General features: G+C 69.1%; 54 protein-coding genes and 1 riboswitch (2 of these 55 only partly in view). Of the genes, 36 read left to right on the top strand and 18 right to left on the bottom strand.

The window, feature by feature from the left end; translation table 11 throughout:
- The 4 genes in view from qcrB to ctaE are tightly spaced (at most 38 nt apart) and all read right to left on the bottom strand, a layout consistent with a single transcriptional unit that may run on beyond the window.
- Window positions 1–1,267, bottom strand: partial view of a cytochrome bc1 complex cytochrome b subunit gene (gene qcrB, locus TPAU_RS13480; RefSeq protein ID WP_013127312.1) — the 5' portion only. It extends 359 nt beyond the left edge of the window; the window shows 1,267 of its 1,626 coding nt (coding positions 1–1,267); its start codon is at window positions 1,265–1,267; its stop codon lies off the left edge, out of view.
- Window positions 1,267–2,448, bottom strand: coding sequence for a cytochrome bc1 complex Rieske iron-sulfur subunit (qcrA, locus tag TPAU_RS13475; RefSeq protein ID WP_041945063.1), 1,182 nt, complete (start codon window positions 2,446–2,448; stop codon window positions 1,267–1,269). The genes qcrB and qcrA overlap by 1 nt, the downstream gene beginning before the upstream one ends.
- A complete protein-coding gene (qcrC, locus tag TPAU_RS13470; RefSeq protein WP_013127310.1) occupies window positions 2,445–3,365 on the bottom strand; it encodes a cytochrome bc1 complex diheme cytochrome c subunit in 921 nt (306 codons plus the stop codon). The genes qcrA and qcrC overlap by 4 nt, the downstream gene beginning before the upstream one ends.
- A gap of 38 nt (window positions 3,366–3,403) precedes the next feature.
- Window positions 3,404–4,018, bottom strand: coding sequence for an aa3-type cytochrome oxidase subunit III (ctaE, locus tag TPAU_RS13465; protein ID WP_041944432.1), 615 nt, complete (start codon window positions 4,016–4,018; stop codon window positions 3,404–3,406).
- Window positions 4,019–4,269: 251 nt separating this feature from the next.
- Here ctaE and TPAU_RS13460 point away from each other — a divergent pair, with 251 nt between their 5' ends.
- The 4 genes from TPAU_RS13460 (at window position 4,270) to TPAU_RS13445 (ending at window position 7,068) form a co-directional block, all read left to right on the top strand.
- Complete coding sequence (locus tag TPAU_RS13460) at window positions 4,270–4,605, top strand: hypothetical protein (protein WP_049825848.1); 336 nt, start codon at window positions 4,270–4,272, stop codon at window positions 4,603–4,605.
- Window positions 4,606–4,628: 23 nt separating this feature from the next.
- On the top strand, window positions 4,629–5,675 hold the full coding sequence (gene trpD / locus TPAU_RS13455; RefSeq protein WP_013127307.1) for an anthranilate phosphoribosyltransferase: 1,047 nt from the start codon (window positions 4,629–4,631) through the stop codon (window positions 5,673–5,675).
- Window positions 5,672–6,136 (top strand): aminoacyl-tRNA deacylase, encoded by a 465-nt coding sequence (locus TPAU_RS13450; protein WP_013127306.1) that lies wholly within the window; start codon window positions 5,672–5,674, stop codon window positions 6,134–6,136. Before trpD ends, TPAU_RS13450 begins: the two co-directional genes overlap by 4 nt.
- Window positions 6,137–6,216: 80 nt before the next feature.
- Window positions 6,217–7,068, top strand: a complete 852-nt coding sequence (locus tag TPAU_RS13445; RefSeq protein ID WP_013127305.1) for an HpcH/HpaI aldolase/citrate lyase family protein — start codon at window positions 6,217–6,219, stop codon at window positions 7,066–7,068.
- Window positions 7,069–7,071: 3 nt separating this feature from the next.
- Here the strand turns inward: TPAU_RS13445 and TPAU_RS13440 are convergent, their stop codons facing one another.
- Both TPAU_RS13440 and TPAU_RS13435 read right to left on the bottom strand, forming a co-directional pair.
- Window positions 7,072–7,347 carry an Lrp/AsnC family transcriptional regulator gene (locus TPAU_RS13440; protein WP_013127304.1) on the bottom strand — a complete coding sequence of 92 codons (276 nt, stop codon included), beginning with the start codon at window positions 7,345–7,347 and terminating at the stop codon, window positions 7,072–7,074.
- 25 nt (window positions 7,348–7,372) lie between these two features.
- Complete coding sequence (locus tag TPAU_RS13435) at window positions 7,373–9,205, bottom strand: DEDD exonuclease domain-containing protein (RefSeq protein ID WP_013127303.1); 1,833 nt, start codon at window positions 9,203–9,205, stop codon at window positions 7,373–7,375.
- Window positions 9,206–9,352: 147 nt separating this feature from the next.
- Between TPAU_RS13435 and TPAU_RS13430 the strand changes: the two genes are divergently transcribed.
- The 5 genes from TPAU_RS13430 to TPAU_RS13410 all read left to right on the top strand — a co-directional run bounded on the left by TPAU_RS13430 (window position 9,353) and on the right by TPAU_RS13410 (window position 14,659).
- On the top strand, window positions 9,353–9,589 hold the full coding sequence (locus TPAU_RS13430; protein ID WP_013127302.1) for a hypothetical protein: 237 nt from the start codon (window positions 9,353–9,355) through the stop codon (window positions 9,587–9,589).
- Between the two features lie 118 nt (window positions 9,590–9,707).
- Window positions 9,708–9,871: riboswitch (cyclic di-AMP (ydaO/yuaA leader) on the top strand.
- A gap of 15 nt (window positions 9,872–9,886) precedes the next feature.
- Window positions 9,887–10,585, top strand: coding sequence for a C40 family peptidase (locus TPAU_RS13425; RefSeq protein WP_013127301.1), 699 nt, complete (start codon window positions 9,887–9,889; stop codon window positions 10,583–10,585).
- Between the two features lie 75 nt (window positions 10,586–10,660).
- Complete coding sequence (locus tag TPAU_RS13420; protein ID WP_013127300.1) at window positions 10,661–11,707, top strand: NlpC/P60 family protein; 1,047 nt, start codon at window positions 10,661–10,663, stop codon at window positions 11,705–11,707.
- A 43-nt stretch (window positions 11,708–11,750) separates the two neighbouring features.
- Window positions 11,751–13,469, top strand: a complete 1,719-nt coding sequence (locus TPAU_RS13415) for an acyl-CoA dehydrogenase family protein (protein WP_013127299.1) — start codon at window positions 11,751–11,753, stop codon at window positions 13,467–13,469.
- A 59-nt stretch (window positions 13,470–13,528) separates the two neighbouring features.
- Complete coding sequence (locus tag TPAU_RS13410) at window positions 13,529–14,659, top strand: glycosyltransferase family 4 protein (protein ID WP_013127298.1); 1,131 nt, start codon at window positions 13,529–13,531, stop codon at window positions 14,657–14,659.
- A 56-nt stretch (window positions 14,660–14,715) separates the two neighbouring features.
- Here TPAU_RS13410 and TPAU_RS13405 read toward each other — a convergent pair whose 3' ends face one another.
- Window positions 14,716–16,521, bottom strand: a complete 1,806-nt coding sequence (locus tag TPAU_RS13405) for an AMP-dependent synthetase/ligase (RefSeq protein WP_013127297.1) — start codon at window positions 16,519–16,521, stop codon at window positions 14,716–14,718.
- Window positions 16,522–16,669: 148 nt separating this feature from the next.
- Between TPAU_RS13405 and TPAU_RS13400 the strand changes: the two genes are divergently transcribed.
- From TPAU_RS13400 to TPAU_RS13360, 9 genes are all read left to right on the top strand, one after another.
- Entirely contained in the window at window positions 16,670–17,080 is a 411-nt protein-coding gene (locus TPAU_RS13400; RefSeq protein WP_013127296.1) for a hypothetical protein, read from the top strand.
- Window positions 17,073–17,534 carry an SRPBCC family protein gene (locus TPAU_RS13395; protein WP_013127295.1) on the top strand — a complete coding sequence of 154 codons (462 nt, stop codon included), beginning with the start codon at window positions 17,073–17,075 and terminating at the stop codon, window positions 17,532–17,534. The genes TPAU_RS13400 and TPAU_RS13395 overlap by 8 nt, the downstream gene beginning before the upstream one ends.
- A complete protein-coding gene (locus TPAU_RS13390) occupies window positions 17,534–18,748 on the top strand; it encodes an ArsA family ATPase (RefSeq protein ID WP_013127294.1) in 1,215 nt (404 codons plus the stop codon). The genes TPAU_RS13395 and TPAU_RS13390 overlap by 1 nt, the downstream gene beginning before the upstream one ends.
- Entirely contained in the window at window positions 18,741–19,226 is a 486-nt protein-coding gene (locus TPAU_RS13385; RefSeq protein ID WP_013127293.1) for a hypothetical protein, read from the top strand. Before TPAU_RS13390 ends, TPAU_RS13385 begins: the two co-directional genes overlap by 8 nt.
- Window positions 19,223–20,167: an ROK family protein gene (locus TPAU_RS13380; RefSeq protein ID WP_013127292.1), complete on the top strand. Its 945-nt coding sequence runs from the start codon at window positions 19,223–19,225 to the stop codon at window positions 20,165–20,167. Before TPAU_RS13385 ends, TPAU_RS13380 begins: the two co-directional genes overlap by 4 nt.
- 123 nt (window positions 20,168–20,290) lie before the next feature.
- Window positions 20,291–21,001 (top strand): lysophospholipid acyltransferase family protein, encoded by a 711-nt coding sequence (locus TPAU_RS13375; RefSeq protein ID WP_013127291.1) that lies wholly within the window; start codon window positions 20,291–20,293, stop codon window positions 20,999–21,001.
- An 11-nt stretch (window positions 21,002–21,012) separates the two neighbouring features.
- A complete protein-coding gene (locus TPAU_RS13370; protein ID WP_013127290.1) occupies window positions 21,013–21,489 on the top strand; it encodes a polyadenylate-specific 3'-exoribonuclease AS in 477 nt (158 codons plus the stop codon).
- 51 nt (window positions 21,490–21,540) lie between these two features.
- Window positions 21,541–22,938 carry a class II 3-deoxy-7-phosphoheptulonate synthase gene (locus TPAU_RS13365; RefSeq protein ID WP_041945060.1) on the top strand — a complete coding sequence of 466 codons (1,398 nt, stop codon included), beginning with the start codon at window positions 21,541–21,543 and terminating at the stop codon, window positions 22,936–22,938.
- A gap of 38 nt (window positions 22,939–22,976) precedes the next feature.
- Entirely contained in the window at window positions 22,977–24,851 is a 1,875-nt protein-coding gene (locus TPAU_RS13360) for an acetate--CoA ligase (protein WP_013127288.1), read from the top strand.
- A 1-nt stretch (window position 24,852) separates the two neighbouring features.
- Here TPAU_RS13360 and TPAU_RS13355 read toward each other — a convergent pair whose 3' ends face one another.
- A complete protein-coding gene (locus TPAU_RS13355) occupies window positions 24,853–25,638 on the bottom strand; it encodes a GTP pyrophosphokinase (RefSeq protein ID WP_013127287.1) in 786 nt (261 codons plus the stop codon).
- A gap of 7 nt (window positions 25,639–25,645) precedes the next feature.
- Window positions 25,646–27,832: a Stk1 family PASTA domain-containing Ser/Thr kinase gene (pknB, locus tag TPAU_RS13350; RefSeq protein ID WP_013127286.1), complete on the bottom strand. Its 2,187-nt coding sequence runs from the start codon at window positions 27,830–27,832 to the stop codon at window positions 25,646–25,648.
- A gap of 119 nt (window positions 27,833–27,951) precedes the next feature.
- On the opposite strand from pknB, the gene TPAU_RS13345 reads away from it, so the two are divergent.
- Window positions 27,952–28,332, top strand: a complete 381-nt coding sequence (locus TPAU_RS13345) for an Rv2175c family DNA-binding protein (protein WP_013127285.1) — start codon at window positions 27,952–27,954, stop codon at window positions 28,330–28,332.
- A 9-nt stretch (window positions 28,333–28,341) separates the two neighbouring features.
- On the opposite strand, the gene TPAU_RS13340 is transcribed toward TPAU_RS13345, so the two are convergent.
- The 6 genes from TPAU_RS13340 to TPAU_RS13315 form a co-directional block, all read right to left on the bottom strand.
- Window positions 28,342–29,901 carry an alpha-(1->6)-mannopyranosyltransferase A gene (locus TPAU_RS13340; RefSeq protein WP_013127284.1) on the bottom strand — a complete coding sequence of 520 codons (1,560 nt, stop codon included), beginning with the start codon at window positions 29,899–29,901 and terminating at the stop codon, window positions 28,342–28,344.
- Between the two features lie 36 nt (window positions 29,902–29,937).
- Window positions 29,938–30,729: an iron ABC transporter ATP-binding protein gene (locus TPAU_RS13335; RefSeq protein ID WP_013127283.1), complete on the bottom strand. Its 792-nt coding sequence runs from the start codon at window positions 30,727–30,729 to the stop codon at window positions 29,938–29,940.
- Entirely contained in the window at window positions 30,726–31,760 is a 1,035-nt protein-coding gene (locus tag TPAU_RS13330; RefSeq protein ID WP_013127282.1) for an iron chelate uptake ABC transporter family permease subunit, read from the bottom strand. The genes TPAU_RS13335 and TPAU_RS13330 overlap by 4 nt, the downstream gene beginning before the upstream one ends.
- Window positions 31,747–32,715, bottom strand: coding sequence for an ABC transporter permease (locus tag TPAU_RS13325; RefSeq protein WP_013127281.1), 969 nt, complete (start codon window positions 32,713–32,715; stop codon window positions 31,747–31,749). Before TPAU_RS13325 ends, TPAU_RS13330 begins: the two co-directional genes overlap by 14 nt.
- Window positions 32,712–33,704 carry a siderophore ABC transporter substrate-binding protein gene (locus TPAU_RS13320; RefSeq protein WP_013127280.1) on the bottom strand — a complete coding sequence of 331 codons (993 nt, stop codon included), beginning with the start codon at window positions 33,702–33,704 and terminating at the stop codon, window positions 32,712–32,714. Before TPAU_RS13320 ends, TPAU_RS13325 begins: the two co-directional genes overlap by 4 nt.
- A gap of 117 nt (window positions 33,705–33,821) precedes the next feature.
- Complete coding sequence (locus TPAU_RS13315; RefSeq protein ID WP_013127279.1) at window positions 33,822–34,910, bottom strand: polyprenyl synthetase family protein; 1,089 nt, start codon at window positions 34,908–34,910, stop codon at window positions 33,822–33,824.
- Window positions 34,911–34,934: 24 nt separating this feature from the next.
- Between TPAU_RS13315 and metF the strand changes: the two genes are divergently transcribed.
- Window positions 34,935–35,876 carry a methylenetetrahydrofolate reductase [NAD(P)H] gene (gene metF, locus TPAU_RS13310; RefSeq protein WP_013127278.1) on the top strand — a complete coding sequence of 314 codons (942 nt, stop codon included), beginning with the start codon at window positions 34,935–34,937 and terminating at the stop codon, window positions 35,874–35,876.
- Here the strand turns inward: metF and TPAU_RS13305 are convergent.
- The 3 genes from TPAU_RS13305 to TPAU_RS23575 are packed head-to-tail and all read right to left on the bottom strand — an operon-like array spanning window position 35,866 to window position 38,800.
- Window positions 35,866–36,624: an LppM family (lipo)protein gene (locus TPAU_RS13305; protein ID WP_147291094.1), complete on the bottom strand. Its 759-nt coding sequence runs from the start codon at window positions 36,622–36,624 to the stop codon at window positions 35,866–35,868. The genes metF and TPAU_RS13305 overlap by 11 nt on opposite strands.
- Window positions 36,621–38,201: a phytoene desaturase family protein gene (locus tag TPAU_RS13300; protein WP_013127276.1), complete on the bottom strand. Its 1,581-nt coding sequence runs from the start codon at window positions 38,199–38,201 to the stop codon at window positions 36,621–36,623. Before TPAU_RS13300 ends, TPAU_RS13305 begins: the two co-directional genes overlap by 4 nt.
- On the bottom strand, window positions 38,198–38,800 hold the full coding sequence (locus tag TPAU_RS23575; RefSeq protein WP_013127275.1) for a GNAT family N-acetyltransferase: 603 nt from the start codon (window positions 38,798–38,800) through the stop codon (window positions 38,198–38,200). Before TPAU_RS23575 ends, TPAU_RS13300 begins: the two co-directional genes overlap by 4 nt.
- Before the next feature lie 254 nt (window positions 38,801–39,054).
- On the opposite strand from TPAU_RS23575, the gene TPAU_RS13290 reads away from it, so the two are divergent.
- The 16 genes from TPAU_RS13290 to pgeF form a co-directional block, all read left to right on the top strand.
- Window positions 39,055–39,468, top strand: coding sequence for an SAV_6107 family HEPN domain-containing protein (locus tag TPAU_RS13290; RefSeq protein ID WP_013127274.1), 414 nt, complete (start codon window positions 39,055–39,057; stop codon window positions 39,466–39,468).
- A 104-nt stretch (window positions 39,469–39,572) separates the two neighbouring features.
- A complete protein-coding gene (locus TPAU_RS13285; protein ID WP_013127273.1) occupies window positions 39,573–39,986 on the top strand; it encodes a DUF3040 domain-containing protein in 414 nt (137 codons plus the stop codon).
- 779 nt (window positions 39,987–40,765) lie between these two features.
- Complete coding sequence (gene mraZ / locus TPAU_RS13280; RefSeq protein WP_013127272.1) at window positions 40,766–41,197, top strand: division/cell wall cluster transcriptional repressor MraZ; 432 nt, start codon at window positions 40,766–40,768, stop codon at window positions 41,195–41,197.
- A 179-nt stretch (window positions 41,198–41,376) separates the two neighbouring features.
- Window positions 41,377–42,372 carry a 16S rRNA (cytosine(1402)-N(4))-methyltransferase RsmH gene (gene rsmH, locus TPAU_RS13275; RefSeq protein WP_013127271.1) on the top strand — a complete coding sequence of 332 codons (996 nt, stop codon included), beginning with the start codon at window positions 41,377–41,379 and terminating at the stop codon, window positions 42,370–42,372.
- On the top strand, window positions 42,369–43,253 hold the full coding sequence (ftsL, locus tag TPAU_RS21965) for a cell division protein FtsL (RefSeq protein ID WP_013127270.1): 885 nt from the start codon (window positions 42,369–42,371) through the stop codon (window positions 43,251–43,253). The genes rsmH and ftsL overlap by 4 nt, the downstream gene beginning before the upstream one ends.
- Window positions 43,250–45,214, top strand: coding sequence for a peptidoglycan D,D-transpeptidase FtsI family protein (locus TPAU_RS13265; RefSeq protein ID WP_013127269.1), 1,965 nt, complete (start codon window positions 43,250–43,252; stop codon window positions 45,212–45,214). Before ftsL ends, TPAU_RS13265 begins: the two co-directional genes overlap by 4 nt.
- A gap of 24 nt (window positions 45,215–45,238) precedes the next feature.
- Window positions 45,239–46,807 (top strand): UDP-N-acetylmuramoyl-L-alanyl-D-glutamate--2,6-diaminopimelate ligase, encoded by a 1,569-nt coding sequence (locus tag TPAU_RS13260; RefSeq protein WP_013127268.1) that lies wholly within the window; start codon window positions 45,239–45,241, stop codon window positions 46,805–46,807.
- Entirely contained in the window at window positions 46,804–48,336 is a 1,533-nt protein-coding gene (locus tag TPAU_RS13255) for a UDP-N-acetylmuramoyl-tripeptide--D-alanyl-D-alanine ligase (RefSeq protein ID WP_013127267.1), read from the top strand. Before TPAU_RS13260 ends, TPAU_RS13255 begins: the two co-directional genes overlap by 4 nt.
- Window positions 48,333–49,412, top strand: coding sequence for a phospho-N-acetylmuramoyl-pentapeptide-transferase (gene mraY / locus TPAU_RS13250; protein WP_013127266.1), 1,080 nt, complete (start codon window positions 48,333–48,335; stop codon window positions 49,410–49,412). The genes TPAU_RS13255 and mraY overlap by 4 nt, the downstream gene beginning before the upstream one ends.
- Window positions 49,413–50,873 (top strand): UDP-N-acetylmuramoyl-L-alanine--D-glutamate ligase, encoded by a 1,461-nt coding sequence (gene murD, locus TPAU_RS13245; protein ID WP_013127265.1) that lies wholly within the window; start codon window positions 49,413–49,415, stop codon window positions 50,871–50,873.
- Entirely contained in the window at window positions 50,870–52,489 is a 1,620-nt protein-coding gene (gene ftsW, locus TPAU_RS13240; RefSeq protein ID WP_013127264.1) for a putative lipid II flippase FtsW, read from the top strand. The genes murD and ftsW overlap by 4 nt, the downstream gene beginning before the upstream one ends.
- On the top strand, window positions 52,483–53,565 hold the full coding sequence (gene murG, locus TPAU_RS13235) for an undecaprenyldiphospho-muramoylpentapeptide beta-N-acetylglucosaminyltransferase (RefSeq protein ID WP_013127263.1): 1,083 nt from the start codon (window positions 52,483–52,485) through the stop codon (window positions 53,563–53,565). Before ftsW ends, murG begins: the two co-directional genes overlap by 7 nt.
- Window positions 53,562–55,049, top strand: a complete 1,488-nt coding sequence (murC, locus tag TPAU_RS13230) for a UDP-N-acetylmuramate--L-alanine ligase (protein ID WP_013127262.1) — start codon at window positions 53,562–53,564, stop codon at window positions 55,047–55,049. Before murG ends, murC begins: the two co-directional genes overlap by 4 nt.
- A complete protein-coding gene (locus TPAU_RS13225) occupies window positions 55,046–55,747 on the top strand; it encodes a cell division protein FtsQ/DivIB (RefSeq protein WP_013127261.1) in 702 nt (233 codons plus the stop codon). The genes murC and TPAU_RS13225 overlap by 4 nt, the downstream gene beginning before the upstream one ends.
- A 189-nt stretch (window positions 55,748–55,936) precedes the next feature.
- A complete protein-coding gene (ftsZ, locus tag TPAU_RS13220) occupies window positions 55,937–57,085 on the top strand; it encodes a cell division protein FtsZ (RefSeq protein WP_013127260.1) in 1,149 nt (382 codons plus the stop codon).
- 34 nt (window positions 57,086–57,119) lie between these two features.
- Window positions 57,120–57,671, top strand: the 5' portion of a protein-coding gene (gene pgeF, locus TPAU_RS13215) for a peptidoglycan editing factor PgeF (RefSeq protein WP_013127259.1). 210 nt of this gene lie beyond the right edge of the window; the window shows 552 of its 762 coding nt (coding positions 1–552); its start codon is at window positions 57,120–57,122; its stop codon lies off the right edge, out of view.

Raw genomic sequence — 57,671 nt, 5'->3', positions numbered from 1 at the left:
AGTAGGCGATCGGAGGCAGGATCACCAGGCCGATACGGCCGATCCAGGTCATCGCGTTCAGCGAGATGTGGAACTTCAGCGCGATGACGTCGTTCACACAGGACAGCGTGAGCACGATGTAGAAGGCGAGCGCCATGGCGCCGATCGCGGTCCGCACCGGAACGTCGCGGGGACGCTGCAGGATGTTGTGGTGCGCATCGTCGCCGGTGAGCTTCTTCTCGATCCACGGGTACGCGAACATCAGGCCGAAGATAATGCCCACGATGATCGCCACGAATGCGGCGCCCGGGACGGTGTGACCCCAGAAGTAGAGCTCCCAGGCGGGCCACAGACGGGCCAGGCCGTCCGTCCACATCAGATAGATATCGGGCTGCACACCCGCGGACACCTTGGCCGGATCGTACGGGCCGAGGTTCCACACCGGGTTGATCGTGAAAATGCCCGCCATCACGGCGATGATGCCGAAGGTAGCCGCGAAGTAGGCGCCGGTCTTCACCGCGAACACGGGGAGGATGCGCACACCCACCACGTTCTCCTCGGTGCGGCCGGGGCCCGCGAACTGCGTGTGCTTCTGGTACCAGACCAGCGCCAGGTGGCCGGCGATGAGCGCCAGGATGATGCCCGGGAAGAGCAGCACGTGCGCCACGTACAGGCGGCTGATGAAGATGTCGCCGGGGAAGTCACCGCCGAAGATCAACCAGTGCATCCAGGTACCGATGATCGGCAGTCCGATCACGATGCCCGACATGGCGGCACGAACGCCGGTGCCCGAGAGCAGGTCGTCCGGGATCGAGTAGCCGAAGAAGCCCTCGAACATCGCCAGCGCGAGCAGCGCGCAGCCGATCAGCCAGTTCGCCTCGCGCGGGCGGCGGAACGCGCCCGTGAAGAAGATGCGGGCCATGTGGATGATGATCGACGCCGCGAACATCAGGGCCGCCCAGTGGTGGACCTGGCGCACGAACAGACCGCCGCGGACCTCGAACGAGATGTCCAGAGTGGTGGCGAAGGCACGCGACATCGTGACGCCGTTGAGCGGCTCGTAGGCGCCGCTGTAATGGACCTCGGCCAGCGACGGGTCGAAGAACAGGGTGAGGTACACGCCCGACAGCAGCAGGATCACGAAGCTGTACAGCGCGATCTCACCCAGCATGAACGACCAGTGCGTGGGGAAGACCTTGTTGATCTGGCGGCGGATTCCGGCAGCCAGGTGGTATCGCGAGTCGACCTCTTCGGCCTGCTGCGCGACACGATCTCCGATCGTCGTCATCAGTGCGTCGCCTCCCAGAAGGCCGGTCCGACCTGCTCGATGAAGTCGCCGTTGGCGACCATGTAACCCTGCTCGTTGACCGAGATCGGCAGCTGTGCCAGCGCACGGGCGGCGGGGCCGAAGACCGGCTTGCCGTACTCGAGCGCGTTGAACTGCGACTGGTGGCACGGGCAGAGGATGCGGTTGGTCTGCTGCTCGTACAGCGAGGTGGGGCAACCGAAGTGGCTGCACACCTTGGTGTAGGCCCAGTAATCGCCGTAGTTGAAGCTCTCCTGGCCCTGCCGCTTGATCGCGCGCACGCCGTCGTCGGGGCGCAGGCGGATCAGCATGACGGGGTTACGGATGCCCTTGAGGCCGTGCAGCAGCTTCTTACGGGACTCCTCGGTCTCACCGAAACCGTCCGAGACGCGCCACGGGAAGACGGTCATCATGCCGCCCGCGTCCATGTCCTCGGGGCGGACCAGCTTCACCTTGTACGGGTCGCCCACATCGTTGCGCAGGAACACCGTCTCGGTGTTCAGCTCGTTGCTGAAGTCGTTCTTGTACGAGTCCCAGTACGGCGACCAGCCGGTGTGCCACAGCGGCGAGGCCTCGCGCTTGGCCCACGGGTTCTTGATCAGTCCACCGAGGAAGCCCGCGGCGGCGGCGAGACCCAGCACGCCCACGCCGAATCCGGCCGAGGCCAGGATCATCTTGCGGCGGGGGAGCGTGGAGGTATCCAGCGCGTCCTTGAACAGGGCGCCGGTGGTCAGCTTGTCGACCTTGGCCGAGCCGCCGGCGTCGTGCCGCTGCTGGACCGCGATCTCCTCGGGAATGAACTTCTTGGTGAACAGCACGGCGCCGATGAACACCGACAGCAGCGAGAGGCCCGCGGTCACACCGAGCGCCGGCGTGTACAGCGTGTACCACCAGTAGCCGTCGTCATCGACGCCCTTGTACTCCCAGGGCCAGAAGAGGAAGGTGCCCAGGAACGCGAGGGCGAACACTCCGGCGAGGAAGAACCACAGCGCGACGGTGCGCTCGGCGCGCTTCTCGGCGCGCGTGCCCGACTCGGGCCAGCGCGGCTCGCGGTAGACCAGCTCGACACCGTCGAGGTTGGTACCGAGTTTCACCAACTCGTCGTGCGAGAGGTTGTCCAGTTCGTCGTCCGACGGGACGTTGTTCAACGGCTTGGCGGTCAATTCCTGCTCCCAACCCACATCGCAGCGGCGACGACGGCGATCATCCCGGTGGCCCACATGACCATGCCCTCGGAAGCGGTACCGAAACCGCCGAGCCCGAAGCCGCCGGGGGACTGCGTCTCCTTGGCGTTCTTGATGAAGCCGATGATGTTCTTCTTCTCTTCCTGCGACAGCTGGCGATCCGAGAACTTCGGCATGTTCTGGGGGCCGGTCAGCATCGCGGCGTAGATCTCCTGCTCGTTCGCCGGGTCGAGGACCGGGGCGAACTTACCGCCGGACAGGGCGCCGCCCCGGCCGGTGAAGTTGTGGCAGGACGCGCAGTTCAGGCGGAACAGCTCGGCGCCGGCACCGAGGTTCGTGCCGCGCAGCGACTCCATCGCCATCACACGGTTGCCGTTCTCGTCACGCTTGATCGAGCCGTCCGCGTTGTACTCCCACACGATCGACGGGCCTCCGCCGATCGACTGGATGTAGGCGCCCATGGCGTCGATCTGCTTGGTGTCGAACTTGGCCGGCTTGCGCACGATCTGCGCCGAGTTGACCGTCGCGGGCATGCGGCCCGAGTGCACCTGGAAGTACACGGCCGAGTCACCCACACCCACGAGGGACGGACCGCGATCCTTGACGCCCTCGAGCGCGGCGCCGTGGCAGCTGATGCACGAGGTCTTGTAGAGCTCCTTGCCCGCTTCGATCTGGGCCGCGTCGCCGCCCTCGGCGACCGCGACCTGCGGGGTGGGAGTGGCGACGGTGGCGATACCGCCGGCGGCCAGGAGGCCTCCGATCAGCAGCGCGGCGCTGGCGAGCTTGCGGCGGAGCTTGCGCTGCTTGCGGGCCTTGCGCGCCTGCGCGACGGGGGCTGGCCCGGCACCGTCGGGCTCGCCTCCCTCGCGGGTTGGCTCAAAGTTGGCTGAACTCATCTGCTATCCCTCTGTGATGGCGACGTGAGAAGAAAGTCTTAGCGAATGATGTAGATGACGGCGAACAGGCCGATCCACACCACGTCGACGAAGTGCCAGTAGTAACTGACGACGATCGCCGAGGTCGCCTGGGCGGGCGTGAACTTGGAAGCGCGGCTGCGGGCAAGGATGAAGATGAACGCCACCAGGCCGCCCATCACGTGCAGGCCGTGGAAGCCCGTGGCCATGTAGAAGACCGAACCGTAGACCGAGGAGCTCAGGGTCAGGCCCTCGCTGATCAGCGTCTTGTACTCGTTCAGCTGGCCGAGGATGAACGCGAAGCCCATCAGGAACGAGACGAAGTACCAGATGCGGAACTTGAAGACGTCGCCCCGCTCGGCGGCGAACACACCCAGCTGGCAGGTGACCGACGACAGGATCAGCACGATGGTCGGCGGAAGGGCCGCCCACAGGCTGACGTTGGTATCGGCGGGCGGCCAGCCGTTCTCACCGGCGCCGGCTCGGGCCACGAAGTACATGGCGAAGAGCCCGGCGAAGAACATGAGCTCGCTCGACAGCCAGACGATGGTCCCGACGCTGACCATGTTGGGCCGGTTGAGTGAGTGCACGCGCTGGGTGATGGCTGTAGCTGAGGTGGGTGCGGCGCTAGTCACCTCGCAAGTATGACCGGTCGTAGTATCGAATGCCTACCCGGGTCGCAGATTGGGCGCGTCGAATATCGCGGGCAGGCGGACGGTGTTCCGTGCCCCACGACGAAGTGCCACGTCAGCGCTGTTGCCGCCGCCAGATGGAGGAGCCGATGCCGTACGACCTGAACGGCCGACCGGAGCAACAACCCCGTCTGCGGCGCCTTTTCCGGCGCCCCACTGAAGAGATAACGCCCCATACCCCCGGTTTGGTTCCCGTGGCCGGATCGGGGGATGACGCGGTGGCCTCGTCGGCCGTTCTGGACGCCGCGGAGGACTTCGATCCGCAGGCTCAGAGCGTGCTCCGGCACCTGCTGGAACTGCCCGCATCGCGGGTCGACGAAGTGTTGCAGATCGTCGCGCAGGACAATTACGTGCGGGTGCCCGATTCCGGGGTGTTCGGTCACGGTCCCGGGTGCGAGCTGGTGGCAGTGGCACGCGTACAGCGGGTGGACGCGCTGCACGTCTCGCAGGAGCGATCCCGGATGGCCGGACTCATGGCCCGGCACGGCGGGCACGCGCTGTCCTGGCAGGTGCTCCAGATAACCGGTTGAGCGAAGCCGATTACGCTGTGGCCATGGATTGGCCCACGGTTCTCACCGAGCTCACCTCTCACCGCGATCTCACCGCGGAGCAGGCGCGCTGGGCCATGTCCGAGATCATGAGCGACGGTGCCACGCCGTCGCAGATCTCCGCGTTCGGCGTCGCCATCAAGATGAAGGGCCCGTCGCCCGTCGAGGTGCGCGCCCTGGCCGACGTGATGCTCTCGCTGACCACCCCCGTGCCGTTCACCGACCGGGCGGTCGACGTGGTGGGCACGGGCGGCGACCGCAGTCACTCGGTGAACATCTCGACCATGACCTCGATCGTGGTGGCCGCGGCCGGGGTGCCCGTGCTCAAGCACGGCAACCGTGCGGCCTCGTCGAAATCGGGCGGAGCCGATTGCCTGGAGGCGCTCGGCGTGGCGATCGCGCTCGACGCCGACGGTGTGGCCCGCACCGTCACCGAACTCGGCATCGGCTTCTGCCTCGCCTCGGTGTTCCATTCGGGCCTGCGGTTCGCGGGCGCCACCCGCAAGGAGATCGGCATCCCCACGGTGTTCAACGTGCTGGGTCCGCTCACCAACCCGGGGCGGCCCTCCTCGGGCTTGATCGGCTGTGCCTTCGCGGACCTCGCTCCCGTGGTGGCGCAGGCCTTCGCCGACCGCGGCGGTAAGGACCATGTGATCGTGGTGCGTGGTGACGATGGCCTCGACGAGCTGACCACCACGTCCACCTCGACGGTGTGGCGGGTCCAGGAGAACGGCGTCGGCGTCGAATCGGTCGATCCCACCCGGCTGGGCCTGCCCAGGGTTTCGCTCGACGAACTGCGGGGCGGCGACGCTACCGTGAACGCTCAGATCGCACGTGACTTCCTCGGTGGCAAGGCCGGGCCGGTGCGCGACGCCGTGCTGCTCAACGCGGCCGGCGCAGTCGCCGCGTATGAAGGCCTGGTCGCGGGCGAGACGGTGGAGGACTCGATCGCGAGCCACCTGCCGCGCGTCGCCGACGCCGTCGACTCGGGTGCGGGAGCCGATCTGTTGGACCGGTGGATCGCGCTGTCCCAGGAGATCGCGACGGCATGAGCGCCGGACTGGAGCGGATGCGGGCGGACGCCGCCGCCCGGGGCCTGACGGTGACGGTGCGCGAGCGCCCGGCGGCCCGCAGCCTCGAGGAGGCCGCCGAGCTGATGGAGTTGCCGCCGTCCCGGCTGGTGAAATCGCTCGTGGTGCGCCGCGGCGAGGGCGACTACCTGTTCGCCCTGGTGCCGGGTGACCGGTCGATCGCATGGCCGAAGCTGCGCGCCGTGGTCGGGGTGAACCGGCTCGCGATGCCGCCCGCCGACGAGGCGCTCGCCGCCACCGGCTACGAGCGCGGAACCATCACCCCGGTGGGGGCGGGCGGCGATTGGCCGGTGTACGTCGACGAGCGGATCGCCGGGCCGGTCGTGGCGCTCGGCGCCGGAGCGCATGGCTACAGCGCCCTGCTCGATCCGGCGGAACTCGTCGCGGCGTACGGCGCGACGGTCGCCGACATCTCCGACTGATCGGGCGGGGCGGCGCTGAAACAATGAACAGAAGGCGCGATCGACCGTGAGCGGCGCGGAGCCTCCCTAGACTCCGCAGCGTGAGTGCCCGCAGAGTTTCGCCGCAGATCGCCCGCTCCTGGCTGCTCGTCCCGGCGTCGCATCCGGAGCTGTTCGCCATCGCCCAGGCCAGCGAGGCCGACGCCATCATCATCGATCTCGAGGATGCCGTCGCCGCCAACGATAAGAGGCAGGCGCGCAAGGACACGGTCGAATGGCTCAGCACCGGGCACCGCGCGTGGGTGCGGATCAACGACGCGTCCAGCGATTTCTGGAGCGAGGACTGTGCGGCGCTCAAGACCTGCGCGGGGTTGGAGGGGGTGATGTTGGCGAAGTCGGAGTCGGCGAGCCACCTGGACGACACCTCCGACCGGCTGCCCGACGACACCCGGATACTGGCGTTGGTCGAGACCGCGCGCGGGATGCAGAACGTGGCGCGGATCGCGTCCGCGCAGGCCACCTTCCGCATCGCCTTCGGCACCGGAGACTTCAAGCGCGACACCGCCGTCGGCGAGGACCCGATGGCGCTGGCCTACGCGCGGTCGCAGCTGGTGATCGCCTCCCGCGCGGCCCGGCTCCCGGCGCCGATCGACGGGCCCACGCTCAACATCGCGCACCTGCCCACCGGGACGGCACACGCCAAGGAGATGGGCATGTCGGGCAAGCTCTGCCTCACGCACGAGCACGCCGCGGTGATCAACGCCGGGCTCAGTCCGAGCCGCGACGACATCGCCTGGGCGCACGGGTTCATCGCCGCCTTCGAGGCGTCCGGCGGCACGATCACCGATGGATCGGATCTGCCGCGTCTCGCGCGAGCGCAGAAGATCGTTGCGCAGGCCGAGGACTTCGGCATCGACGTGCCCGCCGCCGACGTCAGTCACAGCGGGTACTAGCGGTCAGTTGCCGATATCGAAGCCCGCATCGACATCGGAGCTGGCGTACTCGCGGAAGGCGATGTGGGTGGAGGTGTTCGCCACGCCGTCGATCCGGTTGATCTTTTCGGTGACCACCTCGGCGATCTGATCATGTTCGCGCACACGCAGCTTCGCGATCAGGTCGATGTCGCCCGCGCAGGAGTACACCTCGGTCACGCCCTCGATGTTCGCCACCGCCTGCGCGGTCTCGGGGATGCGGTGCACATTCGCGTTGATGAGGACGATCGCGGTGATCACTGCGGCTGCCTTTCGTCGCCTGGGCTCACGCGGCGTGCGTGGTGCCCTCACTGTATTGCCTGCCGCTGCGCTGCGGCTGCGATGCCGCCGCGCGGGCATCGCGGCCGGCGGTGAGAGCACGCTCGGCCCACTCACGCCAGCGGCCCGCTCCGTGCAGCGGCTCACCCCAGGTGCCACGCACCTCGACGATGCGGGTGCCGGGTTGCAATGCCCAGCGCCGCAGCAATGCGGCCTCCTCCGGGCTGGCACCGTGCAGGACATCGGCGGGGAACAGCGCATCGGGCACGAACAGCGCGGGCTGATCCGCCGGCGCGTCCGCCTCGTACACCGTTTCCGCACCGGACCGCAGCCGGTCGAAGACGGGCATCGGCGGTACGCCGCGCGGCGCCACCCCGGCGGCGGCGAGCCGGCCGTGCCGCACGATCGACAGTTCCCATCCGCCGGCGCCGTCGGGATGGGCGATCGACAGTTCGGGTACCTCAGCGAACGCCGCCAGCGAGTGTGAGCGAAGCGTGATGTCGACCAACTGCGCGGTCCGGTCCCGCAGTCGCGCCGCCGATTCGAAGAATTCCCGTTCGACGAGCGAGTCGAGCCGCGCCTGCAGGGCGTCGAAGACGGCGCTGGAGCGGCCGGTGAGCATCGCCGCTGCCCGGTCGGCGCGCGGCCGGTAGAGCGAGGCCGGTTCGGGAGCGCTGACGGAACCGTGGCAGCCGCCGACGGGGCGCGTACCGTCGGGCCCGAGCGCGCAGGCATGCGCACCACCAGGCCGTAACCGGGTGGTGCACGTGCGCAGGCCGCAGGTTTCGGCGATGAGATCGGCGAGGTCGGCCGCCTCGGTGCGGGAGCGGATCGGGCCCAGGCACACGGACCCCGCCGGTGCGGATCGCTTCACCGCGAGCCGGGGAAACGGCTCCACGGTGAGACAGATCCACCAGCCGCGTTTCGGGTATTTCGAGCGCCGGTTGTACGGGGGCGTGTGGGCCGCGATCAGCCGTAATTCGCGGGCGGCGGCCTCGAGTGCGTGTGCGCATTCCACGTGGTCCACGCGCTCGGCGAGCCCGACCATCTCCTTGATCCGTCCGCGCGTCTCCCCGGAGGTGAAGTAGCTGCGCACCCGGCGGCGCAGGTTGCGGGAGGTGCCCACGTAGAGCACCTCGTCGCCCGGACCACGGAACAGGTACACCCCGGGGCGTTCCGGCAGCGGGTCGGCGAGGCCGCGTTTGGCACGCTGCTGCGGGGTGACGGAGGGGAGGTGACCGCGCAGCTCGGCGAAGGTGCGGATGCCGAGATTGCCCACCCGCCCGATGAGTCCGTGCAGCACATCCACGGTGGCACGGGCGTCGTCGAGCGCGCGGTGCGTGGGAGTGGTCTCCGCGCGGAACAGCCGCGCCATCTCGCTGAGCTTCACCGACGGTGCCTCGTCGCGGGTGAGCACCCGCCGCGCGAGCTGCACGGTGCACAGCGTCTGCGGTTTTGGCCACGGCGTACCCGTCGCGGCGGCGGCCGCTTTGAGGAAGCCGATGTCGAATCGCGCGTTGTGCGCGACGAGGACCGCTCCCTGTGCGAACTCGAGGAATGCGGGCAGCACCGACGCGATCGTGGGGGCACCCGTGACCATCGCCGTGGTGATGCCCGTGAGATGGGTGATGTGCGGAGCGATCCCGCGCTCCGGGTCGACCAGAGTGGCGAACTCGCCGAGTACCTCGCCGCCGCGTACCTTCACGGCGCCGATCTCGGTGATCGCATCGCCCCCCTTCGGGGAGCCTCCCGTGGTCTCCAGGTCGACCACGACGAAGGTCACCTCGCGCAGGTCGGGATCGGCGGCCGGCGAGTCGCAGTCGTCGAGCGTCAGCTGCATGACGTGACCGTAGGACGGACCTCCGACAGGTTTCGCGACCGTGTTCGACCCCGGAGGCGCCGGACGAAAACTTGTCGGTGGACCGTCCTACCTTCCGAACCGACCGGAGAACCCACCCGGCAGACCGACAACGGAGGGACCGCCGCCATGGCGCTGCACATCGATTGCTCCACCTGCCCCGCCAAACCCCGGGCGTGTGGGGACTGCTCGATCGGGTTCCTGCTCGGCCCCGTGGTCGCCGTCGCTCCGGGGCCGGATGTGCCGGCAGGTGAGGATGAGGCCGCGTCCGAGCCCGACCTGAATGTCGCGATCGCCCAGTTCGCCGGCGCAGGCATGCTTCCGCACCTCCGCGCCGTGCCTGAGCAGGGCAGACGCGCCGGGTGACCGCTGATGTCCGGCGTGTCGCCGGTCACATCGGCGCGTCCGGCTAGACAGGCGCGTTTCCGTTTCGTAATCTTTCCGAGACCTTATGGAGGACTCCGGGGCGATTCCGTCCCGTCTCCTGAGGTCACCGCCTAAGGGGCCGGCAGGCCCCGCCGGGGACCCACATGTAGTACTCGGGGTGAATCGCCGGAGTGCGGCGCCACAACGGCGACGCACACCGCGTAGGGCATCTTCCTCGCCCGAACCCGTCAGCTAACTCGGTCGGCGGTCGGGAAGAAACATAGGAGAGATCGCTTCGTGGCGAAACACCGTCTTCAGCCGCAGCCCAGCAAGGGTGCCACCGCCGCGCGCGGTGCCCTCGCCGCCGGTGCCGTGACCATCGGTACGCTCGCAGCCCCCGCGGCCACCGCCCTCGCGGCGCCCGCTCCCGCCGTGCCCGGTGCTCCGGCTCCCGCGCCGCTTGCCCCCGGCGCCCCGGCGCCCGCCGTCACAGCGAAGCCCGCCGTCAAGGCCAAGCCCGCCGCGAAACCGGCGCCCAAGGCTGTTCCCGGCGCCGCCACCCAGCACAACGTCGCCGCCCGCCCGGGCGTGGTGACCGGCGTGCAGATCGCACCGAAGCCGGGGACCACCACCGTCGCAGGCGTTCAGCCCGGTGGTGCTAAGGCCAAGGTCGTGCAGGCGGCGCTCTCGCGCACCGGACTGCCCTACTCCTACGGTTCGGCCGGCCCGAACTCGTTCGACTGCTCGGGCCTGGTCTACTGGTCCATGAAGCAGGCGGGCATGAATGTGCCGCGCGATAGCTACGGCCAGCTCGGTGGCGGTCGCCCCGTGCCGGTCTCCGATCTGCAGCCCGGCGATGTGGTGATCTACAACGGCGGCAGTCATGCAGCGCTCTACATCGGCAGTGGCAAGGTCGTGCACTCCGTGAACTACGGCACCCCGGTGAAGGTGAGCCCGCTCAACGAAATGTCGGTATACGCTGTTCGTCGCTACTGACGTACGCTGGGCGCTGTTGCTCATGCAACTGCTCGCCCTCTGACCTGCGGTATCCCTGGAAGGATCCTTTCGCTCGTGCCCTCGATTCCGCCCGTTCTCCGTGCGTCGTCCCAGCGTGGCTTCGCCGTCTCCGCGGCTCTGCTCGTGCTGGCGGGCGCCGCGGTCGGCGGTAGTGCCGGCGCCGATCCGAACGATGCGGACGCGGCTCTCAAGCAGTACGAGAAGCTCTCCGAGCAGGCTTCCGGAACGAACGAGGCGGCTAAGGGCGCGCAGGAGGATGTCGAGAAGGCGACCGCCGCCAAGCGCGCCGCCGATGCCACCGTCACCGCCGCGCAACGGGAAGTAGCCGCAGTCCAGGCCCGGCGCGACGCCCTGCAGCCTCAGGTCGATGCGATCGTCCGCGCCAATTACAAGGGTGCGCGCACCAATCGCACCTTCGCCCTCCTGGTCAGTGATTCACCGCAGAAGATGCTCGACCAGATGTCCACGCTCGACTTCCTCAACCGCGACGTGGTGAGCACGATCGACGGATTCAAGAAGGCCAAAGCCGCCGCCGTGTCGGCCGAGCAGCGTGCCACTGAGGCCGCGAAGAGCGCCGACACCGCGAAGACGGACGCGGAGCGTAAGCGCGACGACCTGAATAAGAAGAAGGCCCAGCTCGCAGCGGAGATCGCGCGGATCAAGGCCCTCTACGACCGGCTCACCGGGGCGCAGCGCGGTGCCCTCGTCGGACCGAACGTACCCGTGGACCCGACCAAGGTTCCCCCGGGCAGCTCCTCGGAGGCGGTCGCCGTCCGTGCCGCGCTCACCCGCGTGGGCATGCCCTACGCGTGGGGCGGTTCCGGCCCCGGCCAGTTCGACTGCTCCGGTCTCATGCTGTGGGCGTACAAGCAGGCGGGTAAGAGCCTGCCGCGCACCTCGCAGGCCCAGCTCTCCGGTGGCCAGCCGGTCTCGCGGTCGAACCTGCAGCCGGGCGACATCATCGTCTACTACCCCGGGGCGACCCACGTGGGCATGTACATCGGCGACGGCAAGGTGGTCCACGCGTCGACCTTCGGCGTGCCCGTCCAGGTGACGTCCATCGACGGTGCGGGCCCGTACAACTCCGCGGTGCGCTTCTGAGCGACCGCGGGGATTCGTGATCGCAATCGCGGTACCGTGAGGCATGTCCAGCCTCCTGATGAATCCTCGCACGACCGACTACGCCCATTTCGATCCCGAGACGCGGCGCTTGCTGCTGGCCACGGTCGAGTTCTTCGAGTCGTACGGCAAGGAGCGCCTGCTGCAGGCGGACCTCGAGGCCGAATGGGTCTCGGACTTCCTGGAGTTCGAAAAGCGCGAGCGGCTGTTCGCCACGTTCCTCACCCCGGCGGCGTACGCCGACGGCGATCCGAATCGCCGTTGGGACGGAGCCCGCAATGCCGCGCTGAGCGAGATCTTCGGGTTCTACGGCCTGTCCTACTGGTACGCCGAGCAGGTCACCATCCTCGGCCTCGGGCCGATCTGGATGAGCGATAACGAAGGGGCCAAACGCACGGCGGCACAGCAGCTCGCCGATGGTGGAGTGATGGCCTTCGGGCTCTCCGAGCGCTCCCACGGTGCCGATGTCTACAACACCGATATGGTGCTGACGCCCGGGGCAGACGGCGGATTCACCGCCTCGGGCACCAAGTACTACATCGGCAACGGCAATGTCGCCGGGATGGTCTCCGTCTTCGGCCGCCGCGCCGATATGGAGGGCCCGGAGGCGTACGTCTTCTTCACCGCCGATAGCCGGCATCCGAACTACCGGCTGATCGACAACGTGGTGCACGCCCAGATGTTCGTCTCGACCTTCGCGCTGGAGGAGTATCCGGTGGCGCCGGAAGACGTGCTGCACACCGGTCCGGAGGCTTTCGCTGCTGCCCTCAACACCGTCAACATCGGCAAGTTCAACCTCTGCCACGGCGCGATCGGCATCTGCGAGCACGCGTTCTACGAGTCGATCACGCACTCCAACAACAGGATCCTGTACGGCCACCCGGTTACCGACTTCAGTCATGTGCGGGGCAACTTCGTCGACGCCTACGCCCGGCTGGCGGCCATGAAGCTGTTCAGTGACCGCGCCGTCGACTACTTCCGCAGCGCCAGCCTGCAGGACCGCCGCTACCTGCTGTTCAATCCCGTCACCAAGTCCAAGGTCACGTCCGAGGGGGAGAAGGTGGTCACTCTCCTGCTCGATGTGATCGCCGCCAAGGGGTACGAGAAGAACACGTACTTCCACCAGGCGAACCGATTCATCGGCTGGATGCCACGGCTGGAGGGCACCGTCCACGTGAACGTGGCGCAGATCCTCAAGTTCATGCCGAACTACCTCCTCAACCCCGCCGAGTACCCCGCTATCGGCACGCGTCGGGACGCCGCCGACGATGCCTTCTTCTTCGCTCAGGGGCCGCTCGGCGGCGCGGGGAAGGTACGTTTTTCCGATTGGACTCAGCCCTACGAGGATCGCCTCGACATCCCGAACGTCGCGGTGTTCTACGAGCAGGCCCAGGCGCTGCGTACCCTGCTGCAGACCGCGGCTCCCGATGCCGAACAGAGCAAGGATCTCGACTTCGTGCTCGACATCGGGCACCTGTTCTCGCTCGTGGTCTACGGACAGCTGGTGCTGGAGCAGGCCGCCCTCACCGATCTTGATCGCGATGTGCTCAGCCGCATCTTCGACGTGCTGATCCGCGATTTCTCCGGCTACGCCGTAGGGTTGTACGGCAAGTCGTCGGCCACCGCAGCGCAGCAGGAGTGGGCACTGAGCGCGGTGCGCCGGCCGGTGGCCGATCAGGAGTCCTTCGATCGGGTGTGGCAACAGGTGGCCGCGTACGACGGTGCCTACGAGATGCGGCCCTGACGACGCGCGGACTCGGGGGCGTGCCCCGGCCCGGGGCACGCCGCCAGTACGGTTGAGCCATGCCGCGCACGCTGCTGGTCACCAATGACTTCCCGCCCCGCCCCGGCGGCATCCAGACGTACCTACAGGCCTTCGTCTCGCAGCTGCCGGCCGATGAGCTCGTCGTCTACGCCTCGCGCTGGAAGGGCAGCGAGGAGTACGACGCAGCGCAGCCCTACGAGGTAGTGCGGCATCCCACCTCGCTGCTCGTGCCGAGCCCCGATGCGCTCGGCCGCGCCCGGGATCTGGTGCGCAGCCATGACATCGAGACGGTGTGGTTCGGTGCCGCCGCTCCGCTCGCGCTCCTCGCCGCACCGTTGGAGGCGGCCGGTGCGCAGCACAGCGTGGCGTGCACCCACGGCCACGAGGTGGGCTGGTCGATGCTGCCGCCCTCGCGGGCATGTCTGCGCCGGATCGGCGACACCACCGACGTGATCACGTACGTCAGCAAGTACACGCGGGGCCGGTTCGCCGCCGCCTTCGGCGCGCAGGCCGCCTTGGAACACCTGCCGCCCGGCGTCGACACCGACGTCTTCAAGCCCGACGCAGCCGCCCGCTCGGAGCTGCGTGCCCGGTACGGCCTGGGCGACGACGAGCCCGTGGTGCTGTGTCTCTCGCGCCTGGTGCCGCGGAAGGGACAGGACATGTTGATCCGGGCGCTGCCGAAGATCCGGGCGCAGGTGCCCGGCGCGAAACTGGTGATCGTCGGTGGCGGTCCCTACTCCCAGACTCTGCACAAGCTGGTTCGCAGCACCGATGTCGAGGAGGCCGTGATCTTTACCGGCGGCGTCTCCGCCGGTGAGCTGGCGGCGCACCACAATCTCGGGGACGTCTTCGCCATGCCCTGCCGTACCCGCGGTGCCGGGCTCGACGTCGAGGGTCTCGGCATCGTCTTCCTGGAGGCCTCCGCAACCGGAAAGCCGGTCGTGGCGGGCGATTCCGGCGGCGCGCCGGAGACAGTGTGGGAGGGCGAGTCGGGTCACGTCGTGCCAGGACGTGATGTCGACGCGATCGCAGATGCGGTCGCGGGCCTGCTCGCCGATCCTGATCGCGCAGCCGCCTTCGGCGCCCGCGGCCGGGAATTGGTGGGGGAGCACTACAACTGGCGCCGCCTCGGCCACCGCCTGCAGACCCTGCTGAGCCCGTACTAGCCGGAGAAGCGTCTGCGCCCCACCGGAAAACCGATGGGGCGCAGATGATCGTGTGACTACTTCGCGTAGATCTCGGCGATATCGTCGGCGTACTTCTGCGTCACGACGTTGCGCTTGACTTTCATGGTCGGCGTCATCTCGCCGGTCTCCTCGCTGAAGTCCTCGGGCAAGATGCGTACCTTCTTGATCGCCTCGGCCTTGGAGACGGTGTCGTTGGCGACGGCCACGGCGCGGTCGATCTCGGCCTTGAGATCGGGATCTTCGCGCAGATCGGCCACGCTGGCAGACGCAGGCTTGCCGTTCGCGGACTTCCACTGCGGGAAGGCTTCCGGGTCGATCGTGATCAGCGCTGCGATGAACGGTTGCGCGTCGCCGATCACCATCGCCTGCGAGATCAGCGGGTTGCCACGCAGCGCGTCCTCGAGTCCGGCCGGCGAGACGTTCTTACCGCCCGCGGTCACGATCAGTTCCTTCTTCCGACCGGTGATGGACAGGAAACCGTCCTCGTCGATCGAACCCAGGTCGCCCGTGTGGAACCAGCCGTCCTCGAGCGCGGCTTTGGTGGCCTCCTCATTGCGCCAGTAGCCGCGGAACACCACGGAGCCCTGCAGCAAGATCTCGCCGTCCTCGGCGATCTTCGCGCCCTGCCCGGCGAGCGGCCGGCCGACCGTGCCGATCTTCTGTGCGCCTTCGACGTTCACTGTGATCGCCGCGGTCGACTCGGTGAGGCCGTAGCCCTCCATGACGGTCACGCCCACGCCCCGGAAGAAGTGGCCCAGGCGCGCGCCGAGCGGCGCGCCGCCCGAAATCGCGACCTTGCAGTTCCCGCCCAGGGCGGCCTTGAGTTTGCCGTAGACCAGTTTGTCGAAGACCGCATGCTTGACCTTGAGCACCAGGCCGGGGCCGCCCTTGTCAAGCGATTCGCTGTACTCGATCGCGGTCTGCGCGGCGGCGTCGAAGATCTTGCCCTTGCCGCCGTCCACGGCGCTCTGCTGGGCCGAGGCGTAGACCTTTTCGAAGACGCGCGGCACCGAAAGGATCAGCGTCGGCTTGAAGATGGCGAACTGCGGCACCAGGTTCTTGGTGTCGTTGAAGTGCCCCACCACGGCTCCGCCTTTGAAGCACGCGATGTTCACGGCACGCGCGAGCACGTGCGCCAGCGGCAGGAACATCACGTTCGAGCCACCCCGGATCGCCTCACCGAAGGGAGAGGCGAGGATCGCCTCGGCCTCGCTCATGAGGTTGGAGTGCATCAGCTCGCAGCCCTTGGGCCGGCCCGTGGTGCCCGAGGTGTAGATCAGGGTGGCCAGATCGGCGGCCTTCACGCCGGCGCGGCCCGCGTGCACCTGCTCCTCGGTGACCCCGGCGCCCTCGGCGGTGAGCGCGGCCACGGCGCCCTGCTCACCCTCGGCGGCGTCGATCTGGAGAACGCGCTTGACGTTGTGCAGCTTGCCGTTGAGCTCGGCCACCTCGGCGGCCTGCTTCGGTCCCTCGATGATGAGCAGCACGGCGTCCGAATCCTGCAGGATCCAATCGATCTGGCCCGAGCTGCTGGTCTCGTACACGGGCACCGTCACCGCGCCGACGGCCCAGATGGCGAAGTCGATCACGGGCCACTCGTACCGGGTCGAGGAGACCAGTGCGACGCGGTCTCCCGGCTGCACACCTTGGGCGATGAGCCCCTTCGCGACGCCGAGGATCTCATCGGCGTATTGCTTCGTGGTGACGGGCTTCCAGTCCTGCCCCACCAACCGCTTGACGCGCACGCTCTGCGGATCGGTGCGGGCCGCATCGAAGACGACGTCCACCGTGGACGCATCCGGGTCGATGGTGAAATTGGCGGGGACAGATATCTCGCGCACGAATCCTCCGGGTCGCATTCGGTGGGTATGTGGTGAACCTTACACCGGCCGTGAACGGCGACGGACGGCCCTGGCATCGCCCCGACCGACCGCCAAGATCGGCCTTCGCACGATTAAGCAGACCCGGCACCGTCCGCCCGGACGCCGGATGTGTGAAGCTTGTGTGGTGAGCACCATCCAAGTGGCCGACGTCGCGTTCGTCGCCGCCCACCCGAGTGCCGTGGCCGCCGCGATGGCGGGCGCGCAGCGGTGGCGCGGCTGGTTTCCGGATCTGCGCCTGACCGTCACCGAGGACCGGGGCGAGCTGGGGCTGCGCTGGAAGGTCGACGGCCCCGTGGTGGGCACCTCCGAATTCTGGATCGAACCGCACCTCGACGGTTGCCTGCTGCACTACTTCCTGCACGCCGAGCCCGCCGGCCCGATGACGCCGGAGCGGATCGTCGCCGAGGTCGCCGCGCGGCGCGTGCGCGGGCACGACGTGATGTTCGACGTGAAGTTCGGCGCCGAGGACGGACGCGTCCTGGGCGGTCCCGCGGTCGGGGAGGTCAGCGGTGTCTGACGCCGAGCGCACTCGCGAGTCCATCGTCATCGACTCTCCACCGGAGCCGATCATGGAGGCGATCTCCGCGTTCGACCGATACCCCGAATGGGTTTCCGCCGCACGGGAGGTCACCGTCCTCGACACCACCGACGACGGTAGGCCCAAGCGGGTGCGCTTCGTGCTGGAAGAGGGCTTCCTCCGGGACACCTACGAACTCGACTACACGTGGGCGCCGGGCGGTCGCTCGGTGGAGTGGGACCTCGCGGCGAGCACATTGCAGCGCACTCAGCACGGCCGCTACGACCTGACTCCCACCGCGGAGGGCGGCACCACCGTCACCTACACACTCGAGGTCACCCTGCAGATCCCGATGCTCGGGATGCTGCGCCGCAAGGCGGAGAAGGCGATCACCGATACCGCGCTCAAGGAACTCAAGCGTCACGTCGAGGGCGACCGGGCGGCCGGTTCCTGATGCCGGAGGACGCCGCGACCCGCGTACTGCTGGTGGCCGGCGCCGGGGGAGCTGGAAGAACGGCGCTGGCGACGGCGTTCGCGGCGCGTTCCGCCGGGGACGGCCGGACGCTGCTGGTGACCATCGGTCGGGTGATCGACCCGCTCGTGGCAGACGGTGCCGGCGAGGCCGATCACGTGCATCTCAATCCCGTCGAACTGCTGGCGCAGTGGTGGGAGACGCTGTCGGCGGGCGTCCGCGCCGGGCGGGGCGGCACCGATGCCGGCGAGACCGCGGTGGGCTTCGACCCGTTCGTACTGGAGGCGCCGGAACTCACCGGTCTCGCCGATGCCGAACACCTGCTGACGTTGCGGGCGATTCGCGGGCACGCGCAGTCCGGGCAGTACCGCACCGTGGTGGTCGACGCTCCGGCCTTCGACTCGATGCTCGCGCTGCTCTCCGCACCGTCGTCCATGGCCGCCTACCTGGAGCGGGTGTGGCCGCGCCATGTACGGCTCTCGGGCCCCGCTACGGGACGACCGACCGGTTCGCTGGCCGGGCTGCTCCTGGTGGAGCCGCTCGCCGGTCTCGCCGAACAGCTCGCCGCATTCGTGGCCGACCGGTCGCGCCTCGAACTCGTCTACGTCCTCACCGGCGACGGTGGCCGGCCCGTCCGCGCTCGCGAAGAACTCGCCGCGCTCGAAGTTCTCGGTCTCCGGCCATCGACGCTGGTGCTCAATCGGCTCCTGCAGGTGGACGATCGATTCGCGTTCGACCTCCCGCATCCGGCGGTGCGCCTCGTCGCCGCCGCCGTCGCGGCGCAGGACGACGCCCGGGAAGCCGTCGCGGAACTCGGGTGCGATCTCGACCGGCCTGTCGTCGAGGTCGCTGAGGCGGAGCGTCCCCTGCGCACCGCCGCCGATGCCGCCGCGCTGGGCGGGCTTCCGCAGGCCATCCCGGCCGGTTCCGCGCCGCCCGTGCCCACCGTGCATCGCACCGGCGGTGAGGGGCTCGACGCCCGGTACGAGTGGGCGATCGCGATGCCGCTGGTGGACCCGACCACGATCGGCCTGGGACGTGTTGAAGAGGATCTCCTCATCGATGCGCAGGGTGTGCGGCGGCGAATGCGGCTACCGTCGGTACTGCGCCGCTGCGTGGTTGCAGGAGCCGCCTACACGGAAGGGGAGTTGCGCGTGAGTTTCGTCCCCGACCCGGAGGTGTGGCCCCGTGTCTGACGCGTCGTCGGGCGCCGGCCCGGACTTCTCCTCGTTCTCGTCCGAGGAGTTCGTGGATGCGGCCACTCGCCTCTACGAGACCGCGCGCCCCTGGCTCGCGGCGGCCCTCGCCGACCATGCTGCGCACCCCGAGGGCGCGCCCGGCGGATGCAGGCTCTGTGCGCTGGGCGGCGCCGTGGTGCGCAACCTCGAACCCTTCGCCGATGAGGCCTCCCGTTCGCTCGGCCGGTTCGCCGACGAGGTGCTCGCCGACCTGATGAAGCTGGCCGAAGAGCTGCTGGGCACGGCCCGCACGGCGGCCGCAGCCGTCGCCGCCGACTACCTGTCGACGGTGCGCGGCCAGGCTCCGGCCGCGGCGCCCGACGGTCCCGTGCCAGCGGCCGCCCCGTCGTCCCAGACGCCGGGCTACGAACGGATCGATGTGCAGTTGCTCGGTGATGCCACCGCGCCCGTATCCGACAACGGTGAGGACGAATGACCCAGACCATCGGCATCGACATCGGAGGGACGTCGGTGCGGGCCGGCGTGGTGACCGACGACGGCACCGTCGTCGACACCGCCCGGGCGCAGACCCCGCGCAGTGCCCGTGCGCTCGAGGAATGCCTCGACCGCCTGGTCCAGGAGCTGTGCGCCGACCACGACGTCTCCGCGGTGGGCTTGGCGGTGGCGGGCTTTCTCGACCCGGCTCGGCAGAAGGTCTCTTTCGCTCCGCATCTGCCCTGGCGCAATGCCGCCGTTCCCGCCGAGATGAGTGAGCGCATCGGCATGCCCGTGGTGATGGAGCACGACGCCAACTCGGCGGCCTGGGCCGAGTACGTCTTCGGTCCCGCCCGCCGCAGCACGGTGACCTGCGTGGTGGCCCTCGGCACCGGCATCGGCTGCGGCCTCTTGATCGACGGGCAGCTCTACCGCGGCGCCTTCGGCGTGGCTCCCGAACTCGGGCACCTGCAAGTGGTTCCCGACGGAAGGCCTTGTGACTGTGGGAAATCCGGATGCTGGGAACGGTATTGCAGCGGCACTGCGCTGGTGGAGACCGCGATCGATCTGATGGGACCGCAGGGCTCGGCCAGCGTGCTCATGGCGCGTGAGCTCGCAGACGACCCGGGTTCGCTCACCGGGCGCAAGGTGGCCGCGGCCGCAGAAGCCGGCGATCCCGTCGCCCAGGAGGCCGTCGCCGATCTTGCACGCTGGCTCGGCGTGGGCCTGGCCATGGTCAGTGATGTCTTCGATCCCGATCTGATCATCGTGTCCGGTGGCGTGGGAGCATCGTCGCGGCTGTTCCTCGACGATGCGCGGGATCGGTACGCCTCCCTGCTCACCGGGGCCAAGTATCGGCGCAAGGCCCGGATCCGGGCCACCGAACTGGGGGAGCGAGCCGGAATGCTCGGCGCCGCGGCGCTCGCCCGCGATCTCGGATAGTGGATCGGCACTGGTGGAGCGCCGCTTCGCGTTTCTGCAAAACGGTCGTTCCCCGGGTTGGTCTGCCCGTCCGCCGGTAGAGTGGGCGGGGACACGTTCGACGCGAACTGGGAGCTGCGCGACATGTGGTGGATGGTCTTCAAATGGGTCCTCATCGGACCGGTGTTGCGCCTGTTCGGCCGGCCCCGCGTCGTGGGACTGGAGAACCTGCCGAAGGACGGCGCGGCGATCCTCGCCAGCAACCACCTCGCGGTGATGGATTCCTTCTTCCTCCCGCTCATGGTGCCGCGCAAGATCAAGTTCCTGGCCAAGAACGAGTACTTCACGGGCAAGGGTCTCAAGGGCGCGTTCAAGAAGTGGTTCTTCTCCTCCGTCGGCTGTATCCCGATCGTTCGTGGCAGCGCCGGTGCCGCGCAAGATGCGCTCAACGCGGGCGTCGGCGCACTGGAGCAGGGGCAGCTGCTGGGTCTGTACCCCGAGGGCACCCGCAGCCCCGATGGCCGGCTGTACAAGGGCAAGACCGGGATGGCGCGGATGGCGCTGGAGACCGGCGTGCCGATCATTCCCGTCGCGATGGTCGACACCGAGAAGTTCAACCCGCCCGGAACCACGCTGCCGCATCCCACCCGGGTGCAGGTCCGCATCGGCAAACCGCTCGACTTCTCGCGGTTCGAGGGCATGGCGGGTAATCGCTTCATCGAACGTGCCGTGACCGATGAAGTGATGTACGAGTTGATGAAGCTCTCCGGCCAGTCATATGTGGACGTGTACGCACAGGACGTCAAGGACGGCGTCGTCGTGCCGGGCGAGGAGCGCGTGGCCGGCGCCGCGTAGCGTCCACCCTCATGCGTTACTTCTACGATTTGGAATTCATCGAGGATGGAAAGACCATCGAGGTCATCTCGATCGGCATCGTCGGTGAGGACGGTCGCGAGTTCTACGCCTGCTCCACCGAGTTCGATCCCGAGGCCGCGGGGCCCTGGGTACGTGCGAACGTGCTGCCGAAGTTGCCCCCGCCCGCGAGCAAGTCGTGGGGTTCGCGCGCCGCGATCCGCGACGGGGTCTACGACTTCCTGACCGCCGCTCCCGGCGACATCGAGCTGTGGGCGTGGGTGGCCGCCTACGATCACGTCGCGCTCTGCCAACTGTGGGGTCCGATGACGGCCCTCCCGCGATCGATGCCTCGGTTCACCCGCGAACTCAAGCAGCTGTGGGACGAGCGCGGCCGGCCCCACCTGCCGCCCGCCCCGGCGGATGCGCACGACGCGCTGGCCGACGCCCGGCACAACCTGGCCAAGTACCGGGCGATCATGGCTGCTTAGCGCCCTCCTGATACCGCCGGGCGGGGCCCGCGTAATCTTTGTCACGTGGCAGTGAACTGGACCGTCGACGTCCCCATCGATACTCTCCCCAAGCTTCCGGATCTTCCGGGGGATCTGCGCCAGCGCCTCGATGACGCCCTCGCCAAGCCCGCGCTGCAGCAGCCGTCCTGGCCGCGGGAGCAGGCCGATGCGATGCGCACCGTCCTCGAATCGGTGCCGCCGATCTGCGTGCCACCGGAGATCCAGTCGCTGCAGGACCAATTGGCCGAGGTGGCGCTCGGCCGAGCGTTCCTCCTGCAGGGCGGTGACTGCGCCGAGACCTTCGTCGACAACACCGAGCCGCACATCACCGCGAACATCCGCACGCTGCTGCAGATGGCCGTGGCCCTCACCTACGGCGCTTCTATGCCCGTGGTGAAGGTGGCCCGCATCGCGGGCCAGTACGCCAAGCCGCGATCCTCGGACACCGATTCCCTCGGGCTCACCAGCTACCGCGGCGATATGGTCAACGGCTTCCCGCCGGAGGAGGCGGTGCGACGCCACGACCCGTCGCGCCTGATCCGCGCGTACGCCAATGCGAGCGCGGCGATGAACCTGGTGCGCGCCGTCACCGGCTCCGGTATGGCCGATCTGCACAAGGTGCACGAGTGGAACCGCGAGTTCGTCACCAGTTCACCCGCCGGAGCTCGCTACGAGGCCCTCGCCGCCGAGATCGACGGCGGCCTACGGTTCATGGCGGCCTGTGGCGTCGAGGACCGGAACCTCAAGGCCGCCACCATCTTCAGTAGCCACGAGGCTCTCGTTCTCGATTACGAGCGGGGCTTGCTGCGGCTCGCCGACAACCCCGACGACCCCGAGGCCCAGCAGGTGCTCTACGACCTGTCGGCGCACTTCCTTTGGATCGGTGAGCGCACCCGCCAGCTCGACGGCGCGCACATCGCCTTCATGGAGCTGATCAACAACCCGATCGGCATCAAGATCGGCCCCACCACCACGCCGGAGCAGGCCGTGGAGTACGTCGAGCGGCTCGATCCGCGCAACAAGCCGGGCCGTCTCACGCTCGTCTCGCGGATGGGTAACGGGAACGTGCGCACTGCGCTCCCGCCGATCGTCGAGGCCGTCGAGGCCACGGGGCACAAGGTGATCTGGCAGTGCGATCCGATGCACGGCAACACCCACGAATCCTCGACCGGTTACAAGACCCGCCATTTCGATCGCATCGTCGACGAGGTGCAGGGCTTCTTCGAGGTACACCGCGCCATCGGATCGCACCCGGGCGGCGTGCACGTGGAGCTCACCGGCGAGAACGTCACCGAGTGCCTCGGTGGTGCGCAGGATATCTCCGACGCCGATCTCGCCGGTCGCTACGAGACCGCGTGCGACCCTCGCTTGAACACCCAGCAGAGCCTCGAGCTGGCCTTCCTGGTCGCGGAGATGCTGCGCGGATAAAGCCCCGCGCCCGGAGGTTCGGGTAATAGGGTCGCGGTATGGGTACCTACGCCGACGAGTACCACCGCAGCATGAGCGATCCAGAAGGGTTCTGGGCACAACAGGCCCGAGCGATCGACTGGGTCACGCCGCCGTCGGTCGTTCTCGACGAGACGAATGCGCCGCTCTATCGGTGGTTCCCGGGCGCCGAACTCAATACGTGTGTGAACGCGGTCGACCGGCACGTGGCAGCCGGACGTGGCGATCAGCCGGCGGTGATCCACGATTCGGCGATCACCGGTGAGGTGCAGTCCCTGACGTATGCGCAGCTGTTGGAACGGGTCTCGAAGTTCGCCGGCGTGCTCACCGGACTCGGCGTGGGCAAGGGCGACCGGGTGGTGATCTACCTGCCGATGATTACCGAGGCCGTAGTCGCGATGCTCGCGTGCGCGCGGATCGGGGCGGTGCACTCGGTGGTGTTCGGCGGCTTCGCTGCGCCGGAGCTGGCCGCCCGCCTCGATGATGCGCAGCCTACGGTGATCGTCACCGCGTCCTGCGGCCTGGAGGGCAAGAAGGTGCTGCCCTACTTGCCCATCGTGCACGCCGCGATCGACGCCGCCACCGCGAAACCCGCCGCGGTGGTCGTACTCCAGCGGCCACAGCTCACCGCCGAACTCGGCCCGCTGGACCACGACTGGGCGGAGGCCGAGGCCGCGGCCCGGCCGGCGGCACCGGTCGCCGTCGCGGCGACGGATCCGCTGTACGTGCTCTACACCTCCGGTACCACGGGCAAACCGAAGGGTGTGGTCCGGGACAACGGCGGACACGCTGTAGCGCTGGCCTATTCGATGGGGGCGATCTACGACGCCCATCCGGGTGAGGTGTGGTGGACGGCGTCCGATGTGGGCTGGGTGGTCGGCCACAGCTACATCGTGTACGCGCCGCTGCTGATCGGCGCCACCACCGTGGTCTACGAGGGCAAACCCGTCGGCACCCCCGATGCCGGAGCATTCTGGCGGGTGATCGACCGCCACGGAGTGACCAACCTGTTCACCGCCCCGACCGCGCTGCGGGCGATCCGCAAGGAGGACCCGGACGCCGCTTTCGTCGCCGCCTCCGACATCTCCACGCTCCGCACCCTGTTCATGGCGGGGGAGCGGCTCGACCCCGACACCTACGCATGGGCCTCGGCGAAACTCGGTGTGCCGGTGATCGACCACTGGTGGCAGACCGAGACCGGCTGGCCCATCGCCGCGAATCTCCGCGGCGTGGAACCGATGCCCGTCAAACCCGGGAGCGCCACCGTGCCCGTGCCGGGCTATGGGGTGCGGATCGTCGACGACGCCGGGCGTGACGTGCCAGCGGGAACCGAGGGGGCCGTGGTGATCTCGCTCCCGCTGCCGCCCGGCACGCTGCCCACGCTGTGGGGCGCCGACGATCGCTACGTCGCGTCGTACCTGTCCGCGTTCCCCGGCAACTACCTCACCGGCGACGGCGGCTATCTTGACGACGACGGCTACCTGTTCGTGATGGGCCGCACCGACGACGTGATCAACGTGGCCGGGCACCGCCTCTCGACCGGTGCACTGGAGGCGGCGATCGCCGGGCACCCCGCGGTCGCGGAGTGCGCCGTGATCGGCGTCGCGGATCACCTCAAGGGGCAGCTGCCGCGGGCCCTGGTCGCGCTCAAGTCCGGCGGCGACTGGGATCACGACACGGTGCGCGCCGAGATCGTGCAGCAGGTCCGCGAGACGATCGGTGCCGTCGCCGCGCTCAAGGAGGTCGCGATCGTCACCGCGCTACCCAAGACGCGGTCGGGAAAGATCCTGCGGCGCAGCTTGCGTGCCATCGCCGAGGGCCGAGACGAGGCCGTCCCGTCCACCATCGAGAACCCCGATGTGCTCGACGACCTGCGCGGGGTGCTGCGCGGCTGACTCAGTCGGCCTGCGGGCGGGTGAGCATGAGCAGACGGCGCAGCAGTTCGTTGCCCGCCAGCTCGGTCTCCGCGGCCTCCCGCGCATCGTCGCGGGTCTCGTCGTGGGCGGCGCCGTGCACCTGCGTGTGCAACTGCTCCATCCGCTTGTCCAGCTGCTCGGCCACGGCGGCCGCCGCGGACAGCTCCTCCACCAGCCGGGCCGGCACCGCGCGGTCGTACTTGTAGTAGATCTTGTGCTCCAGGCTGGCCCAGAAGTCCATCGCGATGGTCCGGATCTGCAGTTCCACCGGCACGTGCACGGGACCGGTGGAGAGGAACACCGGGATCTCGATGATCGCGTGAAGACTCTTGTACCCGTTCGGCTTCGGGCTCTCGATGTAGTCCTTGACCACGATCAGCCGCACATCGTCCTGCGAGGTGATGGTCTCCAGGATGCGGTAGGTGTCGGCGATGAAGCTGCACGTGATCCGGATTCCGGCGATATCGGTGATCGCCTCACGGATCACCGACAGATCGGGATCGATACCGCGGCGGGCGACCTTCTTCGCGATGCTCTCCGGCTTCTTGATCCGCGAAGTGACGTGCTCGATCGGGTTGTACCGGTGCAGCTGCACGAACTCCTCGCGCAGGATCGACACCTTGGTCAGCACCTCGTCGACGGCGAACTGGTACTCCATGAGGAACCGGGTCAGCTCGTCGCGCATGCGGCGGGCGGTGGCCAGCATCTGCGCGTCGGGGACGAAGCCGAGGCCGAACGGGTCGGACGGTGCGGGATCGGAACTCATCGCGCGCCTACGGGATCGCCGTGACGGTGACCGTGGACCCCGCCTTGACCCGGGTACCGCCGCCCGGGTCCTGCCAGATCACCTGCGAACCGTCGGAGGCGAAGATGCCGTTCACCTTCACCTGCAGTCCCGCATCCTGGAGCACCGACCGCGCCTCGCCCACCTTCATCCCGGTCACCGAGGGCACCACCACGCGGGATGCGAGGGTCACCGTGACCCGGTTGTTCGCCGGATCCACCCGGGCACCGGCCGCGGGGCTCACGGCCGTCACAACGGCGGCGGCGCCGCTCTCGCCCGTGAGCTCGCCCACCAGGCCCGCGCGCTGCAGCATGCTCTGCGCCTCGGACGCCGACTTGCCGGTCACATCGGGGACGGTGAGCGCATTGGACACCAGCAGCGTCACACTGCCCCCCCTGTTCACCTGGCCCGACGGATCGGTGGCGAAAACCCTGCCCAGCTCGGTCGACGCATCGAACTGCTGCTTGGTTTCCTTCACCGTCAGTCCGGCCGAACGCAGGATCGATGTGGCCTCGTCGGCCGTCTTGCCCCGCACATCGGGAATGTTCACCGGCTGATTGCCGGCGGACGCCACCACGGTCACCGTCGAACCCACGCCGACGCGGGTACCCGGAGTGGGACTCAAACCGATCACGCCGCCCTGTGGCACATCCCGGCTGAACTGCGACGGGCCGCGCCGAGCGATGAGACCGACCTCGCGGAGCTGCTGCTCCACCGATTCGATGCTGGCGCCGGAAGTGAACTGCGGCACCGTCGGCCGCCCTCGCGAATATTCGACGGTGACGCTGCCGAACCGGCTCACCCGGCTACCGGACGGCGGTGTGAGTGCGGTCACCGTGTCCTCGGTGATGTCGTTGCTGTATTTGCCGTCCAGATCCACGTCGAGCCCGGCGTCCTTGATCGCCCGCTCGGCCGCCGGACGGTCGAGTCCGGCTACGTTCGGCACCGTCGTGTATTGGCCGGATGCGAACCACCAGCCGCCGAATGCGAGCAGGATCGCGACCGCCGCGATGACCGCCACGATCACCCACGACCGTGCGCGGCTCGTGGCGGGCGGCTGTCCGGCCCACTGCGGCCGTGCCGGCGGTACCTCCGCCGGCAGCGATTCGTGCATCGTCTCGGCGCGCGTGTACTGCACCGGTGTGCCGGCCGGTGGGGCCGGGGTCGCCGCGGCCGCGAGGGTCGGCGGTGGGACCGGTGCGCCCGCGGGCAACGCCGAGGTGGGATCAGCGGCCGCCGGGATCAGCGGCTGGTTGCGCTGGGCGTCGTACATCGCGGCGGCGGCGCGCTGTTCGGCGCTCGACTGCGGCGCGGGCACGGTGAACGGCGGCAGGTCGAGCGAATCGGCGATCGCCGACAGCGCCTCGGCCATGGCGAAACCATCGGTGTAGCGGCGTGCGGGATCGCGGTCGGTGGCTCGCGCGACGAACTCGTCGAACTCGGGCGGCACGCCCGCGATGGCGGCGCTCGGTGCGGGCACGTCATTGTGCAGCCGCTGATACGCGAGCGAGATCGCGGTGTCACCGGTGAACGGGACCGCGCCGGTGAGCAGCTCGTAGGCGAGCACACCGCTGGAATACACGTCGGAGCGGGCGTCGGCGTTGCCGGACTCGACCTGCTCGGGGGAGAGATAGGCGGCGGTGCCGAGAATGACGGACGAGCTGGTGACCGAGGCCGCTGCGATCGCCCGCACCAGGCCGAAGTCGGCGACCTTGACCTCGCCGCCGTCGGAGATCAGCACGTTCTCGGGTTTGACATCGCGATGCACCAGACCGGCGCGGTGCGCGGTTCCGAGCGCGGTGAGCACGGGCTCCATCACAGCGGCCACCGCGTGCGGCGGCATCGGGCCGCGCTCGTTGAGCAACTCCCGCAGGGTGCCGCCGGTCACCAGCTCCATCACCAGGAAGGCCAGGTCACCGTCGACGCCCTGGTCGTACACGGCCACCAGACCGGGATCCTTGAGCTTGGCCACGGCGCGGGCCTCGAACTCGAAGCGGGAGACGAACTGTGCGTCCTCGGCGTACTTCGGGTCCATCACCTTGATCGCAATCGGACGGTCGAGCCGCAGGTCGAGCCCCATGTAGACGGTGGACATACCGCCGCGCGCGATCACCGCATCGATGCGGTAGCGGCCCTCGATGCGGGCACCGAGCAGCCGGTCGCGGGGAGTGTTCACCTTCTTCGATCCTCTCGTAGTCACTCGACGGACGCGCCTGCCGCGGCAGGTGTCGACAGTTCAGCCTAGCGACCTCGGGGTGGGAGGGGGTGGACCTGCGGCCTCGGTACAGTGTGACGGTGAGCTCGATCCCTTACGTCAGTGATGCCCTGCTGCCTGATGGCACCGCCACCTTCTCCGTCGCCTCCGTGGCGCAGGGACTCGGCGTGTCGGCGTCCAAGGTGCTGCAGCTGGTGCGCGATCATCAGCTGCTCGCGGTGCGTCGCGGCGGCGACATCCACATCCCGCAGTTGTTCTTCGGCGAGATCGACGGCCGGTTCTCCATCGCCAAGCACTTCACGGGGCTGATCCAGGTGCTCCGCGACGGTGGCTTCGAGGACGACGAGATCATGCGCTGGCTGTTCGCGCCCTTCGACGATCTCGACGGTGCGCCGGCCGAACTCTTGCATACCGACTCCGCGCGCGAAGTGATCCGCCGCGCGCAGTCGATGGCCTTCTGACCCCCGGGGTCAGGCAGGGACCGGTTCCAGGCCCAGCTTCGGCCGCACCCGCAGCGGGTCCGGATGGAGCAGTGAGTAGCCGGCGAGCGCACCCAATGCGATCGCGAGCAGCACGTTCCACCACGAGTACAAGCCGATGGAGCCGGTGGGCATGAACACCGCCATCAGCCACACCGAGAGCCCGACGATGATCGCAAGGGTCCGGCGCGACCAGGTGAACGCACCGGCCACCGCGAGCGGCCAGGTGTAGTACCAGGGCAGCGAGGCGGGAGACAGCACGCAGACCGCGAGCAGCCCCAGCAGGATTCCCATCACATTGCGCCGCTCGTTCTGCCGGTACCGCCACCACAGCACCACCAGGGTGATCGCGAGCGCGACGATGCCCAGCGCGCGGGTGACCACCAGGATCGGTGCCAGGTGCAACCCGGTGAACGGGGACGCCAGCAGCGCGGTGAGCTGGGCGAGGGCGGTCGGCAGCGTGATGTAGTTGATGATCTTGATCGACCCGGCGAGCGCGGTGACCCAGCCCAGGCCGACGCCCGCGATCAGTGTGAACGCAGCGAACAGAGCCGCGAAGATCGCGACCGATGAGGCACCCACGATGAGGAATGCGCGCGGCGACGATTCCGACGGATCCGCCTCGCGACGGTGGTGGTACCAGATCCACACCACGAAGGGCAGGGCGATCGCGGCAGTGCCCTTGACCGCCACCGCGGCCACGATCACGGCCACACCGAACCAGTGCTTGCGGCGCAGCACCAGCACCAGGCCGGCGACCATGAGCCCCACCATCAGTGCCTCGTTGTGCACGCCGCCCACGAGGTGCACCACCACGAGCGGGTTGAGCACGGCGAACCAGAGGGAGACGGCCGGCCGCGCGCGGAAGTGCTGCGCCAATCGCGCGACGCCCCACACCGACAGCGCGATGCCCGGAAGCATCACCAGCCGCAGGGCGATCGTTCCGGTGAGCGCGTTGTCGCCGCAGATCACCGTGACCCACTTGGCGATCAGGATGAACAGCGGACCGTACGGCGCCGTGGTGGTGGTCCAGATACCGCTCACATCGTCGAGGAGTCCGTTCGGGTTGACGACGGGGCCCACCTCGTACGGGTCGTAGCCGTCGCGCAGCAGTGCGCCCTGCGCGAGATAGCTGTACGCGTCGCGGGAGTACAGCGGCACCGCCACGATCAGCGGTGCCACCCACAGTGCGACCGTGCCCGCCACCTGTCTCGCGGTGACCTCGTCCCGGAGAGCACTGCGCCCCAGGCGGACCCACGCGAGCATCAGCAGGGCGATACCGGTCCAGAACAGCACGGAACTCAGCACCAGGCCGTGGCCGTACCGCAGCCACGACAGGTGCGCGGACTCGAGTGTCACATCGTGCACGCGGATAGCGCCGGCACCGAAACTGCCGAGTGTGGTCAGGGCCGCCCCGAGCAGGCCCAGCAGGGCCGGGCGGCCGGTACTGGACCGCACGAAAGCGGCGTAGCCGCGCAGCGCATCACCGGCGGCCGCGCGGGCGGCCCCGGCATCGCGCTCGGCGCGGACGGGATTCAGTGAACCGGACATCCCCGCCAGTCTAGGCGCAGCCGCGAGCGCGGCGGCTCACCGTCGATCCATCCCCGCGTACACCGCGACCCGGAGCCCGTTCACGGAGTGCACCGCGACGGGGGTCTGAAAGATCCCGGTGAGGAGTTCGGAGTCCATGATCTCGGCGGGTGTGCCCGAGGCCGCGATGCTGCCGTGCTTGAGTGCGACGATCCGGTCCGCGTACGCCGCGGCGAAATTCAGGTCGTGCACCACCAGGATGATCGTCTTACCGAGCTCGTCGGCGGCCCGCCGCAGCTGGCCCATCATGCCCACCTGGTGCCGCATGTCGAGATTGTTGAGCGGCTCGTCGAGCAGGATCACCTCGGTGTCCTGCGCCAGCGTCATCGCCACATACGCGCGCTGGCGCTGGCCGCCCGACAGTTCGTCGAGGAACCGGTCGGACAGCTCGGTGAGACCGAGGAAGCCGAGCGCATCATCGATGTGCCGCACATCGTCGGTGGTGAGCCGGCCGCGGCTGTGCGGGAAGCGGCCGAATGCCACCAGATCGCGCACCGTGAGCCGGGCGTTGACGCCGTTCTCCTGGCGCAGGATCGCCAGAGTGCGGGCGATCTCGGTGGGCTTCATCGATGCCACCGCCCGGCCGTTGAGCAGCGCGGTGCCCGAGTCCGGCGTCAGCAGGCGTCCCAGGATGGTGAGCAGTGTGGATTTACCGGCACCGTTCGGGCCGACCAGCGCGGTGATCCCGCCCCGGTCGAAGGCACCGGAGACGGGGCCCAGGACCACGGTCTGCGCGTACGACTTGGTGAGATCTGCGAATTCGATGGCGGGTGTCGCAGTGGTGTTCACATGGTCCCCCTTCGGCGGAACAGGATGGCGAGGAACAGGATTCCGCCGCAGAACTCGATGATCACGGTGAGCATGCCGGCGGCGTAGAAGAGGTTCTGCAGAATGTACTGGCCTGCCGCCAAGGTGATCACGCCCAGCAGGAAGGCCATCGGTAGGGTCGCGCGATGGCGCCAGTCGCCGGCCGCCTCATAGGCGAGCGTCGCGATGATGAAGCCGAAGAACACCATCGGCCCCACCAGTGCCGTGCTGATCGAGATCAGCAACGCGATGAGCATCAGCGCCCTGGTCAACTCGGCCCGATGATCCACGCCGAGTGCGATCGCCGGATCACGGCCCAGCAGCAGCACGTCGTAGACGGTGCGGCGGCGCCACACGTACACCGCGACCAGCAGGCATGCGATCGCGGTGATCGGCAGTAGATCGGCGTTCACCGATCCGAGCCGGCCGAACAGCTTGATCGACAAGGCGTCGAACTCGGTGGGCGAGAGCAGCCGCTGGAGGAATTCTGCGACGGCGCGGAACGCCAGTCCCAGCACCACGCCCGCGAGCAGGAGAAGGAACAGGCTCGCGAACCGGCCGGAGAACAACCAGCGGTACAGGATCGACGCGAACAGCACCATCGCGCCGGTCTGCGCGAGGAACTGCGGCACGCTGTCGGAGTTCTCCACGAAGCTACCTCCGACCAGGAACACGCCCACCGTCTGGATCAGCACGTAGAGACTGTCCAGCCCGATGATCGACGGCGTCAGGATGCGGTTGTGCGTGACCGTGTGGAAGAGCACCGTCGCGATGCCCTGACAGAACGCGGCGATCACCATGGCGCACACCGTGCGCAGTCGGCGCTCGAAGGACAGGCCGAACGTGAAGTCCCAGCGCAGCACGTCGTCGGCGCCGGTACGCATGAGCAGGAACAGCACCACGGCGAGCGTGGCGACCGCGGCGGCGATGCCGAGGCGGGCGCGCCAGCCCACTCGGCCGGCCGCAGAGCCGACCAGTGACGGTGCGCCCGTGGCGGAATCAGAGGGCGACACGATTACTCCTGGTGAGGACGAGCGCGAGGAAGGTGGCGGCGCCGATCACGCCCATGATCACCGCGACCGGAATCTCCATGGGGCGCACGATGATCCGTCCGATCAGGTCGCAGCCGGTGATCAGGGCGATGGACAGCGCCGCCACCCAGGGCAGGCCCGAGCGCACATCGTCGCCGCGGATCGCGCTGATGATGTTCGGCACCACCAGGCCCAGGAACGGGAGGAATCCGACGACGACGCTGGTGACGCCGGTCGCGAGTGCCACCATCGTGACGCCCAGGCCCACGGTGAGCCCGTAGCGCAGGCCGAGCGAGGTGGCCACATCGCGGCCCAGGCCGGCGATGGTGAAGTAGTTGGCCAGCGCGAAGGTCGCGACGGCGATGATCGCCACCGCCCACAGTGGCTCGTAGAAGCCGCGGACGATGTGTGCGAAACCCCCTGAACGCCAGGCGACCGCGGATTGCAGCAGGTTCGTCTCGACCGCGAGGTACGTGGAGATCGCGCTGACCACGGCGCCCATCATGAGCCCGACGAGGGGGACGATCGGCGACCGCCGAGCCCGGATGCGGGACAGGAAGCCCAGGAACAACGCGGTGCCCACGAAGGCGGTCGACGTGGCGTAGAGCATGCGCACCAGGGGCGGCGCCCCCGGGGCGAAGATCAGGCACAGCAGTACACCGAGGCCCGCCCACTCGGCGGTGCCGGCGGTGGTGGGTTCGACGAACCGGTTCTGGGTGAGCCGCTGCATGATCACGCCGGAGAAGCTCATGGCGAGCGCGGCGAAGACCAGCGCCAGCGTGCGTGGTACTCGGGAGATGAAGAACATCCGCCACATGTCACCGTCGCCGGATAGCAGTCCGGCGACGGTGATGTGGTACTCGCCCGTCATCAGGGACAGCACCACCAGCACCACGCACGCCGCCGCGATCAGCGGCAACGCGGCGCGGCGGGTCACTTCGTGGCGGCGAGCGCCTCCGCGAGGCGCTGGTAGTTCTCGCCGTAGTCCTGGATGCCCTCGCGGAGGTAGAAGGAGCTGTCCAGGTAGAAGATCCGGCCCTGCTCGAAGAAGGCCTTGCCCTTGAAGGCCTCCTGGGCCGCGAACACCGAAGCGGCGGGCTGCGGGGTGGTGCCGGGCTTCGGAGTGACAGCGGCGTCGCGGTCCATCACGATGACCCACTGCGGATCCGCCTGGGCGATGGCCTCGGGGGTCAGGCCCGAATCCTGGTGGATGTTGCCGCCCTGGCCGCCGAAGACGTCCTTGAGGTTGAGCTGCTCGATGAACGGCTTCATCCGCGACGCGCCGTTGTCGATCTTGCCGCCGTTGACGTTCGCGAGGAACACGCTCTGGCCGGTCGCCTGCGCCTTCGCCGCGTCGAGGCGCTTGTCGAAGTCGGCGACGATCTGCTTGGCCTGATCCTGCTTGCCGAAGACCTCACCGAGGGTGATGGTCTGGGTGCGCATGGTCTCGACGCGGCTCTGCGGCGCATCGTCCTCGGCGGCGATGTCGATGAACGCGGCCCCGGTCTGCTCGGCGATCTTCTGCAGATCACCCTGCTTCTTCTGGAAGCGGTAGCCGCCGATGATCAGGTCGGGTGTGACGTCCTCGATCACATCGAGTTTGGGCTCGGCATGGGTGCCCACGTCCTTGATCTCGGGGTTGTCGATCCACTCGCCCAGCACGTTCTTCGCGAACAGCGGCTTCGGGATGGCGACCGGGGTCACGCCGAAGGCCTTGAGGGTCTCCGCGCTGGTGTTGTCCAGGGCGACCACGCGCTTCGGGTTCTTCGGCACCTGGACCTCGCCCTTGTTGGTGCTGATGGTGATCTTCTCGCCGGCGGCGGGCCTCTCGTCCGCGGAGCTCGTGGTCGAGCATCCGGCGAAGACGAGGCTCGCGGCCACCAGCGCGGCGGCCACGGGGGCGCCCTTGCGGAAGCGGGTGAACATGCGGACTCCTCCTGAGCAATAGTGACGCGATTCCGAGTAAGGCCTTGGTAAAGGCCTTAGGCAAGGGGAACCATACCCAGTAGTGCCAAGGATTACCTAACTCATCATGAAGGTGGGTTACGCGGCGCGGTCCACCAGGACCGCCGCGAGTCCGGCGAGCACCGGGCGGGCCTGGTCGTCGATCGGAGCATCGTCGATCGCCGTGGTCGCGCGAGAGGTGAGCTCCTCGACCCGGGACTGCATGGCCGACGGTGCCCCCGTGGCCCGCAGTGCCGCCCGGGCGCGCTCGACACCGTCGTCATCGAGATCGGTTCCGACCAGTGCGCGCAGCTCCTCGGCGGCGTCACCGCCCGTCGCGAGGGCGTGCGCCAACATCGGTGTGTGCTTGCCGGAGCGCAGATCGTCGCCCGACGGTTTGCCGGTGACCGCGGGGTCGCCGAACGCACCGAGGAGATCGTCGCGCAGTTGGAAGGCCACGCCCAGGTCGACGCCGATCGCCCGGAGGGCCGTGATGGCCTGATCGGACGCCCCGGCCAGCGCCGCGCCCACGTGCAGCGGTCGCTCCACCGTGTATCCCGCGGTCTTGAACCGCACCACCCGCTCGGCCGCCGCCTGCGACTCGTCGCGGGAGGCCTCGCTGACGATGTCGAGCAACTGGCCGCCCAACACCTCGGTCCGCATGGCCGCCCAGGCGCGGGCGGCGCGCAGATAGCGTTCGGGGGAGAGACCGGCGCCGAGGAACATGTCGTCGGCCCAGGCGAGCGCCAGGTCGCCCAGGAGGATCGCGGTGGCCTCCCCGAATTTCTCCGACGACCCCGACCAGCCCCGCTGCGCGTGCAGCTCGGCGAATTCGCGGTGTGTGGTGGGGTAGCCGCGGCGGGTCTGCGAGGCATCGATGATGTCGTCATGGATCAGTGCGCACGCCTGCACGAACTCCAGCGCGGAACAGGCGCGCAAGGCGGCGCGCGCCACGTCCCCGTCGGTCGCGCCGCCGCCGGCCAGCCACCCGGTCCAGGCGAACGCCGGCCGGATTCGCTTACCGCCGCGCAAAACGAAGCGCTCCAGCCCCGCGGTGGTCTCGGCGAACACCGGACCGACGGGTTCGACCAGGTCACGACGCTCATCGAGGAAGTCTTCCAACTGCGGCTGCACCGCCGCCGCGATGTCGGCCAGGGTGGTCTCGGGCGGGGCGACCGGCAGCGTCATACCTAGAAACCTATTCTGAAGGGCGTGACTGACGAAAGCCGGACCGTACTCGACCGACTCGACGCCGTGCGCGCGAGCGGCCGCATGCCGTTCTCGGTGGAATTCATGCCCCCGCGCGACGAGGCGGGCGAGGCCCGGCTGTGGCGCGCGGTGCGCACCTTCGAGCGCATGGATCCGGCCTTCGTCTCGATGACCTACGGCGCCGGAGGGTCCACTCGCGACCGCACGGTCCGGGTGACCGGCGAGATCGCCGAGACAACGACGCTGCTCCCGGTGGCGCACCTGACCGCGGTGAATCACAGCATCGATGAGCTTCGGGCGCTGATGGGGTCGTACGCCGACCGGGACGTGCGCAACGTGCTGGTGCTGCGGGGCGATCCGCCCGGCGACCCGATGGGCAAGTGGGTCCGGCATCCCAAGGGGCTCAAGTACGCCAGTGAGGTGGTCGAGCTGGTGCGCGAGCTGGGTGACTTCCACGTGGGCGTGGCCGCGTTCCCGGAGGGGCACCACCGCTCGCCCGACCTGGACACCGATGTGCGGTACTTCGCGAACAAGCTGCGGGCCGGCGCGGATTACTCGATCACCCAGATGTTCTTCGACGTCGACGATTACCTGCGGCTGCGCGATGCCGTGGTGGCCGCCGATCCCGAGCAGGGCGCGAAGCCGCTGATCCCGGGGATCATGCCGATCACTTCGCTGAAGTCGGTCTCGCGTATGGCCGAGCTGTCGAACGCGAAGATCCCCGATGCGATGCGCGCCGAGCTGGCTGCTGCGGCCGGTGACGGCCCGGAGGAGAATCGCGCTGCGGTGCGCGCCGTCGGGATCGACATCGCCACCCGGATGGGGGAGAGGCTCATCGCCGAAGGCGTCCCGGCGCTGCACTTCTGCACGCTGAACTTCGCGAAGGCCACCAGTGAGGTGCTGGAGAACCTGCGGATGCTCCCGGTTTCGGTGCCTACTTCTTGAGCTTCTCCCGCAGCCACTGCGGCAGCTCGACCAGCGACTCGGTCTCGCCGGAGTCCTGGCCCACCTTCGCGCTCCGGTCTCGATTGACGTAGGCGACGGCGGCGACCAGGGCCGCAGCGAGGAAGGAGACGATCGCCGTGATCCACGTCCACAGCGTGAACGAAGCGATCGACGGATCGGCGTAGTCGGCCTCCGCGGTGAGCGCGGCGGAGGTTCCTGCGTTCAGTGTCCAGGTGACCAGGTCGTTGCTCTCCTGTTGGCCGTTGGTCGCCGTCACCGGGCCAGGGAACTGCACCGACACCACGATCACCGCCGAGTTCGGCGCGAGCGAGGCCATATCGGCGGTCCCCGAGAGGATCACGGTGTTGCCGTTGCGCTGCACCCGCATCTTCATCGAGGTCGCGGAGGTTTCGAAGGCTTGCGAGACCACCTCGCCGAGCTGGTTGAACTGGCCGAAGGTGATGGTCTCGAAGAGCATCTGGGTGCCGATCCGGCCGTTCGAGTCGTAGGCCTGCACCTGGGCCTGACCGGTGAGTTCGCCCGGCACCGCGAGCTGCGGCCCCTTGGGGTCGGCCGCCGGCGTCTGTGCGGCGATGATCTTCCCGGACATGCGGTCACCGGGACCGGGGTTGGCGCACGCCGTGGGCACGGCCGCCAGGAACAACAGCATCACCGCGGCCAGCAGCCGGGCCGGGCGGAACCGGGACCGCGGCCGGGTCCGGTCGTCTTGGCTGGATCGGGTGGTCACGACCGCCATCGTGCCAGGCCCCTGAGGTCGCGGGCGAGTAGCCGCGCCGCGATCCGTCCACTGGAGCCGTTCACGCCCCCGCCGGGATGCATCGATGCGCCCGCCAGTGCCAGTCCCGGCGCGCCGGGAACGCGCCCACCGGCCAGTTCGGGGAGCGGCCGGAACAGCAGCATGTTGTGCAGGGCCATCTCGACGTGCATCACATTGCCGCCGATCAGGCCGAGCTCGGATTCCAGGTTCGCCGGGGTCTGCACGTACCGGTGTTCGATCGTGTCGGCGAAGCCCGGTGCCCAGCGCTGCGTCTCGGCGACGATCCGGTCCGCCTCCGCCTCGGCGATCGCCGGCCAGTCGTCGCGCGTGAGTGTGTACGGATACCACTGCGCCCACAGGGTGGTGTTGTGCCGGCCGGCGGGTGCGATCGACGGGTCGAGCCCGGAGAAGGTCATCGCCAGCACCGCGGGCCGGCGCGGCGGATCGGCCGCCAACATGTCGCCGCGGGCCCGCGCGAGGTGACCGCGGTCCGCGGTGAGCAGGCCCAGACCTGACTGGTCTGCCAGCGTGAGTCCATCGAACTCCGGTGGAGCGGTGGTGCCGAGCCGGACCACCATGCCCACACCGGGGCCGACCTGGATCCGCCTGCGCCATCGGTCGATCCGCTCGCCGGGGTAGCCGCCGCGGCCCAGGAGGTCGAGAGTGGTGAGCACGTGGCAGCCGGCGAGGACGGTGCGGGCGGAGACGGTGCGCGTACCGTCGGGCCCGGTGACGGTGACCCGCCAGCCCCGTCCGGCTCGGCGCAGTGCGGTGACCGGAGTGCCGAGTTCCACGGTGCCACCGCCGGATTCGATCCGGCTGATCAGCGCGGAGGTCAGGGCGCCGCTACCGCCGACGGCACGGCCGGGCGGCACGGTGTGCATGAGAGCGGCGAACCCCACCATCGGCGCGGTGCCCGGTTCGCTCATCGCTGGACCCGACTGCGCACCGAACCACGCCAGGGCGGCCTTGAGTCGCTCGTCGTCGAAATACTCGTCGAGCAGCGCATCGCCCGACGCCAGATAGCTGCGCGATAGACCGGCCACCGAATCGCTTCCCTTGGTCGGCCAGAAGGCTCGCCCCAGGCGGGCCGCCGTCGGCCCGGCACCGAAGGCGGTCATGGTGGCCCGGGCGCGGGGCGCCCAGTCTGCGACGAAGCGACGGTACGCGGCCGCCTCGCGCGCACCGCACGCGGCGGCGATCGACTCCGCGGTCGCATCGAGATCGACGCGGAACACGATGGGTGGCAGCGAGGTTCCCGGTGGGGTGGGAACGAAGGCCCAGGGATCGCAGTCGAGGTAGCGCAGGCCGTGGTCGGCGAGAGCGAGTTCTTCGGCGATACCGGTGTGCCGGAACATCAGGTGCGCCGATGAGCCCCGGTCGACGCGGTAGCCGGGAAAGCGTTCGACGGTGCTCACCGCTCCGCCGGGCACGGTATCGGCCTCGAACACCGAGATCCGGCGACCGCGGGCGGCGAGGTAGGCGGCCCCGATCAACGCGTTGTGGCCCGACCCCACGACCGCGACGTCGAGCTCGGGCGTGCTCACCGGAACGGGAGATCGCGGCCGAGTACGGCGAAGGGACGCGGGTCGCCCGCGAACCGGAAATCGCGGAGGACGTCGATGAATCCGGTGCGGCGGTACAACCGCCAGGCGCGGTTGGCCTCGGCGGCCACCTCGGGCGTGGACAGCAGGACACGGGGTTCCGGGCGGTCCGCCAGTAGCGCCGCGAGCAAGCCGGTGCCGACGCCGTGCCCCTGCGCGGTGGGATGCACGTGCAGCTCCGTGAGCTCGAAATAGCTTCCGGCGATCTGCTCGATCGCCGGTGGCGCCATACCGCGGCGAGTGAGTCCGATGCGCAGTTGACGGTTCCACCATTGGTCACCGCCACCGCTGTAGCCGTACGCGATGCCCACCAGGTGATCGATGAGCTCGCCGTTCTCGGCGGGTAGGGCCTGCACGGCACCGAACGCGGCGTAGCCGGGGCGGGCCATGTGCTCGCGCCAGGTCGGGGAGCGGTGGGCTTCGGTGCCCGCCGGATAGTTCATCGCGGCGACGTAGATCTGCAGCGCCGCCGGCATCCACAGAGTGGCGTCGTGAGGGGAGAGTCCCAGGATCCGGGGCGCCGACGGCGTCACTGCACTCACGGTCGCTCCTCTCCCTTGACGTGTCGGCCCTTCACGCTATATTAGAAGTGATCGAATGATTGTTCGATCGAGTGCCATCGGATTGGCGCACACGTTCTGGCGCCGGGGCGGGGAACGTCGGTCCGGGGCGGCCGGCGGGTCTGGCGCGAAACGAGGGAAGCGTTCCGTGTCAGTCCCGTCCGGTACAACACGGTCAACGAGAGAAACGGAGCCGCTTCGTGAGAGCGCGGGGCGACAGCAAGGAAGGAGCCGTCATGGTCGACAACGTCACTCGGATCGATCTCGTCGGGTCGCGTCGCCGCGTCGGGGAGTCGGGCGCCGCCCGCATCCTGGATCGCGCCGATCAATTCCTCGCCCGGGCCGGCGGCTCGCCGTCGCTCGCGGACCAATATCGGGAGATCTATCACGCCGCGCTGCGCGGTGCCGCCGCCTTGCTCGCCGAGCGGGAGAAGGGTGTTCGCCGCCCAACACGCAATGCATGGCTGCGGCTCGCGAAGGCTGCCCCGGGCTATGCCGAGTGGGTGTCCTATTTCACATCGGTGTCCGGTGTCGTCGCGGCGCTGGAGACCACTGCGCGATCGGTCACCGCTGAGGAGGTCGCCACGCTGCATGAACGGGTTCAGACCTTCCTCAATCTGGTCGAGGCAGATCTCGCTCCCGCGGCGTGAGCGCATTCGCGGCAGCAATTGTTTCGCGGTTAGTGGTCGTGCGGTCGCAAGCCTCGTATCATGAAAGGAGGAGTTGGACCCCATGAGTGCTGAAGGAGGGGAACGTGCCACTCTCCGAGCACGAGCAGCGCATGCTCGACCAGATCGAGAGCGCGCTCTACGCCGAGGATCCGAAGTTCGCGTCGAACGTGCGCGGCGGACGCCTCGGGGGCGCCGTCGGTAAGCGACGCGTCGTCGCCGCGATCGGTTTCGCGGTCGGTTTGATGCTGCTCATCGCGGGAATGTTGCTCTCGCAGGTGCAGTACACGGTGATCGTGGGCATCGCGGGCTTCCTGCTGATGTTCGGTTCCGTGGTCTACCTGTTCTGGGCCGGGCCCAGCTCGTCGGGACCGCGGGGCACCGTCGCCGACGACGGCACCGTCCGTGAATCGAATGGCCGGGGCAGGTCGAGCAAGGCTGCCTCCGGGTCGTCGTTCGTGGCGCGGATGGAGGACCGCTTCCGTCGCCGCTTCCCGTGATCTGAACGGTGCATCGAGAGCCGCCGACCCATCGGGTCGGCGGCTCTCGCCGTCTGTACGGGCTTCGTTTCCGCTCTGAGCAGTTCCGCTCATAGCGAACGCAAAGGCGCCGCTTCAGTGACGGACCGCCGCGGAGAGCGTTGTATCCGGCGGTGCGCGTCGATGTGACAACGAGTGTCTCTTCCCTCACGCGCCGCGCAGGCCGTCCCATGCTTCCGGTGAGACCGCGCCATCCGCGGCTCCGCTGTCGGTCCCCGTTCCCTCCTCCCCGTCTCCGTTTCCGTCCGCTCCGGTTCCCTCTTTCCGCTCCCGTAGCAACAGGAGCGGAAAGAGGGAACGCGAGCGGGAAGGAAGGCGCGGGCGTGATGCAGTGGCGTGAGTGCGCAATCGGACTCGCTGCACACGCTGCGGTCCGCCTCGGCGGGTCCGTGTCTCCGCAGGTCATGGCGGTTCCCCACTTCTCCCCACTCAAACTCCCCACTTCTCCCCACGCCGGTGGTCCCACTGCCATCTCTGTGGCACAAGAATCTCACTAACCTCTCTGCTCACGGCTTCCTCGGAAGTGTGAGCAAGTCCGCCACGCCGGACGAGGCCGCTTCCCCCACTTCAAGCCACGTCTTTGACCTGCGATAACTCTGAGAATTCGCCACGAAACGCGGCGTGCGGTGGTTGAAAGTGGAGATTGGTGGGGTAATGTGGGGCGCACTGGAGAGAGACGCGCTAGTCTGAAGGCTCGATCCAGTGACAGCCCCATCGGGGGCAGGCGGGAGGTTGCCGTGATGTTCACGGGTACCTACACGCCGAAACTCGATGACAAGGGACGGCTCACGCTTCCCGCCAAGTACCGCGAGGAACTGGCGGGGGGACTGACGATCACGAAAGGACAGGATCGAAGCCTCACGGTGTATCCGAAGGCGGAATTCGAGCGCATCGCCGAACGAGCGGATGCGATCGAATGGACCGACCCCGCCGGACGCGCCTTCTACCGCAACTTCTTCGCCAGCTCGGACGACCAGCGTCCCGACTCCCAAGGTCGGATCACACTTTCGGCCGATCACCGCCGCTACGCAGGCCTCTCCAAGGAATGCGTCGTCGTCGGATCGCGGAGGTTCCTGGAGATCTGGGACGCGGAGGCGTGGGAGGCCTACCAGACACAGCACGAAGAGGACTACGCGCAGCCGCAGTCCGAATCGCTCAAGGCGATCTTCTAGCAGCGCACCGCATTCGCCCGCGCAACGGACGAGGTGGACCGAGGCCTGCGCCCGAACGGCCCTGACGTACTTCCCCAACGCCAGGTACGGATCGGGCGGGGACCCCGATTCACCGGTCCGGCACTCACGCACCACGACCGCCCACGTATCCGCATGTCCGCACGTGCCCTGGAGGAGCCATGCCCGAACCCGGTGAGGACTACGGTCACGTCCCGGTTTTGGCGACCCGGGTTCGCGAACTACTCGCCCCGGCGCTCGCCCACGACGGTGCGATCTACGTGGACGCCACCCTCGGCGCCGGCGGTCACTCGGAGCTGATCCTCGACACCTTCCCGAATGCTCGCGTGATCGGACTCGACCGGGACACCGACGCCCACGACATCGCCGGCGCACGGCTGGCGCGCTTCGGCGGCCGATTCACCGCGGTGCACACCCGTTACGACGCAATCGCAGCCGCCCTCGATGATCTCGGCATCGAGACGGTCGATGCGATCCTGTTCGACCTCGGCGTCTCCTCCATGCAGCTCGACCGCGCCGAGCGCGGCTTCGCCTATTCCGTCGACGCCCCGCTGGACATGCGGATGAACGCCGACGATCCGCTCACCGCCGCCGACGTCCTCAACACCTACAGCCACGGCGATCTGGCCCGGATCCTGCAGCGCTACGGCGACGAGCGGTTCGCCGGCAAGATCGCCTCGGCCGTGCTCAAGGAGCGTGAGAGGGAGCCCTTCACCACCAGCGGCCGCCTCGTCGAGCTGCTGTACGCCACGATCCCCGCTCCTGCCCGGCGCACCGGAGGCCATCCCGCCAAGCGCACGTTCCAGGCACTGCGAATCGAGGTCAACGCCGAGCTCGCCTCGCTGGAATCGGCGGTGCCGCAAGCCCTCGACGTGCTCGCTCCCGAGGGGCGCATCGTCTTCCTCAGCTACCAGTCGCTCGAGGACCGGATCGTCAAGGCCGAGCTCGCCGCACGAACCCGCTCGACCACACCCGCCGGGCTGCCGATGGACCTGCCCGGCACCGGAGCCACCTTCGAACTCCTCACCCGCGGCGCCGAACGCGCCACCGACGAGGAGATCGCCGAGAACCAGCGGGCCGCACCGGTCCGGATGCGGGCAGCCCGCCGGCTGGCCACCGATACCCAGACGCACCGTCGAACCAGGAGCGCGCGATGACCGCACCGAACGCCACCCACGCCCCGGGCGCGCCCACCCGTGCCCGGCGTGCACCGGGCCGCCGCGATGACCGCGATACCTCGCGTCCCCGTTCGAGTTCCGCACAGCGGGCCCTCGCTCGCAGGCAGAAGCGGTTGGACGCCGAGCAGGCCGTCGTCGCCGCGGGTGGCACCGTCCGCGAGACCTCCGCCGAACGTGCGCTGCGCCGGCACCGCGAAGGCCCCGCACCCGCGCTCCTCACGCGGTTGCCGAAGGCGCCCGCCGCCCTCGCCCGCCGCGTTCCGTTCGTGCTCACCGTGATCGGGCTCGTCGGCGCCGGACTCGTTCTCACGCTGTGGCTCTCGACCGGCAGCGCCGAGAACTCCTACGACCTCAGCCGCCGCGAAGCGGTCAACGACACTCTCGCAGAGAAGAAGGCCGCGCTCGAGCGCGACGTCAAGGCGGGGGAGAGCGCGCCCGGCCTCGCCGAGCGGGCCACCGAGTTGGGCATGGTGCCCGCAGGTACCCTCCCGGTTCTGGTGACGGCACCGGATGGCAAGGTGACTCTGGTCGGAAAGCCCGCTCCCGCCACCGGGTCTCCGAAGCCCGCGCTGAACCCGCCGGCACCGTCGAACGGACAGGACAACCAGACCGGTACCGCCGGATCCGGCGCGCCGAGTACCGCGAATCCCGGAGCGGGCCAGGGCGGCGGTGAACAATTGGTCACCATGAACTCCGGCACCCCGATGGTGGCGAACACCGCACCGACCCCGGGATCGACGCCGAGTCCCACACCCGCGCCGACCGCTCAGGCGCCCACTGCGCAATCTCCTGCGGCGCAAGCACCGCCGCAGGCTCCCGCCACCCAGACTCCTGCACCCGCCGCCGGAGGCGCGCGATGACCCGCGCCCAGCGCCCGCAGACGAAGTCGCGCCCCACCCAGCGCACCGGGCCGCGGTCGCCCGCGCCGCGTTCGGCGGCACCGAACCGCGCGCCCGCGTCGGCGCGTGCCCGCGTCAAAGGCGGCCGGCAACCCGAGGTCTCGACGTCCTTCCTGCACCGCAGCCGGTTCTCCGGCTGGGTGATCGTCGCGATCTTCTCGGTGATCGCGGTGTGGCTGGGCGTGGTCCAGTTCATCCAGGCTCCCGACCTCTCGGCCAAGGCGGCGAGCCAGCGTCAGGTCAAGGAGATGCTGCCGGCGACCCGCGGTGCCGTCGTCGACCGGACCGGTCAGCCGATCGCCTTCACCATGGAGGCGAAGTCGCTCACCTTCCAGCCGGTGGTCGAGCGCAAGAAGATCCAGGAGCAGTACGACAAGGACGTCAAGGCGAAGAACGACGGGGAGAACGTCACCCCCGTGAGCGTCGACGACCGACTCCAGCAGATCGCCAAGAAAATCGTCTCCGTCCTGGGCGACGCCGTCTCCGAGCAGAAACTGTTGGAGCAGTTGCGCGGCAACGACACCTTCGTCTACCTCGCCCGCGGTGTCGACCCGGCCAAGGCCTCCGCGATCACCGACGACTTCAAGGAAGTCGGCGCCGAGCGACAGTCGATCCGGCACTACCCCGGTGGTTCGCTGGCCGCGAATCTGGTCGGTTCCACCGGCTGGGACAACCGCGGACTGATGGGAATGGAGTTCTCGCTCGACTCCATCCTGGCCGGCACCGACGGCAGCCGGATCTACGACCGCGGTTCCGACGGGGCCGTGATCCCCGGCAGCACGCGCGAGGTGCACCCGGCGGTCGATGGCGCGAAGGTCACGCTCACCATCGACAACGACGTGCAGTTCTTCGTGCAGCAGGCCGTCCAGGACGCGCGTCAGAAGTCCGGCGCCAAGAACGTGCAGGCCGTGGTGCTCGACGCCAAGACCGGCCAGGTGATCTCGATGGCCAACGACAGCACCTTCAACCCGGCGATCGGCGTGAACAACAACCCGAAGTCGGCGCGCACCGGCAACCTGCCTGTGAGCACCCCGTTCGAGCCCGGATCGGTGAACAAGTTGATCACCGCCGTCGCCGCGATCGAGAACGGTAAGACCAAGCCCGATGAGGTACTCCAGGTGCCCGGCTCCATCCGGATGTCCGGCGTCACCGTCAAGGACGCCTGGGCGCACGGCACCGAGCCGTACACCACCACGGGCGTCTTCGGAAAGTCGTCGAACGTCGGCACCCTGATGCTGGCGCAGCGGGTCGGCGAGGACGCGTTCGCCGACTACGTCGACAAGTTCGGCCTCGGCAAGGCCACCGGCGTCGGACTGCCCGGGGAATCCGGCGGTGAGGTCCCGGCCCGCAACCAGTGGTCCGGAGGCACCTTCGCCAACCTCCCGATCGGTCAGGGCCTGTCGATGACCCTGCTCCAGATGACCGGTATGTACCAGGCTCTGGCCAACGACGGGGTGCGGGTGCCGCCGCGCATCATCAAGTCGGTCGACGGTGCCGCCGACCCGGCGCCCGCCGGCGAGCCGGTTCGCGTGATGAGCCCGGAGACCGCGCGCACCGTCCTCGACATGTTCCGCGCCGCGCTGCAGCGCGACCCGATGGGCTACCAGCAGGGCACCGGTCCCGGCGGTGCCGTCGACGGCTGGCAGATCAGCGGCAAGACCGGTACCGCGCAGCAGGTCGACCCGGCCACCAAGGCCTACTCGAACTCGATGTACAACATCACGTTCGCCGGCGTCGCACCGTCGAACGATCCGCGGTTCGTGATCGGCCTCATGATGGACGCCCCGGTGCGCAGTTCCGACGGCACCGGCGGCCAGTCCGCGGCGCCGCTGTTCCACGACATCGCCGCGTTCCTGCTGCAGAAGAACGGTGTGCCGCTCTCGCCGCCCGCGCCGAAGCTGACGCTCGTGGCCGGGAAGTAGTTAACCGGCGGGTAGGATTCATCGGTGCCCGAAACGACTCTCACGCGACCCGCCCACCCCCGCGGAGCCACGCTGACGGAGATCGCCGCGCAGGTACCGGGCGTCATCAGCGTCCCGGCGAGCAGCGACTCCGGCGAGGTCCGCTGCAGCGGGGCGACCATCCGCGCGCAGGACGCGCGGCCCGGTGACCTCTTCTGCGGCGTCCCCGGCACCTCCACGCATGGGGCTCGGTTCGCTGCGGAGGCGGTGGCCGCCGGTGCGGTCGCCGTACTCACCGACTCGGCCGGCGCGGCCGTGCTGGCCGAGGCCGGGGTCGACGTCCCGGTGCTCCTGCACGACGATCCACGGTCCGTCCTCGGCCCCGCGGCGGCCGTGATCTACGGCGCACCGTCGACGAAGATGACGCTCGTCGGGATCACCGGAACCTCCGGCAAGACCACCACCAGCTTCCTGGTCGAGGCCGCCCTCGGCGCCACGCAGGCGACCACCGGGCTGATCGGTACCGTCGGCACCCGGATCGCGGGCGTCGACGTGCCCACCTCGCTCACCACGCCCGAGGGCACCGCCCTACAGGGACTGTTCGCGTCGATGGTCGAGCAGGGCGTCACCTCCGCCGTGATGGAGGTGAGCTCGCACGCGCTGGCGCAGAACCGGGTGGGCGGCACCCGCTTCGCGGTCGGCGCCTTCACCAACCTCAGCCAGGACCATCTCGATTACCACCCCACGATGGAGGATTACTTCGCGGCCAAGGCCCTCCTCTTCGTCCCCGACGAGTCCGGCGACGGTCCCGTCTGCGAGCAGGCCGTGATCTGCGTCGACGACGAGTGGGGCAACCGGATGGCCGACCTGCGCCGTGATGCCGGGCTGCCGCTGGTCACCGTTGCCACCACCGGTCCCGCCGATTGGACCGCCGGCGCGGTCTCGGCGCACGCCGATGGAACCCAGCGGTTCACTCTCACCGGGCCGGGCGGTCAGAGCTTCTCGGCCACCGTCGGCCTCCCGGGCGCCTACAACGTGGCCAATGCGGCCCTCGCCCTGGTGGTCGCCCACGAGGCCGGGGTGCCCCTCGCCGATGCCGTCCGGGGGATCGGCGCGGTCGCTGTGCCGGGGCGGGTGCAACGGATCGACCGCGGTCAGGACTTCCTCGCCGTCGTCGACTACGCGCACAAGCCGGCCGCGCTCGACGCCGTGATCGCCACGCTCCGCGGTCAGACCGCAGGCCGGATCGCCGTGGTGGTCGGCGCCGGCGGCGACCGCGACCGCGGGAAGCGCCCGCTCATGGGCGAGGTCGCCGCGCGCGCCGCCGAGCTGGTGATCGTCACCGATGACAACCCCCGCACCGAAGACCCCGCCGCGATCCGCGCGGCCGTGCGCGCGGGCGCCGAGGCGGTGCCCGGCGGGGGCGAGGTGCGCGAGATCGGCGACCGTCGTGCCGCGATCACCGAGGCGGTGGACTGGGCCCGCACGGGTGATGTGGTGCTCATCGCGGGCAAGGGCCACGAGGCGGGCCAGGAGATCAACGGCGTCAAGCACCCCTTCGACGACCGCGACGAGCTCGCCGCGGCACTGGACACGCGGGGGGAGCGCGCATGATCGAGCTGACCCTGGCGCAGATCGCCGATATCGTCGGCGGCACCCTGCACGATGTGCCCGACCCGCAGGCGACGGTGACCGGCACCGTCGAATTCGACTCGCGCGAGATCGGTTCCGGCGATCTGTTCCTCGCTCTGCCCGGCGCCCGCGTCGACGGGCACGACTTCGCCGCAACGGCGATCGAGAAGGGCGCGGTCGCCGTGCTCGGTGCCCGGCCCGTGGGCGTCCCGGCGATCGTGGTGCCCGTCTCGGGCGAGACGGACAACCGGGTCATGGCCCTGGAGAGCGATACCGACGGCGCCGGCGCCGCGGTGCTCACGGCCCTGGGTGATCTGGCCGCGTACTGCACGAAGTCGCTCGCGGCGGACGGCCTGACCGTGGTCGGCGTGACCGGTTCCGCGGGCAAGACCTCCACCAAGGACCTGATCGCCGCTGTGCTCCGCCCGCTCGGCGAGACCGTCGCGCCGCCCGGCTCGTTCAACAACGAGATCGGCCACCCGTGGACCGCCCTGCGTGCCACCGCGTCGACGAAGTTCCTGGTCCTGGAGATGTCGGCCCGCGGCGAAGGACACATCGCCGCGCTGGCGAAGCTCGCGCCGCCCCGCATCGGCGTCGAGCTCAACGTGGGTACCGCGCACCTCGGGGAGTTCGGTTCCCGCGAAGCCATCGCCCGTGCCAAGGGCGAACTGGTCGAAGCACTCCCGGTGGACGGTGTGGCGGTGCTCAACGCCGACGACGCTGCGGTCGCCGCCATGGCGTCCCGAACGGCAGCGCGGGTGGTCTTCTACGGGACCGCCGAGGCGCAGGTGCGTGCGACCGACGTCGTGCTCGACGCTCACGCCCGTGCGGCCTTCACGCTGCACACCGCGGGCGGCACCGCGCCGGTGGCGCTCAAGGTGCACGGCGAACACCAGGTGCACAATGCGCTCGCGTCCGCGGCGGTCGGCCTGGAATGCGGCGCCACGACGGCGCAGGTCGCCGAGGCGCTGTCCGGCGCCGGCGCCGCATCGCCGCGCCGGATGGACGTCTTCACCACCGACGGCGGCGTCACCGTGGTCAACGACACCTACAACGCCAATCCCGATGCGATGCGGGCCGCGCTCCGCAGCCTCGTGCTCATGTCCGAGCACGACGAGGCGGGGGAGCGGCTGCCCGGCCGGGATCGCCGCCGCACCTTCGCGGTGCTCGGCGAGATGGGTGAACTGGGAGAGGAGTCGATCCTCGAACACGACCGGCTCGGGCGGTTCCTGGTGCGCCTGGACATCACCTCGACCATCTGCGTCGGTTCTTCCCGTGCGGTGCACGCCCTCTGGCAGGGCGCTGTGATGGAGGGGTCCTGGGGCAGCGAGGCGATCCGGGTGGACACCCGCGCGGAGGCCGTCGAACGGCTCCGTGCGGAGCTGCGGCCCGGCGACCTGGTTTTGGTGAAGGCCTCCAAGTCCGAGAAGATGTGGGAGGTCGCCGAGAGCCTCGGGTCGGCCGGGAATGCGGAGAACGAAGAGAACATGCAAGGGGAGTCACCGAAGTGATCCAGATCCTGTTCGCGGGCGGTATCTCGCTGGCTGTCGCGATCCTGCTCACGCCTGTGCTGATCCGGGTGTTCTCCCGCCAGGGCTTCGGCCAGGAGATCCGCGTCGAGGGTCCGCAGAGTCACCAGACCAAGCGCGGTACCCCGTCGATGGGCGGCGTCGCGATCGTGGTGGCGTTGTGGGCGGGCTACCTGGGTGCGCACGTTCTGGGCTGGAAGTCCGGACCGGGGCCCAGCGCATCGGGCCTGTTGGTGCTGGGCCTGGCCACCACGCTGGCCTTCGTCGGCTTCCTCGACGATTTCATCAAGATCCGCAAACAGCGCAACCTGGGCCTGAACAAGACCGCGAAGACGGTCGGCCAGACCATCGCCGCGCTGATCTTCGGCGTGCTCGCGCTGCAGTTCGCGAACGCCCAGGGCGTGACCCCGGCGAGCGAGCACCTGAGCTACACCCGCGATATCAACGCCATCTCCATGGGCGCGATCTTCTTCGTGATCTTCTGCTGGTTCGTGGTGTCCGCCTGGTCGAACGCGGTGAACTTCACCGACGGTTTGGACGGCCTGGCCGCGGGGTCGATGGCCATGGTTCTGGGAAGCTACGTGCTCATCACCTTCTGGCAGTACCGCTACGCCTGCGCCACCAAACCGGTGGCGGGGTGCTACGACGTACGCGACCCACTCGATCTGGCGCTCATCGCCGTCGCCGCGGGCGGTGCCTGCCTCGGCTTCCTGTGGTGGAACGCCGCACCCGCGAAGATCTTCATGGGTGACACCGGCTCGCTGATGCTCGGCGGTCTGCTCGCGGGCCTGTCGATCACCACCCGCACCGAACTGCTCGCCGTGGTTCTCGGCGCGCTGTTCGTGGCCGAGATGATCTCGGTGGTCACCCAAATCGCGGTCTTCCGCACCACGGGCCGCCGGGTGTTCCGGATGGCGCCGTTCCACCACCACTTCGAGCTCGCGGGGTGGGCCGAGACCACGGTGATCATCCGGTTCTGGTTGCTCACCGCGATCTCGTGCGGCCTCGGCCTGGTGCTGTTCTACGCCGAGTTCCTCGGCTCGGGCGCGGTCGGCTAGATGACGACGCTCCCCGGCCCCGGCGCGCACGTCCTCGTCGCGGGCGGGGGTGTCACCGGCCCGGCCGTCGCCCGGGCGCTGCTCCGGCTCGGTGCCGCCGTCACGGTCGCCGACGGTAAGCCCGTGGCGCGCGAGAAGATCGCCGCCGAGGTACCCGAGGTCGCGGTCGTCGACCTCGACGATCTCGATCCGGCCGGATACGCACTCGTGGTCGTGGCCCCCGGCTTCCGTCCCACCGCGCCGATCGTCGTCGCCGCACAGGACGCGGGCGTTCCGGTGATCGGCGATGTCGAACTGGCCTGGTGGATCGACCGGGCGGGCGCCTTCGGGGCGCCGCGGGACTGGCTCGTGGTCACCGGGACCAACGGTAAGACCACGACCACTCAGATGCTCGAGTCGATCCTGGCGCACGCGGGTCTGCCCGCGGTCGCATGCGGCAACATCGGCCGCCCGGTGATCGACGCGATCGCCGACGCCGCCGATCCCCGCGTGCTCGCCGTCGAACTCTCGTCCTTCCAACTGCACTGGGCGCCGTCGGTGCGCCCGCGCGCCGGCGTCGTCCTCAACATCGCCGAGGACCATCTTGACTGGCACGGCTCCATGGCCGCGTATACGGCCGATAAGGCGCGTGCCCTGACCGGTGATATCGCGGTCGTCGGGCTCGACGATCCGGTCGCCGCAACGCTGCCCGCGGCCACCGGGTTCACCGTCGGGGAGCCCGCGCCCGGGCAGTACGGGGTCCGCGCCGGAATGCTGATCGACGGTGCCGGATCGTCCATCGTGCCGGCAGCCCGGGTCTCGCCGCCCGGGCCCGCGGGCATCGCCGATGCGCTGGCCGCGACGGCGCTGGCGCAGGCGGTCGGTGTGACCGCTGCGCAGGCAGGGGCGGCCCTGACGCAGTTCCGGGTGGGGGCGCATCGCGCGGAGCCGGTCGCGACGGTCCGCGGCGTCACCTACATCGACGATTCCAAAGCCACCAATCCGCACGCGGCGCAGAACTCCATCGAGGCGCACGAGCGGGTGGTGTGGGTGGCCGGCGGGCAGCTCAAGGGTGCCGATATCGATCCGCTCGTCGCCCGGGTGGCGTCGCGACTGGCCGGGGCGGTGCTGCTCGGCGTCGACGCGGAGCTGATCGCGGCGGCAATGGCGCGACACGCGCCGGATGTACCGGTGGTTCGGGTGACTTCAGGCGACGATAGTCGTGTGTCTCCTGTGACTAATGATGCAAGCCGTTCCATAGGGACTTCTGTGGCTGGCGATGTGCGAGTGTCCGGCGATGCGGATGCGGTCATGACCGCCGCCGTCCATGCTGCCGCCGGTCTCGCTGATGTCGCAGGTCAGAGCCGAACTCCAGTGGTGCTGCTCGCACCCGCCGCTGCCTCGCTCGACATGTTCCGCTCCTACGGGCACCGTGGCGAGGCTTTCGCCACCGCGGCGCGCGCGCTCGGAGCGGCTTCGTGAGCCGCGCGCGCGATACCCGCGAACTGCCCGACGATCTCGAGCCCGGCGCGGTCAACGCGCCCGAAAGCACCGAGTTCGAGGTGCAGCAGGGCGAGAGCATCCCCGAGCTCGATGCCGCCGCATCCCGGCGCAGCGGCACCGCGATCGCCCGCACCGGCGCGAGCCTGCTCCGCGATACCGCGGTCAACGTGGGCACGGCGCTGCGGCGCCCGCTCGCCTCGTATCACCTGGTGCTGGGCCTGACGGCCGTGCTCACCGTGCTCGGACTGGTCATGGTGCTCTCGGCCAGCTCGGTCGAGGACATCAGCGCCACCGGCTCGCCGTACAGCAAGTTCACCAGCCAGCTCATCTACGTGGGCCTCGGCGTGGTCGCGTTCTTCGGTGCCCTGTACCTACGGCCCACGATGCTGCGCCGGCTGGCGCTGGGCTCCGTCCTGGTTTCGATCGCGCTCCTGATCGCCGTTCTCATCCCCGGGATCGGCTCGAAGGTGGGCGGTGCGCGCCGCTGGATCGATGTGGGCGGGTTCACCATCCAGCCCTCCGAGATCGCCAAGGTCGCACTCATCGTGTGGGGTGCGCACCTGCTCGCCGACCGCAGCCGACGTGGCGGTGGTCTCAAGGACCTGCTGCTCCCGCTCGGCCCGGTGGCGCTGCTGATGGCGGCGCTGGTGATCGCCGAGCCGAACCAGTCGACCGCCATGATCATTGCGGTCACGGCCGGCATGCTGCTGTTCTACGCGGGCCTGTCCTCGCGGCTGTTCCTCTCGATCGGCGTCGCCGGGATCTGCGCCGCCGTCTTCCTCGCCCTCGTCGAGGGCTATCGATCGGCGCGCCTGGCCGCGTGGCTGGGACGGTCCAACGACGCACTCGGGGTGAGTTACCAGTCGAACCAGGCGCGGTACTCGCTCGCCGACGGCGGCTTCTTCGGTGTCGGCCTGGGCAATTCGACCGCCAAATGGAGTTACCTGCCCAACGCGCACAACGACTTCATCTTCGCGATCATCGGCGAGGAGTTGGGCTACCTCGGCGCCGGTGTCGTCATACTCATGTTCGGCCTGCTCACCTGGGTGGGTCTGCGTATCGCGTGCCGCGTCGCCGATCCCTTCCTCCAGCTCATGGCCGCCACCATCACCACCCTGATCGCGTTGCAGGCCATCATCAATATGGGCTACGTGGTGGGCCTGCTCCCGGTGACCGGTATCCAGCTGCCCCTGCTCTCGGCGGGCGGCAACTCGGTGATCCTGGTGCTGTTCATGCTCGGTCTCCTGGCCGGAGCCGCCCGCCACGAACCCGAGGCCATCGCGGCTCTCGCCGGTGGTGGTAGCGGCCGCACCGGGCGCCTACTGCGGCTACCCAAGCCGCAGCCCTACGTGCCGCCCCGCGCCGCTGCTCCTCGCGCCGAGCGACGTGCTCCCGCGCGCCCGGTGGCCCCGTCGCCGTACGATCGACTTCCGTACGGAGACGCGCGCCTCGCACGCCCCCGTCGGGATGTACCGCCCACCCGGCCCCAGCGCCGCGGCGGCGAACCCTGGCGCGGCGAGCGGGCCCGTGTTCAGGATCGGCCCGCAACCGGATCGCGGCGCCGTGGAGAGGAAAAGGGTAGACGGGCGTGGTGAGTTCTTCGGTCTCGGTGGTGGTGGCCGGTGGCGGCACCGCAGGACACATCGAGCCCGCGCTGGCGGTGGCCGACGCGATTCGTGCCGCCGATCCCGAGGCCCGCGTCACCGCGCTGGGCACCCCGAAGGGACTGGAAGGAACGCTGGTGCCCGCTCGCGGCTACGAGCTCCGGATGATCCCGCCGGTTCCGCTGCCCCGCAAGCCCAATGCCGATCTCGCGAAGCTGCCGTTCCGGCTCGCCGGGACCGTACGCCGCACCCGGGCGGTGCTTCGCGATGTGGGCGCCGATGTGGTCGTCGGATTCGGCGGCTACGTGGCGCTGCCGGCCTATCTCGCCGCCCGGAGCATGGGCATCCCGATCGTGATCCATGAGGCCAACGCCAGTGCCGGCATCGCCAATAAGGTGGGCGCGCGCCTGGCCACCAAGGTCTTCGCCGCCGTCGCCGATTCCGGCGTGGCCGCGGAGGTCGTCGGCATCCCGGTGCGTACCGCGATCACGGGCCTCGATCGCGCCGCGCTGCGCGCGCAGGCCCGCGCCCACTTCGGGCTCCCCGCCGATGGTCCCGTCGTGCTCGTCTTCGGCGGTAGCCAAGGTGCAGTGCGACTCAACGAGGGCGTCGCCGGTGCCGCCCGGGATTTCGCCGACGCGGGTATCGGTGTGTTGCACGCGTACGGCCCGAAGAACAGCGTCGAGGTCGATGTCCCCGGCTACGTCGCGGTGCCCTACCTGTCGCGGATGGACTTGGCGTATGCCGCCGCGGATCTCGCGGTCTGCCGGTCCGGCGCGATGACGGTGGCCGAGGTCGCCGCCGTCGGGCTGCCCGCCGTCTACGTGCCGCTACCGATCGGCAACGGCGAGCAATCGCTCAACGCCCGACCGGTCGTGGCCGCCGACGGTGGCCTCCTCGTCGAGGATGCCGCGTTCACCGCAGCATTCGTCCGGGACACGGTGATCCCGCTCGCCGCCGACCCCGCCCGGCTGGCGGCGATGGGTGCGGCCGCCGCCGGCACCGGACATCGAGACGCCGCCGGCACCGTTGCCGCCTCGGCCCTGGACCTGGGAGGCCGACGATGAGCGACCCGACCGCGGCGCTGCCCGAACGGCTCCGGCGCGTCCACATGGTGGGCATCGGAGGCGCGGGCATGTCCGGCATCGCACGGATCCTCCTCGCCCGCGGCGGCCAGGTGTCCGGCTCCGATGCCAAGGAGTCGCGCGGCGTGGTCGCCCTGCGCGCCCGCGGAGCACAGGTCCAGGTGGGTCACAGCGCCGACGCGCTCGACCTGTTGCCCGGCGGTCCGACGGTGGTGGTCACCACCCATGCCGCCATCCCGAAGGACAACCCCGAACTGGTCGAGGCCCACCGTCGCGGTATTCCCGTCATCCTGCGGCCCGAGGTCCTCGCCGATCTCATGGAGGGCTATCGCACGCTGCTGGTCAGTGGTACGCACGGTAAGACCTCCACCACGTCGATGGCGGTCGTGGGGCTGCAGCACTGCGGCGGCAATCCGTCGTTCGCGGTGGGCGGCGAGCTCAACGAGTCGGGTACCAACGCCTTCCACGGCACCGGTGATGTCTTCGTGGCCGAAGCCGATGAGTCCGACGGTTCGCTCCTGCAGTACAGCCCGGACGTGGTGGTAGTCACCAACGTCGAGGCCGATCATCTCGACTTCTTCGGCTCCGAGGAGAAGTACGTCGCGGTCTTCGACGCGTTCACCGAGCGGATCCGCCCGGGCGGCACGCTGGTGGTGTGCCTCGACGACCCCGGTTCCGCGGCCCTGGGGCAGCGCACCCACGCCGCCCTGCGCGCCCGCGGGGTGCGAGTCTTCGGCTACGGGGAAGGCACGCACCGCGATCTGGCACCCGATGTCACGCTGATCGCGGAACTGCTCGACTACAAACCGCGGGCCGAGGGCGGCATGCTCAAGGTGCGCTTCTCCGATGAGAACCGTCAGGTCACCGAGCGGGCGATCATGCTCTCGGTTCCCGGAAAGCACATGGCGCTCAACGCCATCGCGGCGACCATCGCCGTCGTGAATCTGGGGTACCCGACCGCCAAGGTGATCGCCGGGATCGAGTCCTTCGGCGGCGTGCACCGCCGCTTCCAACTGCGTGGCACCGAGGACGGCGTGCGGGTCTTCGATGACTACGCGCACCATCCCACGGAGGTGCGCGCCGTGCTCACCGCGGCTGCCGAGATGGTCGCCAAGCAGGCCGTACCCGGCCGCGTGATCGTGGCCTTCCAGCCGCACCTGTACTCGCGTACCGAGCAGTTCGCCGCCGAGTTCGCCGAGGCGTTGAGCCTTGCCGACCATGTGGTGGCGCTCGATGTCTACGGCGCCCGCGAGGCGCCACTGCCCGGAATCACGGGGGAGCGGATCGCCGAGAAGGTGACGACGGATGTGACCTACGTGCCGAGCCAGGCCGATGTCGCGGGCACCGTGGTCGATATCGCCCGGCCGGGCGATGTGGTGATCACCATGGGCGCGGGCGACGTCACGATGCAGGGTCCGGCGATCCTGTCCGCGCTGGCGCAGCGCGGCGGTGGGGCCGCTCGGTGACTGCGCCCGCGACGCGTCGGCGGGTTCCCGGGCTGCGCCGGCTCCTGATCCTCGTTCTGGTGCTCATCGTGGCCGGTGGGGTGTTCGCCGTCGCGTATTTCACTCCGCTGATGTCGGCGCGGAACGTCTCGGTGACCGGTGCTGCGCACGTGCCCACCGAGGACGTCGAGAAGGTCGTGGCACCACTGAAAGGCACGCCGCTACTGCAGATCAGTAACGGCCGCACCCAGCAGTACGCCGCGGCGGTGGTCGGCGTGAGTCCGTGGATCGACACCGCCACCATCACCGTCTCGTATCCGTCGACCTTGGTCGTCGAGGTCACCGAGCGTGATGCCGTGGCCTATGCCGACCGGTCGGGGGTGACGCTGATCGACGCGAAGGGGGTGCCCTTCATCAAGGTCGGCGAGCCGCCGATCCTCACGCCGAAGCTCACCGTCGAGAATCCGGGTGCCGACGATCCGGACACGAAGGCGGCGATCTCCGTGCTGCAGTCGCTGCCCCAGGACATTCGAGGTCAGGTCGTGGAGATCGGGGCCGATTCGCCGGCGAACGTGCGATTCGTGTTGCGCGACAAGCGCGTCGTGTACTGGGGCGATGCCTCGCGGGCCGATGCCAAGGCCGCTGCGCTGAAAGTGGTGCTCACCCGGCCCGGTCGCGAATTCACCGTGATCGACCCGGATGTGCCGACCACACGATGACCGGATCGGTCGTTCTCGGGTGATGTGACACGGTTTTTCGCCGACACGCCCACGCGCCTGCGGGCATCGAGGGGTGCGGCCCTCTACCTTGGTTTCAGACCAGCTACTTGACATAACTTTAAGCCTGTGGTTGAGGTTTAGGGTTCTGGAAGGTCGCAAGACCATGAGCACATCCAAGGAAGGCGAAACATGACCGCCGCGCACAACTACCTCGCCGTAATCAAGGTCGTCGGCATCGGCGGTGGCGGCGTCAACGCCGTGAACCGGATGATCGAACAGGGCCTCAAGGGCGTCGAATTCATCGCGATCAACACCGACGCCCAGGCGCTCATCATGAGCGACGCCGACGTCAAACTCGACGTGGGCCGCGAGTCCACCCGCGGACTCGGTGCGGGTGCCGATCCCGAGGTGGGCCGCAAGGCTGCCGAGGACGCCAAGGACGAGATCGAAGAGCTCCTCAAGGGTGCCGACATGGTCTTCGTCACGGCGGGCGAGGGCGGCGGTACCGGCACCGGTGGCGCCCCCGTGGTCGCCAGCATCGCTCGCAAACTGGGAGCGCTCACCGTGGGCGTGGTGACCCGTCCGTTCACCTTCGAGGGCGCCCGCCGTGGCAAGCAGGCCGAGCAGGGCATCACCTCGCTGCGCGAGTCCTGCGACACCCTGATCGTGATCCCGAACGACCGGCTGCTGCAGCTGGGAGATGTGAATCTCTCGGCACTGGACGCCTTCAAGAGCGCCGACGAGGTACTTCTCAACGGTGTGCAGGGCATCACCGACCTGATCACCACGCCGGGTCTGATCAACGTCGACTTCGCCGACGTCAAGAGCGTCATGTCCGGGGCGGGGAGCGCTCTGATGGGCATCGGCTCGGCGCGGGGCGAGGGCCGCGCCCTCAAGGCCGCCGAGCAGGCCGTGAACTCTCCGCTGCTGGAGACGTCGATGGAGGGTGCGCACGGCGTGCTCATGTCCATCGCTGGCGGCAGCGACCTGGGACTGTTCGAGATCAACGAGGCCGCGTCTCTGGTGCAGGAGGCCTCGCACGAGGACGCCAACATCATCTTCGGCACCGTGATCGACGACAACCTCGGCGACGAGGTGCGGATCACCGTGATCGCCGCGGGCTTCGACGGCGGTACGCCGGTGCGCCGAACGGTGGCCGCGCGCGGCATCGGTCAGCACACCGCGCCCGACCCTCAGGAAGCTCCGGATGCGGGGCGCGGCAACGTCTTCGCGCGCCCGCCGCGCACCGACGATCCGTTCCCCGCCCGCACCACGATCCGCGAGTCGGGTGACGAGGACGACCTCGATGTGCCGTCCTTCCTGCAGGGTCGGCGCTAGCAGCCCGACGGGGGCGTATCGGTAGCCTGGAGTTATGACTGATCCGGCCACCACACCTGTCGATTCCGCCCGCGTCCGGAGGGTGACCACCACCCGTGCGGGGGGTGTGTCGAAGGCCCCGTACGACACCTTCAACCTCGGCGACCACGTGGGCGACGATCCTGCCGCGGTGACGGCCAACCGTCTGCGATTGCAGCGCGAGATCGGTGTCGCCTCAGGGCATGTGGTGTGGATGGAACAGATCCACAGCCGCACCGTCACCGTGGTCGACGGTCCGCGCGACGAACCCGTCGAGGCCACCGACGCACTGGTCACCACCGTGCCCGGTCTGGCGTTGGCGGTGCTCACCGCCGATTGCGTACCGATCCTGCTCTCCGATGACGAGGCGGGTGTGCTCGCGGCCGTCCACGCCGGCCGAGTGGGTGCCCGGATCGGCATCGTGCCCGCCGTCATCGACACCATGCGCGGTCTCGGTGCCCGGCCCGAACGCATCGGCGCGTTTCTCGGTCCCGCAGCGAGCGGAGCCAAGTACGAGGTGCCCGCGTCCATGGCCGCCGATGTCGAGGAGCATCTGCCCGGGAGTCGC

The organism is Tsukamurella paurometabola DSM 20162, assembly GCF_000092225.1.
Lineage (GTDB): Bacteria > Actinomycetota > Actinomycetes > Mycobacteriales > Mycobacteriaceae > Tsukamurella > Tsukamurella paurometabola.
The sequence above is the reverse complement of the archived record's forward strand: the minus strand, read 5'-3'. Positions and strand labels throughout refer to the sequence as shown.

Bases quoted from the DNA above. Each gene is read 5' to 3' on its own strand.
- qcrC (WP_013127310.1), bottom strand. From the start codon at position 3,365: ATGAGTTCAGCCAACTTTGAGCCAACCCGCGAGGGAGGCGAGCCCGAC.
- trpD (WP_013127307.1), top strand. From the start codon at position 4,629: ATGGATTGGCCCACGGTTCTCACCGAGCTCACCTCTCACCGCGATCTC.
- TPAU_RS13450 (WP_013127306.1), top strand. From the start codon at position 5,672: ATGAGCGCCGGACTGGAGCGGATGCGGGCGGACGCCGCCGCCCGGGGC.
- TPAU_RS13435 (WP_013127303.1), bottom strand. From the start codon at position 9,205: ATGCAGCTGACGCTCGACGACTGCGACTCGCCGGCCGCCGATCCCGAC.
- TPAU_RS13430 (WP_013127302.1), top strand. From the start codon at position 9,353: ATGGCGCTGCACATCGATTGCTCCACCTGCCCCGCCAAACCCCGGGCG.
- TPAU_RS13415 (WP_013127299.1), top strand. From the start codon at position 11,751: ATGTCCAGCCTCCTGATGAATCCTCGCACGACCGACTACGCCCATTTC.
- TPAU_RS13410 (WP_013127298.1), top strand. From the start codon at position 13,529: ATGCCGCGCACGCTGCTGGTCACCAATGACTTCCCGCCCCGCCCCGGC.
- TPAU_RS13400 (WP_013127296.1), top strand. From the start codon at position 16,670: ATGTGTGAAGCTTGTGTGGTGAGCACCATCCAAGTGGCCGACGTCGCG.
- TPAU_RS13390 (WP_013127294.1), top strand. From the start codon at position 17,534: ATGCCGGAGGACGCCGCGACCCGCGTACTGCTGGTGGCCGGCGCCGGG.
- TPAU_RS13380 (WP_013127292.1), top strand. From the start codon at position 19,223: ATGACCCAGACCATCGGCATCGACATCGGAGGGACGTCGGTGCGGGCC.
- TPAU_RS13375 (WP_013127291.1), top strand. From the start codon at position 20,291: ATGTGGTGGATGGTCTTCAAATGGGTCCTCATCGGACCGGTGTTGCGC.
- TPAU_RS13370 (WP_013127290.1), top strand. From the start codon at position 21,013: ATGCGTTACTTCTACGATTTGGAATTCATCGAGGATGGAAAGACCATC.
- TPAU_RS13360 (WP_013127288.1), top strand. From the start codon at position 22,977: ATGGGTACCTACGCCGACGAGTACCACCGCAGCATGAGCGATCCAGAA.
- TPAU_RS13355 (WP_013127287.1), bottom strand. From the start codon at position 25,638: ATGAGTTCCGATCCCGCACCGTCCGACCCGTTCGGCCTCGGCTTCGTC.
- TPAU_RS13340 (WP_013127284.1), bottom strand. From the start codon at position 29,901: ATGTCCGGTTCACTGAATCCCGTCCGCGCCGAGCGCGATGCCGGGGCC.
- TPAU_RS13320 (WP_013127280.1), bottom strand. From the start codon at position 33,704: ATGTTCACCCGCTTCCGCAAGGGCGCCCCCGTGGCCGCCGCGCTGGTG.
- TPAU_RS13315 (WP_013127279.1), bottom strand. From the start codon at position 34,910: ATGACGCTGCCGGTCGCCCCGCCCGAGACCACCCTGGCCGACATCGCG.
- TPAU_RS13290 (WP_013127274.1), top strand. From the start codon at position 39,055: ATGGTCGACAACGTCACTCGGATCGATCTCGTCGGGTCGCGTCGCCGC.
- mraZ (WP_013127272.1), top strand. From the start codon at position 40,766: ATGTTCACGGGTACCTACACGCCGAAACTCGATGACAAGGGACGGCTC.
- rsmH (WP_013127271.1), top strand. From the start codon at position 41,377: ATGCCCGAACCCGGTGAGGACTACGGTCACGTCCCGGTTTTGGCGACC.
- ftsL (WP_013127270.1), top strand. From the start codon at position 42,369: ATGACCGCACCGAACGCCACCCACGCCCCGGGCGCGCCCACCCGTGCC.
- TPAU_RS13265 (WP_013127269.1), top strand. From the start codon at position 43,250: ATGACCCGCGCCCAGCGCCCGCAGACGAAGTCGCGCCCCACCCAGCGC.
- TPAU_RS13255 (WP_013127267.1), top strand. From the start codon at position 46,804: ATGATCGAGCTGACCCTGGCGCAGATCGCCGATATCGTCGGCGGCACC.
- murD (WP_013127265.1), top strand. From the start codon at position 49,413: ATGACGACGCTCCCCGGCCCCGGCGCGCACGTCCTCGTCGCGGGCGGG.
- murC (WP_013127262.1), top strand. From the start codon at position 53,562: ATGAGCGACCCGACCGCGGCGCTGCCCGAACGGCTCCGGCGCGTCCAC.
- ftsZ (WP_013127260.1), top strand. From the start codon at position 55,937: ATGACCGCCGCGCACAACTACCTCGCCGTAATCAAGGTCGTCGGCATC.